This is a genomic window from Mucilaginibacter sp. P4_D1, assembly GCF_056401935.1.
Genome location: NZ_JBFUIJ010000049.1, coordinates 1 through 42,977 on the forward strand (window position 1 = coordinate 1; position 42,977 = coordinate 42,977).

General features: G+C 43.3%; 42 protein-coding genes. 23 read left to right on the forward strand and 19 right to left on the reverse strand.

Annotated elements, in window-relative coordinates:
* Window positions 1-348: 348 nt before the first annotated feature.
* Window positions 349-3,252: a DEAD/DEAH box helicase gene (locus AC1DV1_RS26670; RefSeq protein WP_477366149.1), complete on the reverse strand. Its 2,904-nt coding sequence runs from the start codon at window positions 3,250-3,252 to the stop codon at window positions 349-351.
* Between the two features lie 551 nt (window positions 3,253-3,803).
* Between AC1DV1_RS26670 and AC1DV1_RS26675 the strand changes: the two genes are divergently transcribed.
* From AC1DV1_RS26675 to AC1DV1_RS26695, 5 genes are all read left to right on the forward strand, one after another.
* A complete protein-coding gene (locus AC1DV1_RS26675; protein ID WP_477366152.1) occupies window positions 3,804-4,526 on the forward strand; it encodes a hypothetical protein in 723 nt (240 codons plus the stop codon).
* A 131-nt stretch (window positions 4,527-4,657) separates the two neighbouring features.
* A complete protein-coding gene (locus AC1DV1_RS26680) occupies window positions 4,658-6,646 on the forward strand; it encodes a glycoside hydrolase family 97 protein (RefSeq protein WP_477366155.1) in 1,989 nt (662 codons plus the stop codon).
* 48 nt (window positions 6,647-6,694) lie between these two features.
* A complete protein-coding gene (locus AC1DV1_RS26685; RefSeq protein WP_477366158.1) occupies window positions 6,695-7,477 on the forward strand; it encodes a class I SAM-dependent methyltransferase in 783 nt (260 codons plus the stop codon).
* A 138-nt stretch (window positions 7,478-7,615) separates the two neighbouring features.
* The gene (locus tag AC1DV1_RS26690) at window positions 7,616-7,987 is read left to right on the forward strand and encodes a BlaI/MecI/CopY family transcriptional regulator (protein ID WP_477366161.1); all 372 of its coding nucleotides are present in this window, start codon (window positions 7,616-7,618) and stop codon (window positions 7,985-7,987) included.
* Window positions 7,984-9,549, forward strand: a complete 1,566-nt coding sequence (locus AC1DV1_RS26695; RefSeq protein ID WP_477366164.1) for a M56 family metallopeptidase — start codon at window positions 7,984-7,986, stop codon at window positions 9,547-9,549. Before AC1DV1_RS26690 ends, AC1DV1_RS26695 begins: the two co-directional genes overlap by 4 nt.
* A 364-nt stretch (window positions 9,550-9,913) precedes the next feature.
* On the opposite strand, the gene AC1DV1_RS26700 is transcribed toward AC1DV1_RS26695, so the two are convergent.
* Complete coding sequence (locus tag AC1DV1_RS26700) at window positions 9,914-10,081, reverse strand: hypothetical protein (RefSeq protein ID WP_477366167.1); 168 nt, start codon at window positions 10,079-10,081, stop codon at window positions 9,914-9,916.
* 35 nt (window positions 10,082-10,116) lie between these two features.
* On the opposite strand from AC1DV1_RS26700, the gene AC1DV1_RS26705 reads away from it, so the two are divergent.
* Entirely contained in the window at window positions 10,117-10,698 is a 582-nt protein-coding gene (locus tag AC1DV1_RS26705) for an HPP family protein (RefSeq protein ID WP_477366170.1), read from the forward strand.
* On the opposite strand, the gene AC1DV1_RS26710 is transcribed toward AC1DV1_RS26705, so the two are convergent.
* Together AC1DV1_RS26710 and AC1DV1_RS26715 are read right to left on the reverse strand one after the other, a co-directional pair.
* Window positions 10,695-11,354, reverse strand: a complete 660-nt coding sequence (locus AC1DV1_RS26710; RefSeq protein WP_477366173.1) for a Crp/Fnr family transcriptional regulator — start codon at window positions 11,352-11,354, stop codon at window positions 10,695-10,697. The genes AC1DV1_RS26705 and AC1DV1_RS26710 overlap by 4 nt on opposite strands.
* Before the next feature lie 92 nt (window positions 11,355-11,446).
* The gene (locus AC1DV1_RS26715) at window positions 11,447-11,680 is read right to left on the reverse strand and encodes a hypothetical protein (protein WP_477366176.1); all 234 of its coding nucleotides are present in this window, start codon (window positions 11,678-11,680) and stop codon (window positions 11,447-11,449) included.
* 167 nt (window positions 11,681-11,847) lie between these two features.
* Here AC1DV1_RS26715 and AC1DV1_RS26720 point away from each other — a divergent pair, with 167 nt between their 5' ends.
* Window positions 11,848-13,710, forward strand: coding sequence for a chloride channel protein (locus AC1DV1_RS26720; RefSeq protein ID WP_477366179.1), 1,863 nt, complete (start codon window positions 11,848-11,850; stop codon window positions 13,708-13,710).
* 88 nt (window positions 13,711-13,798) lie between these two features.
* On the opposite strand, the gene AC1DV1_RS26725 is transcribed toward AC1DV1_RS26720, so the two are convergent.
* Window positions 13,799-16,591 (reverse strand): bifunctional fucokinase/fucose-1-phosphate guanylyltransferase, encoded by a 2,793-nt coding sequence (locus tag AC1DV1_RS26725; RefSeq protein ID WP_477366182.1) that lies wholly within the window; start codon window positions 16,589-16,591, stop codon window positions 13,799-13,801.
* 496 nt (window positions 16,592-17,087) lie between these two features.
* Here AC1DV1_RS26725 and AC1DV1_RS26730 point away from each other — a divergent pair, with 496 nt between their 5' ends.
* The 3 genes from AC1DV1_RS26730 to AC1DV1_RS26740 all read left to right on the forward strand — a co-directional run bounded on the left by AC1DV1_RS26730 (window position 17,088) and on the right by AC1DV1_RS26740 (window position 19,515).
* Entirely contained in the window at window positions 17,088-17,501 is a 414-nt protein-coding gene (locus AC1DV1_RS26730) for a hypothetical protein (protein WP_477366185.1), read from the forward strand.
* A gap of 273 nt (window positions 17,502-17,774) precedes the next feature.
* Window positions 17,775-18,335: a helix-turn-helix domain-containing protein gene (locus tag AC1DV1_RS26735; protein ID WP_477366188.1), complete on the forward strand. Its 561-nt coding sequence runs from the start codon at window positions 17,775-17,777 to the stop codon at window positions 18,333-18,335.
* A gap of 301 nt (window positions 18,336-18,636) precedes the next feature.
* Window positions 18,637-19,515: a diguanylate cyclase gene (locus tag AC1DV1_RS26740; protein WP_477366191.1), complete on the forward strand. Its 879-nt coding sequence runs from the start codon at window positions 18,637-18,639 to the stop codon at window positions 19,513-19,515.
* 86 nt (window positions 19,516-19,601) lie between these two features.
* Here AC1DV1_RS26740 and AC1DV1_RS26745 read toward each other — a convergent pair whose 3' ends face one another.
* Both AC1DV1_RS26745 and AC1DV1_RS26750 read right to left on the reverse strand, forming a co-directional pair.
* Window positions 19,602-19,832: a hypothetical protein gene (locus tag AC1DV1_RS26745; protein ID WP_090652238.1), complete on the reverse strand. Its 231-nt coding sequence runs from the start codon at window positions 19,830-19,832 to the stop codon at window positions 19,602-19,604.
* A gap of 133 nt (window positions 19,833-19,965) precedes the next feature.
* Window positions 19,966-20,331 (reverse strand): response regulator, encoded by a 366-nt coding sequence (locus tag AC1DV1_RS26750; protein WP_477366194.1) that lies wholly within the window; start codon window positions 20,329-20,331, stop codon window positions 19,966-19,968.
* Between the two features lie 203 nt (window positions 20,332-20,534).
* Between AC1DV1_RS26750 and AC1DV1_RS26755 the strand changes: the two genes are divergently transcribed.
* Window positions 20,535-21,548, forward strand: coding sequence for a LacI family DNA-binding transcriptional regulator (locus tag AC1DV1_RS26755; RefSeq protein ID WP_477366197.1), 1,014 nt, complete (start codon window positions 20,535-20,537; stop codon window positions 21,546-21,548).
* A 77-nt stretch (window positions 21,549-21,625) separates the two neighbouring features.
* On the opposite strand, the gene AC1DV1_RS26760 is transcribed toward AC1DV1_RS26755, so the two are convergent.
* Together AC1DV1_RS26760 and AC1DV1_RS26765 are read right to left on the reverse strand one after the other, a co-directional pair.
* Entirely contained in the window at window positions 21,626-22,255 is a 630-nt protein-coding gene (locus AC1DV1_RS26760; protein ID WP_477366200.1) for a nitroreductase family protein, read from the reverse strand.
* Window positions 22,256-22,323: 68 nt separating this feature from the next.
* On the reverse strand, window positions 22,324-24,573 hold the full coding sequence (locus tag AC1DV1_RS26765; protein ID WP_477366203.1) for a transglycosylase domain-containing protein: 2,250 nt from the start codon (window positions 24,571-24,573) through the stop codon (window positions 22,324-22,326).
* 117 nt (window positions 24,574-24,690) lie between these two features.
* On the opposite strand from AC1DV1_RS26765, the gene AC1DV1_RS26770 reads away from it, so the two are divergent.
* The 3 genes from AC1DV1_RS26770 to AC1DV1_RS26780 all read left to right on the forward strand — a co-directional run bounded on the left by AC1DV1_RS26770 (window position 24,691) and on the right by AC1DV1_RS26780 (window position 26,940).
* Window positions 24,691-25,779, forward strand: a complete 1,089-nt coding sequence (locus tag AC1DV1_RS26770; RefSeq protein WP_477366206.1) for an Mrp/NBP35 family ATP-binding protein — start codon at window positions 24,691-24,693, stop codon at window positions 25,777-25,779.
* Window positions 25,780-25,920: 141 nt separating this feature from the next.
* Window positions 25,921-26,199, forward strand: a complete 279-nt coding sequence (locus AC1DV1_RS26775) for a NifU family protein (RefSeq protein WP_090652233.1) — start codon at window positions 25,921-25,923, stop codon at window positions 26,197-26,199.
* Window positions 26,200-26,313: 114 nt separating this feature from the next.
* Complete coding sequence (locus tag AC1DV1_RS26780; RefSeq protein WP_477366209.1) at window positions 26,314-26,940, forward strand: hypothetical protein; 627 nt, start codon at window positions 26,314-26,316, stop codon at window positions 26,938-26,940.
* Window positions 26,941-27,059: 119 nt separating this feature from the next.
* Here AC1DV1_RS26780 and def read toward each other — a convergent pair whose 3' ends face one another.
* Together def and AC1DV1_RS26790 are read right to left on the reverse strand one after the other, a co-directional pair.
* Window positions 27,060-27,632: a peptide deformylase gene (gene def / locus AC1DV1_RS26785; protein WP_477366212.1), complete on the reverse strand. Its 573-nt coding sequence runs from the start codon at window positions 27,630-27,632 to the stop codon at window positions 27,060-27,062.
* A gap of 20 nt (window positions 27,633-27,652) precedes the next feature.
* Window positions 27,653-28,879: a M16 family metallopeptidase gene (locus tag AC1DV1_RS26790; RefSeq protein WP_477366253.1), complete on the reverse strand. Its 1,227-nt coding sequence runs from the start codon at window positions 28,877-28,879 to the stop codon at window positions 27,653-27,655.
* A 156-nt stretch (window positions 28,880-29,035) separates the two neighbouring features.
* On the opposite strand from AC1DV1_RS26790, the gene hpt reads away from it, so the two are divergent.
* From hpt to AC1DV1_RS26810, 4 genes are all read left to right on the forward strand, one after another.
* Window positions 29,036-29,572 (forward strand): hypoxanthine phosphoribosyltransferase, encoded by a 537-nt coding sequence (hpt, locus tag AC1DV1_RS26795; protein WP_477366215.1) that lies wholly within the window; start codon window positions 29,036-29,038, stop codon window positions 29,570-29,572.
* Between the two features lie 67 nt (window positions 29,573-29,639).
* On the forward strand, window positions 29,640-30,158 hold the full coding sequence (locus tag AC1DV1_RS26800; protein ID WP_477366218.1) for a hypothetical protein: 519 nt from the start codon (window positions 29,640-29,642) through the stop codon (window positions 30,156-30,158).
* 41 nt (window positions 30,159-30,199) lie between these two features.
* The gene (locus AC1DV1_RS26805) at window positions 30,200-30,412 is read left to right on the forward strand and encodes a DUF2281 domain-containing protein (RefSeq protein ID WP_477366221.1); all 213 of its coding nucleotides are present in this window, start codon (window positions 30,200-30,202) and stop codon (window positions 30,410-30,412) included.
* A gap of 115 nt (window positions 30,413-30,527) precedes the next feature.
* Window positions 30,528-30,821, forward strand: coding sequence for a type II toxin-antitoxin system VapC family toxin (locus AC1DV1_RS26810; protein ID WP_477366256.1), 294 nt, complete (start codon window positions 30,528-30,530; stop codon window positions 30,819-30,821).
* Between the two features lie 3 nt (window positions 30,822-30,824).
* Here AC1DV1_RS26810 and mfd read toward each other — a convergent pair whose 3' ends face one another.
* Entirely contained in the window at window positions 30,825-34,178 is a 3,354-nt protein-coding gene (gene mfd, locus AC1DV1_RS26815) for a transcription-repair coupling factor (protein WP_477366224.1), read from the reverse strand.
* A gap of 161 nt (window positions 34,179-34,339) precedes the next feature.
* Here mfd and AC1DV1_RS26820 point away from each other — a divergent pair, with 161 nt between their 5' ends.
* The gene (locus AC1DV1_RS26820) at window positions 34,340-34,747 is read left to right on the forward strand and encodes a DUF4199 domain-containing protein (RefSeq protein ID WP_147053995.1); all 408 of its coding nucleotides are present in this window, start codon (window positions 34,340-34,342) and stop codon (window positions 34,745-34,747) included.
* A 15-nt stretch (window positions 34,748-34,762) separates the two neighbouring features.
* On the opposite strand, the gene AC1DV1_RS26825 is transcribed toward AC1DV1_RS26820, so the two are convergent.
* On the reverse strand, window positions 34,763-34,906 hold the full coding sequence (locus tag AC1DV1_RS26825) for a hypothetical protein (RefSeq protein WP_477366262.1): 144 nt from the start codon (window positions 34,904-34,906) through the stop codon (window positions 34,763-34,765).
* Between AC1DV1_RS26825 and AC1DV1_RS26830 the strand changes: the two genes are divergently transcribed.
* Together AC1DV1_RS26830 and AC1DV1_RS26835 are read left to right on the forward strand one after the other, a co-directional pair.
* Window positions 34,860-35,051: a DUF2752 domain-containing protein gene (locus tag AC1DV1_RS26830; protein ID WP_477366259.1), complete on the forward strand. Its 192-nt coding sequence runs from the start codon at window positions 34,860-34,862 to the stop codon at window positions 35,049-35,051. The genes AC1DV1_RS26825 and AC1DV1_RS26830 overlap by 47 nt on opposite strands.
* 129 nt (window positions 35,052-35,180) lie before the next feature.
* Window positions 35,181-35,543, forward strand: coding sequence for a TM2 domain-containing protein (locus AC1DV1_RS26835; protein WP_225976501.1), 363 nt, complete (start codon window positions 35,181-35,183; stop codon window positions 35,541-35,543).
* Between the two features lie 200 nt (window positions 35,544-35,743).
* Here AC1DV1_RS26835 and AC1DV1_RS26840 read toward each other — a convergent pair whose 3' ends face one another.
* On the reverse strand, window positions 35,744-37,117 hold the full coding sequence (locus AC1DV1_RS26840; protein WP_477366227.1) for a DNA recombination protein RmuC: 1,374 nt from the start codon (window positions 37,115-37,117) through the stop codon (window positions 35,744-35,746).
* A 367-nt stretch (window positions 37,118-37,484) separates the two neighbouring features.
* Between AC1DV1_RS26840 and AC1DV1_RS26845 the strand changes: the two genes are divergently transcribed.
* Window positions 37,485-38,237 carry a UDP-2,3-diacylglucosamine diphosphatase gene (locus tag AC1DV1_RS26845; protein ID WP_477366231.1) on the forward strand — a complete coding sequence of 251 codons (753 nt, stop codon included), beginning with the start codon at window positions 37,485-37,487 and terminating at the stop codon, window positions 38,235-38,237.
* 68 nt (window positions 38,238-38,305) lie between these two features.
* Window positions 38,306-38,692, forward strand: coding sequence for a hypothetical protein (locus AC1DV1_RS26850; RefSeq protein WP_477366234.1), 387 nt, complete (start codon window positions 38,306-38,308; stop codon window positions 38,690-38,692).
* Window positions 38,693-38,946: 254 nt separating this feature from the next.
* Here the strand turns inward: AC1DV1_RS26850 and AC1DV1_RS26855 are convergent, their stop codons facing one another.
* From AC1DV1_RS26855 to AC1DV1_RS26875, 5 genes are all read right to left on the reverse strand, one after another.
* Window positions 38,947-39,144, reverse strand: a complete 198-nt coding sequence (locus tag AC1DV1_RS26855) for a hypothetical protein (RefSeq protein ID WP_477366238.1) — start codon at window positions 39,142-39,144, stop codon at window positions 38,947-38,949.
* 348 nt (window positions 39,145-39,492) lie between these two features.
* Entirely contained in the window at window positions 39,493-39,975 is a 483-nt protein-coding gene (locus AC1DV1_RS26860) for a gliding motility lipoprotein GldH (RefSeq protein WP_477366241.1), read from the reverse strand.
* A gap of 1 nt (window position 39,976) precedes the next feature.
* Window positions 39,977-41,527: a PSP1 domain-containing protein gene (locus tag AC1DV1_RS26865; RefSeq protein WP_477366244.1), complete on the reverse strand. Its 1,551-nt coding sequence runs from the start codon at window positions 41,525-41,527 to the stop codon at window positions 39,977-39,979.
* A gap of 2 nt (window positions 41,528-41,529) precedes the next feature.
* Window positions 41,530-42,675, reverse strand: a complete 1,146-nt coding sequence (locus AC1DV1_RS26870; protein ID WP_477366247.1) for a DNA polymerase III subunit — start codon at window positions 42,673-42,675, stop codon at window positions 41,530-41,532.
* A gap of 66 nt (window positions 42,676-42,741) precedes the next feature.
* Window positions 42,742-42,977: transposase (locus tag AC1DV1_RS26875; RefSeq protein WP_477366250.1), on the reverse strand; the 236-nt coding region annotated here is incomplete at its 5' end.

The window sequence follows — 42,977 nt, forward strand, 5'->3', positions numbered from 1 at the left end:
ATTGACAACTCTAACCGGATGGGATTGCGGGATTAGCTCCTCCAGGGTTGGCGGAATAGCTAATATTTGCTGCTGATCATAGTGTTTGAAAACAGGTTGTCTGATTGCCATATCTCATATATCTATACTTTAAATATATGAAAATCAGATTGTTAAAACAAATAAAACCATAGATAACTAATTGATTTTATAGCAATAAACCATTAATAATAAAAAAGAGGCTGATCATGATTTATGATACAGCCTCATTTTTTTTATGCTTTATCCAGATCAAATAATCTGAAATATACACATTCAAAATCTTCCATCTGCACATTTGAAATCTGCACACCTGCACATCTGGGGTTTCTACCCCAATATCTCCTTTATATCATCCGCAGTAAGCGATTTGATAAAACTCTCCTCGGTGGTAATTAAAGCCCGGCTCAGGCTTAATTTGCGCTGCTGCAAGGCAAGTATTTTCTCTTCAACAGAATCTTTGGTGATGAATTTGTAGATGAACACATTTTTGGTTTGCCCAATACGGTGGGTGCGGTCAATGGCTTGTTGTTCAACCGCGGGGTTCCACCAAGGGTCAAGGATAAATACGTAGTCGGCCTCGGTAAGGTTAAGGCCTACGCCTCCGGCTTTTATCGATATCAGGAATACCCTGGTTTTCTTATTCTCCTGGAATTGTTTAACCACATCGCCCCGGTTTTGGGTGCTGCCGTCAAGGTACACATATGGTATCCCCTCGCGCTCGAGGTGCTCGCGGTAAATGGCAAGCTGCTTCACAAACTGCGAGAATATCAACACCTTGTGCCCGCCATCCAGCACGCTGGCCAGGGTGTGTACAACGTTTTCAAATTTCCCGCTATCGCCCTCGTAATCCTTATCAATCATGATGGGATGGTTGGCTATCTGCCTCAGCTTAATAAGCCCCTGCAAAACCTGTATCTGGGTTTTGGCAAAGGTGCCATCCTCCAGGCTTTTCAGCAATTCGTTGCGGTATTCTGACTTTATTTTTTCATATACCGATGCCTGCTCCTCGCTCATCTCGCAGTAAAGCAACGTTTCTGTTTTTGGAGGCAGTTCTGTAGCTACCTGCTCTTTGGTACGGCGCAGCACAAAAGGTTTAATGAGCGCCTGTAGCTTACGGGCCTTATCCTCGTCCTTTTTCTTTTCTATGGGCGTTACAAACTCGTTCTGAAAAAACTGCTGGTTACCCAACAGGCCGGGATTTATAAACGACATCTGCGTCCATAAGTCGTTAACCGAATTTTCAACCGGGGTACCGCTCAATATCAGCTTAAAGCGCGACTTGAGCTGCTTAACCGCCTGGAATGATTTTGACGATGGGTTTTTGATGTTCTGGCTTTCATCAAGTATCACATAATCAAAAAAGTACTCCTTAAACATTTCAATATCTATCCGGCTGATGCCATAGGTGGTAATAACCACGTCATAGTTAGCAAACACATCTGCCGACCGATACCTTAATGTGCCGGTATGAACCATTAGCCGCAATTGCGGTGTGAATTTTTTTGCCTCGTTAAGCCAGTTGTATATCAACGATGTTGGCATAATAACCAGCGATGTACTCTTGCTGCCCTCCGCTTCGGTAAACTCTTTATGTTTTTGCAGCAGGGCCAGGGTTTGTATCGTTTTACCAAGCCCCATGTCATCGGCAAGGCAACCACCAAAATGATATTGTTTTAAAAAGTGAAACCAGTTATAGCCCGCTTTTTGATAGGCCCGCAAGTTGCCTTCAAAATTCACCGGCATCTCAATTTCCTCCAGCTCTTCAAAATTGGTAAGCCTTTGTAGCTTGCGGGTCATGGTAACGTTAGCCATTTCGCCTTCGGCCAGGTCGTTAACCAGGCCTATATGGTGGCGGCGCAGCCGTAAATCATTACCACCCTCGGTAAAATGCAGCAGGTTACCATATTGCGAAAACCATTTTTCAGGGATAACAGCAATCTCGCCCGATGGCAAAACAAATTCCTTTTTATGGTTAAGGATATGGTTTTTTAGCTGGATAAAGGGAATACGGTATGGCCCAAACCAAACAATGGCGTTAATATCAAACCAATCGTTGTTTTCAGATACTTCAAGGTCTATTTTGCTGTTTCCAAAAACGTACCGCTTTTGTCCTTCAGGTTGCTCTATTTCAAAACCCTGCTCTGTTAACTGGTTATGATGCTGATTAAGCCATTCAAATACCGAGAAAGAATGATCTGCGTCTTCATCATGCTTATTATCAACCTCCAGGTTTTGAAATAAGCTGGAGGCAGTTTTAAGGCCCAATTGCTCCAGTTGTGCCATCTTGCCTTTTTCCCAGGTACCCGAGCGTTTAATGCGGTGGAACAGGTAATCGTCGCCATTTTTCTCCATCCTTACCGATACCGTACGCCCATCGCCGTAAGGGAAAATATAGCCCGCATATTTAAAATACAATTGCAGCTGCGATGTGCCCCCCTCTACATAAATAGGTTTTATAACCGGCTGCGCATCGTATTTTTCGGTATTTATCGTGAATCCTTCGGCATATACATTGTGCTTCTCAATCAGCGGCGCAACAAACTTTTCAAAGTAGGACTGCTCTGACGACCTGGGAATTGCGATATAGCGCTTATTCAGGAACGGCACCAGTTTTTTACCTTCTATCTCTTTATCAAAATAATACAGGGTGTCGTCCAGCAGCATCCAGGCCGGGTGGTTACAAATGATCTCGGCATTTTTAAACATGAATTCGATGCGCATTACCTGGTATTTAATCGTCGGGAAATACCGTATCTCCTCCTCATTTCGCCTGAAATGGAACAGCACGCTGGCCGGCTCAGTTGCTATCTGCAGCTTCCGTTCGCCGGGATAGCCCTCCTTACTCATCTGGTAAACCTTTTTGCCGGTTTGCGTCAGCAGGTTCAGTGCTTCGGCCATCCTTTTCTCCAGCTTGGGGCGAATGGTATCAAATAATGTTTCGTTAAATATCTTGGCAAAAAACTCAAACGGCCGAATAGGCTTTTTATAAAAGCGTTTAATCACATTGCCCTGCTCCATCTCCTCCAAAATCTTGATAAGCTTAATATCAACTTCATCAATACAATGAATAAACTCCTTTGCCGTATTGGAAAATAAGCGCTGGTGGGTTAATGAAAATTCGCCGTTGGGGTTAAGCTGAACGATGTGTGGCTCAATTACATAGCCAAGGTAATCATGCTTTGCAATGGCATAAATAATCTGGCAGGGTTTTGTACTGTCTACTCGTAGCATTAACTTTTGATAAAAAATTAATAGAAGCTACATCAACAAAAAATTCAAACGTAATCAGAATTTGGGGGAATTGAAAGGATTTTTTGTTTTTTAATTCAGACGGCGAATTTCGGGGGCCGGGGCGTGCCCTTGTTAACAGCMTGCGTGGCGGTAAAAACTTAGGCCCTAATATTTTGCCGCCAGCATTACAACTTAATTGAATTTCACGAATCTCAGGGCCGATCGTGTTGGTCAAACGCCAAAACATGGTTAACATAACTTAACACATTTCGAAAACAAAACACATTAAACATTTAATAATCAGCTGTTTGCGACTTTGGTATGGTTAACATAAAAATGATGTTTTTCGCAATTAAGGCATCTAAATATCTGTTCGTTTTGTTGGCCCTTTTTCATTGTAACCATCCCAGGAGGGCATCATTTCTAGCAAAAGACAAAGATGCTAAGTGGCGAAGTGACCTGCTTATTTTTCTTTGCGTCTTTGCGCAAGAAAAGTATCCTGTTTAATATTCCGCAACAACATTTTTATTATTTTAGGGCATCATTTTACAATGGAAGTACACCACCACACCCACACCGACAGAAGTAAGCTAAAGCATTACCTATTTGAATTTTTCATGTTGTTCCTGGCTGTCTTTGCCGGCTCAGTTGCCGAATATGAACTGGAACATATCAATGAACATAGCCATGCCAAGGAATATATGCACAGCATGGTAAGAGATCTTAAATCGGATACCAAAGATTTACAGATTATTATTGACCTAAACAACAAGAAGGTAAAGGGGTTAGATAGTGTTATTAACATTTTAAGTACTCCAAATATTTCCAAACCCGAAATTATACATCTGCATAAATTAAGTTGGGCGATGCTGGTAAGTTCGGTTATGCCATTTTCAACCGGCACACTTACCCAGCTTAAATATTCCGGCTCATTAAGGCTCATACAAAACCATGCTATTACCGATAGTGTCATGAACTACGAATCTAACATCACTCAAATAGACGGGCAAAAAAAGGGATACGGCGATTACGGCAAAGAGTGTATTGATAAGCTTAGTGAAACAATGGACGTACGCTATATTGTGGAAAACGGGAAAACACCCGGCCCTAATGTAAGCCCTTTATTTGCATCAAACGCTTTATCACTGGCCAATAAGGCGGCTTTGTTAAAAGGGGTGGTATTGGGCTACAACAATATGCTGAAGCAACAGCTGCAACATGCTAAACTATTGATCAGCCTGATTAACAAAGAGTACGACCTGGGCGACGAGTAGCTTCATTAACCCAACTAACTCTCGCTGTTTTTTTCTCATTACAATTTGTAGGGAATGCATTATGCCGTAAGTATATTTATACTTAGTTTCGGATTGCATAAATCGCCATTTTTAACCATAACACCTTTGTGATGAAGACTAAACTTTTACTCCTGCTTTGCCTATGCCTTCCTGTTATCACACTCCTTGCCCAATCGGCAAAAAACTACCATATAAAATCGCCGAATGGCGAAATCGATTTAGCTATTGCTACCGGTGCCACAATCAGCTGGGAAGCAAAGCATGAAGGGACAGCGATTATCACCCCGTCAACTGTATCCATGACATTGGCTGGCGGCGAGGTGTTAGGCAAAAACGCGGTTGTAAAATCGGCCAAAACATCATTCGCAGATACCTGGTTTAATACCCCTATTTATAAAAAAGATAGGGTTCATGACCAATACAACCAGGTTATCATCAACTTTAAAGGCGATTACGCGGTGGTATTCCGTGCCTATGACGATGGGGTGGCCTACCGCTTTATCACGCAAAAAAAGGGTGAAATTACCGTTGTTGACGAGGAAGCCAACTTCAATTTTAAGGACGATAATAAAGCTTATCTGCCTTTTGTGAACGATTTCAGGAACAAGGATAAATGGACAACCTCTTTTGAAGCACTTTACGATAACATCAACATCTCTGCCGTAAAAAAAGACACCCTGGCTTTTTTGCCCGTATTGGTTGATGTTGGCGCTCCGAAAAAGGCAGCCATTTTAGAGGCCGACCTAAACAATTACCCGGGTATGTATTTAACCGGCGATGGTAGCGGCAGCAAAAACCTGAAAGGAGCATTTGCCAAATATCCTACAGTGGAGCAAACCGGCGGTTATGCCAACATGAACTACGTGGTGAATGGCCGGGCCAATTATATTGCCAAAACCACCGGTACCCGCAGTTTCCCATGGCGCGTGGTGATTATCAGCACCGAAGACAAGCAGCTGGCCAATAGCGACATGGTGCAAAAGCTTGCCGAACCATCAAGGCTAACCGACCTATCGTGGATAAAACCCGGCAAGGTAGCCTGGGATTGGTGGAACGACTGGAACATCAGCCACGTTGATTTTAAGGCAGGCATCAATAACCCAACCTATAAATACTATATCGATTTTGCATCGGCTAATAAAATAGAATATGTGGTGCTGGATGAGGGCTGGTCGAGCATTGTGGACCTTACCCAGATTTCGCCCGAGATTAACCTGCAGGAACTGCTTGATTATGCTAAACAAAAAAACGTGGGCCTCATTTTGTGGACCAGCTGGTATGCACTTACCCGCCAAACCGATTTAGCTTTTGACAAATTCGCAAAAATGGGTGTAAAAGGGTTCAAAATAGATTTTATTGACCGCGACGATCAGAAAATGGTTGCATCGCTATATGATATAGCCCAAAAGGCTGCCAACCATCACCTGATTGTTGATTACCATGGCATGTACAAGCCCGGCGGCATCCAGCGCACTTTTCCTAATATTGTGAATTTTGAGGGCGTGAAAGGGCTGGAGAATGTAAAATGGGGTGTAACCAACCACCCGGGTTATGATGTAAGTATCCCGTTCATCCGCATGCTATCCGGGCCGATGGATTACACGCCAGGTGCTATGCGCAACGCAACCAAAGCAAATTTTCGCCCGGTTAATGGCAACCCGATGAGCCAGGGAACTCGCTGTCATCAACTGGCCATGTATACCATATTTGAGGCCCCGCTGCAAATGATGGCCGATAACCCTACCATTTATACCAAAGAGCAGGAAAGTACCGATTTTATAGCTGCGGTGCCTACCACCTTTAACGAAACCGTTGCCCTTGATGGTAAAGTGGGCGAATATGTAGCCATTGCACGCCGCAAAGGCGCCACCTGGTATGCCGGCGCCATGAGCAACTGGGATGCGAGGGATTTAAATATCGATTTAGCATTTTTGGGCGATGGCAATTATAAGGCCATTGTATTTGAGGATGGCGTAAATGCCGATAAGGACGCTACCGATTATAAACGCACCGTTATAAACGTTACCGCGAAAGACAAGCTATCTGTAAAACTTGCACCTGGCGGTGGCTGGGCTGCAAGATTTGAGAAGGTGAATTAAGTATAATTTCGTTATTTTTATAGCTTAGGCACTCATTTACAAATAACTATGGGTTCAAAAGGTATCCAGGGGCAATTGTGGGGTAAGCGCCCAAAAGATTGGGCCAACATCCAGGAGCAAACGGGCAATGCCGGCTATCTTTATGTATTAGATTATCTTAAAGTAAATAACCGCTATTCGATGTTGGATGTAGGCTGCGGCTCGGGCTTGTTTAGCGATCTGGCCTATCACGCCGGGGCGAAGGTAACCGGCATCGATGCCAGCGAACCGCTCATCGCATTAGCCAGGGAACGAAACAGGGCTGTCACCTTTTTAACCGGCGAAATGGAAGAACTCCCATTTGGCAATGATAGCTTCGATATAGTTTGCGGCTTCAACTCGTTTCAATACGCAGCCAATGTAAAAAACGCGCTTACCGAAGCTAAGCGTGTTTTAAAACCCGGCGGCATGCTTATTGCCATGATATGGGGCAATAAAGAGGATTGCGAAGCCGCCAGTTACCTAAAAGCTGTAGGTTCGTTAATGCCACCACCGCCACCCGGCGCACCCGGGCCATTTACATTGTCCGAAAATCAGCTGTTAGAAAACACCCTGCAGACCGTTGGCTTTAAAATCCTGGAAAGTTCAGATATCGATTCGATATGGGATTACCCCACCACCGAGGTCGCGCTAAAGGGGTTAATTGCAGCAGGCCCTGTAGCGAGGGCCGTAGATCACAGCGGCTTTGACAAGGTTTATGAAACCATATCGACCGCTATACAGCCTTACATTAAAGCCAATGGGCACGTAGTTTATCATAATAAATTCAGGATTATTATAACGGCGAAATAAAACCTTACTGCCCGCATACTTATATCTAAAAACCTATTTCTACAATCGCTCTACAATTGTAGAAATAATTTCGAAAGTCGTTTGCATTTATGATTTATTTACTCTACAATTGTAGAGTAAATTCTAATGTCGTAGAACATGAAGCTAACCAATACCGAAGAGCAATTAATGGAACTGATTTGGGCAGGCCAGGAAGTTTTCCTGAAAGACCTGATAGATAGTTACCCGGAGCCCAAACCCGCAGTAACTACTATTGCCACTTTATTGAAACGCATGCAGGATAAAGGTTTTGTAGCCTATAACCTGATGGGGAATTCAAGGCAGTATTACGCGCTGGTAAAAAAGTCAGATTACTTTGCAACCCATGTTAACGGGCTTATCAAAAACTTTTTTGGCAATTCGGCCATTCAGTTTGCTTCGTTTTTCGCAACCGAAACCCACCTTACCGATGCCGAATTACAAGACCTCAAGAAGATTATAGACCAACAATTAAACAAAAAAAAACCATGACAACCTACCTGCTAAACTTTACGCTTTGCAGCGCCTTGTTGCTGCTTGCTTATGTTGTATTGCTTAAAAATAAAGCAATGTATACTTTCAACAGGTTTTACCTTTTGTTCGGCATTGTATTTTCGCTTTCGGTACCGTTAATCAGCATACAGCAACGTGCTGCAACGATTGTTGAACAACCTTATTTTAAGGCAGAAATACTGGATGCGCCGGCAACTCCCTCAACATTAATACCGGCGGCTACAACAGCAAGTCCTGAACGCATCAACTATCTGTTTTACTTGTTGCCCTGCATTTATATTTTAATTACCGGCTTGCTTTTATTGCGGTTTGTTAAAAATCTATATAGCATCAAACAAACTATAGATAAAAACTATAGCGCCCCATATGAAAATGCAAAACTGGTGCTAATCGACCAAAAACAAACGCCGCATACCTTTTTAAAGTACATGTTTTTAAACCGCGACGACTATCAAAACGGACAAATTGACGGTGGCGTTTTATATCATGAACTTGCACACGCCCGCCAGTTACACTCTTTTGATATCATATTTACCGAGCTTGTACAAGCCATTTGCTGGTTTAACCCCTTCATCTTAATATACCGCAGGTACATTAAGCTAAACCACGAATTTTTGGCCGATGCCGCGGTATTAAATACGCACTACGATACTGCCAACTATCAAAACCTGCTTATTCACAGTTTATCAGGCCTTAACGGCTTAGGCATAACCAGCCAATTCAACTACGCTATTACCAAAAAAAGATTGATCATGATGACTAAAACCACAACCACCGTTAACGCCTGGCTAAGCCGGCTGGCCGTTATGCCCTTCGCCATTGCGGCATTTTTGTTATTCACCACCAAAACCGAAGCGCAGCAACCAAAATTTGCATTGCCGGCAGCTAGAGGAAAAGCCGACCAGCTTCAACCCAAACCAGCGCCGAAAAATAGCCCGCCGGGCAAAGTACAACGCGACTTTATTTTTGCCGAGCTCAATTATAAGCATACTGTAAATGGTGTATCGCCCGAGTTATTGGCCGAGTATAAAAACATCGCTGATAAATATGAGCCTTATTTTTCGGCAGCCTTAAGTAGCCACGGTAAAAACATGATCTCGGCGGATGGAAAGATCATGAAAGTTTCGGATGAGGATAAAGCCCGGCTTAAAGAAATATATGGCCAGATGAGCAAAGAACAGCAGGCACAACAAATGGTTGGTTTTATGATGGGCAACGGGCTTATACTGCCACGGGCCTTCCCGACGGCAAAGCAACTGAGCGTTTTTACAGATGCACGCACCTATGGTATCTGGATTAACGGAAAAAGAGCGGCTAACGCCGAACTTGAAAAATACACGTCGGCCGATTTTGCGCAGGTATTTGTCAGCAAACTGTATGCAGGCGCTGCCAAAGATAAAACCTATAAATACCAGGTTGATTTGATGACAGTTGATTATTACGCTAACTACCGCAAAGAAACGCTGGCAAAAACAAAAATAGCGCGCATGTATTGCCGAACACCTTTTGGTGCAAAGCAAACAGGATTAATGATGCTTTAATAACAAAGGGCCCCGGATTGAAAGAATCCGGGGTCTTTTCGTTTCCTGCAAATATGATATAGGTTTAATGTAGACTTAAAATTAGGAATCCCGGCAAGACAAGATTTAGTTAGCCAATGTTATAATCATGTTGATCATCGAGTGTGTTTTTTTTAATGTAGAGACGCATAATTGCGTCTCCCCCATGCAAATCACACATGCAAATCGGTCTTGCAAATTCTGAATATCCTGCGGGAGACGCAATTATGCGTCTCTACAGCAACTCCATTTGCCACCATGTCATCTCTGTTTTTTCCAGCTGAGCTGGTAGTTACTTGCGATTACGGATATTTTATACTAACAATCAATAACTTACAACGCGTCATTATAAGCAACCATCAGCCAGGGCCAGGACAGTAACCACATTGCTGTAGCCTGGATTCTTGCACATGCGTTTCCCGCTATACCGGTTTCGATTTGCATGTGGGCGACGCATGTGATGCGCCTCTACAAAATCAACCATTACTATCAGTTCCCAATTGTTTATAATCATGATTAAAGTGCCTATTTTTGCGCCCACCAATTGTTATGATCAGAAGGATACATCGCCACGTTCGCACCGCCCGTTATATTGTTTATAAAGAAACGCTGGTTGATTATAAAGAACATTTCTGGACGTTTATAGGCTCGTTCCTGGGTATAGGCTTAATTGGTTTTTGTAGCAACCGGTACTTTAGCTCTTCGGATAATTTATTTCTTATCGGCTCTTTCGGCGCCTCATCGGTATTAATTTATGGCATTGTAAACAGCCCCCTTGCCCAGCCCCGAAACTTAATTGGCGGCCACGTAATCTGCGCTATTGTTGGGGTAACTATGCATAAGCTTATCCCGCACGAGGTTTGGCTATCATCGGCCCTGGCTGTATCAATTGCCATTGTATTAATGCAAATTACCAAAACGCTGCATCCGCCGGGCGGCGCCACAGCACTCATTGCCAATATCGGGTCGGTCAAAATACAGGCATTGGGGTATTTATATGTATTAAGCCCGGTGCTATCCGGCGCAACAGTATTGTTGTTGGTGGCTTTGCTGGTAAACAACGTAAGCGGCCATCGCAAATATCCCAACAATAAAAAATGGTTTATGGTATGGCGCAGGTACCAGCGCTAAGCAGCCGGCTGTGCACCAGCTTCATCTGTTAGCTTGCGCAATAAATCCTCGGCTTTAATAAGTATGCTTTTTCCTGCTATTTCGATAATTTTTTCTTCAACCAGGTCATTTATAGTACGAAAAAGTGATTCGTATGCAGCACCGGTAAATGCGGCCAAATCCTGCCTGCTCAGGTCGATATCGATAAATCCACCGGCATTTATACCAAACTTATTTTTAAGGGAAATAAGCGCCTGGGCAACCCGCCCCTTAACAGGCATATGCGCCAGGTTGCGCATTCGCTTTTCAGACTCCTGCAGCTCGTTGGCAAAAAAGCGCATAAGCTTAATTACAAAGTTATTGTTAATATTCAGGGTCGATTCCAGGAAATCCATGCTGATATAACAGATTACGCCGGCCTCAATAGCCGTAGCCGATACCGGATAATAACCCGTATCGCCAAGCCCCAGGTGACCAACAATATCGCCTTTTTGCGCAAAACGTAATATCAGTTCTTTTTCGGCATCCCATTTTTTATGCACTTTTATTTTGCCTTCGTAAACAAAATAAATTCCTGTAACCGGGTCGCCTTCCTTAAATATTATTTCCCCCTTTTTTACAGCATAATTTTTCCGCTGCGCATCAATAACCGGAATCCAGTCTTTTAAGCAGTGCATGCACAAAAAGCAACTCTTTAAATCACAAACACTTTTACTTTTTGCCATGTATGAATACTGTTTTATTATTGGCAACCGCCTTTGCGAAATTATTAAAAGTACCGGCCTTTTGGCTGCTCCCAGGTAGCCATGTTAAAAATAATTCCCAGTATGGCAATTACCGAACCCCCAAATACCGGCCAGGGGAATGATTTTGCGCCATTAATATAAATTGTCCAGTTGTGTGAATCAACCGCGTTAACTGTTTTTAAATGGGTAAAAGTTAAAAAACCAATAATAATGATGATAACCCCTATCGCCATTAATGCATAACTGAATTTTTTCATGTTACTATCCTTGCAATGTTTTAAATAATTTCGATGGCAAAACTTGCAATAAAATATTGCATGTGCAATATTTTATTGTGAAATATTTTTCAAAAAGTCTATTTTATATTACTTTTGCAATAAAATAGGCCCGCGTTTTATAAGTGCGGGATCGTGTAATATTCATCATGAAACAAAAAGAAACAGGCATTCCCATATCGCCTTCCTTAAACGCCATCAATAATCACCAGGATAAATTAACTTTATCCCGAAGTATAAAAAACAGGTTATTATATGTATCGGCACTATCTGTTGTGGTGGCAATAGCCATCAGCGTTATAGCCAAGGGGCTTATATACCTCATTAATATTGTAACCAACATATCTTTTTACGGCATGCTGGATGTACATTTCCATAGCCCCGCGGCCAATCATTTGGGTACATGGGTTATTGTTGTGCCGGCCATTGGCGGAGTAATTGTTGGGCTAATGGCCTTATATGGTTCAAAAGCCATCAGGGGACATGGTATCCCCGAAGCCATGGAGCAAATACTAACCAACCAAAGCAAAATAAAACCTTCTATTACGTTTTTAAAGCCCATATCGTCGGCAATTGCTATTGGTACCGGGGGGCCCTTTGGTGCCGAGGGGCCAATAATTGCAACCGGCGGAGCCTTAGGATCAACCCTGGGCCAGTTATTAAAAATTACCGCCAATGAGCGCAAGGTTATTCTTGCAGCGGGCGCTACAGCGGGTATGTCGGCTATATTCGGCACTCCCATAGCGGCTGTGTTGTTGGCCATTGAATTGCTTTTGTTTGAGTTTTCGCCCAAATCTATTTTGCCCGTTGCCCTGGCTTGTATTACGGGAGCAGCAGGCCATCACCTGTTGTTTGAATCGGGACCGGTTTTTCCTATGCCCAATTTAGCGGTGCCAACTAACGAGGCATTAGCTATTTACAGCGGCATCGGTTTACTTGTCGGTTTTCTGTCATTAGGGATAACCAAAATTGTTTATTTAATTGAAGATTGGTTTGATAAACTCCCCATTCACTGGATGTGGTGGCCCGCATTCGGCGGCCTTGCAGTTGGGGTAATTGGTTATTTTGCGCCTCACACTTTGGGTGTAGGATATGATAATATCATCAGCATTTTATCGGGCACCATTCCACTGCTGCTTATTCTGCGGTTATGCTTTTTTAAATTTCTGTCGTGGGCTATTGCATTGGGCAGCGGCACTTCCGGCGGTACCCTTGCGCCTTTGTTAACTATTGGCGGCGCGGCGGGGGCTATCATCGGTGCGGTTATTTTAATGCTTTTTCCAAATTCGGGCATAACCATACCTATGGCGGCGTTGCTGGGTATGTCATCTATGTTTGCGGGGGCTTCAAGGGCCTATTTAACCAGTATTACCTTCGCGCTTGAATCTACCATGCAATCAAACGCTTTATTGCCTTTACTTGGCGCCTGCACCGCATCGTACCTGGTATCGTTCTTTTTAATGGAGAATACTATCATGACCGAAAAAATTGCCCGCAGAGGGGTAGCCACTCCCGTATCATTTGAACCCGACGTATTGGGTAAACTATCTGTACTTGACGTTATGAGCAAAGAGGCTATTATTTTAAGTGCCGAAAACCCGGTTAACGAAGTAAAAGCCTGGCTACTTGCCCACAACTCAACCGCACACGATTTTATAGTGGTAGATAAAAAAGGAGATTATATGGGCACGTGTAAACTGGGCGATCTGTATAACAACGGCCAGCTGCAAAAACTCGGAGATATCGTTCGCCCATCGGCGTTAATGGTTGCTGGTAATACATCGTTACGCCTGGCTGCCGAATTGATGGTAAAACACAATGCCGAACTGGTACCAGTTGCTTCGGCAGAAAACAATATTATTGGCAGCCTATCCTACAAAGAAATTATAGCCGCTTACGGGTTGCATAATAACGAGGCCGACAAAACATCATTATCCATATCGTTAAAACGGCAACGCTTAAAAATAATGAGTAAAGGGCGTAGGCTGATAAATAAGGATAGCAATGCATGAGCATCTCACAATTAACTCAAAGAAAAATAAAGGATTAGCAATATTTAAAGGTTGCAGGGGCGTGATATTTGCTCCTGCTAACCTTACATTAACTCCTGGATGTTTTAAATCCATCCCGTGAAATAGACCAATCAACAAACCTCGCCCTGTTATTGAGCGGGTTAGTATTAAGAGCGCTACGCACTTTTGCCGCCGCAGCCACATCCTTTGCAAATATCAGCATATAACCACCACCGCCAGCGCCCAGTAATTTACAGCTAATTATCAAATCGCTGATGCGGTCAATAATAGCCTGAGTTTCGGGTGTGTTGGTACCGCCATCCAAACGCTGGTTAAGCTCCCAGCTAATGCCCGTAGCCTCGGCTACTTGCTGCAGGTTACCGTATTGGAAAGCCTCGTAAGTTTTAAGGGCGTGGTGGTTCATTTCTTCAAGGATGCTTAAATAGCCATTGCCGTTAAGGAACATTCCCTTTACAATTTCGGCCAGGATATTTTTAGCTACCCGGGTAATTCCGGTATAATATAACAACACAGATGCTGCAGAAGCATCGGTAAATATAAATTCAGGAGCCCAGCGCACAGTCGGCTTTTGAAAAATACCAGGGTTACTTTCCAACAGCTTAATACCACCAAAAACACCACCATACTGATCCTGCCAGCCACCGCCGGTTGTTAACATTTGCTCCAGGACCAAGGTTCGCGAGCAGATGGCATATTTATCCCATTTCAAATCGCAAAAATCGCTCAGGGTACCCAATACAGTACTTGCCAGGATGGAGCTTGTGCCTAAGCCCGATCCCTTGGGAATAGCAGCCAGCAAAGTTACCTCAATACCCATACCAAAGTCTTTCAATTGCTCTACCAGCGAACCATACCTGTTTGCCGAAAATTCCGGTACAAAACCCGCCAGGCAAAGCGCCGCTTTGGGGATACAAAATGCCGAACCTACGGAATTATTATAATCATTCAATTGCTCGTAAGTGGTTATATCCTCCCGCACACCCAAATCGATAGACCGCAACGTGATAACATACCCGGCAGATGGTTTTATGAATACCTGCAGTGGTGGCTGGCCGTTAAGCTCGACGGCCAGGTTAAGTACCTTACCTCCGTTTATGAGGCAGTTTGGCGGGGTGTCTGTCCAACCGCCGGCCAGGTCGAGCCTGATGGGGCTGCGGCCCCAAACTATCTGGTCGGACATTACATCCAGCTTGGGTGATGCAAGTTCGGTTTTAGCTGTATCAACAATAGTTTCGGCAAGCAATCCAAATGCTTTTGCCTCATAAGCAGCAGCCGATGGATTGTTTGAACCCAACACCTCACTCCTGAACATCTGGTCATGCAGGCGCGTTAACAGGGGCGCGTCATCGGGTAAAGCAGGCGGTAACGTTAATTTTGCATTTTTAAATATCCCGGCAGCGTTTTTCAAATCAAGCTGGTAAAAAACAGATTGTTTCCAGTTAGCAGCCATGCTTTGCAGGTTACTTTCTAAAAAAGTTTCACGCTGGGCGTACTGGCGATAAAGGTTTACTTCGTCCGCAACATCAGCTGCCGCAATTAACCGTTTTCCCTTTTCCTGGTAATTAAATGGGTTATCAATCAGGCTTTGAATAACTTCACTGTTCAAGTCTGCGGCATCAAATACCGGGTAAACCGGCTCATTAAACCAGTCGCCAGCGGCATAGCCTTTATTGGCATTTATTCCCCGTATGGGTAACTGGGGGTTGTAAAAGCCATAAACCCTTACACACCATTCATCGCTATTACCAATGGGTATAAAATCAAGACAGGTTTCTTCGGGGAGGTTAAGCGTCCAATCATTTACAGGAGCTCCTGTAATGATATGCTTACTACTCAATTTCCAGGTATGGGCAATATCGCTATTCTCAATCCAAATAGAATTGTTTGTGCCGGTAAAGTCAATCCTGGTGATCGCGTTTTGAGTAAACAGGTCGGCACTGGGTTTTATTTTATTATGCCATATCTCTTCCTGGTTTTTCACCAGGTTTTGCAGCTTATCGGTCGATTCTATTAGTTCGGCGCTGGTGCCAAAATGATAAAATTCTCCTTTAGGGAGCGGCACAATCGCCACTTTTAGCTGGTTGATGGCATCGTCTTTCAGGGTTGGATTTTGGCCCAGGGCCTGCCCAAACTCTGTGTACATATCATAAAACGAAGGAATGCCGCCGGCAAACGAGTTACTATCTTTATTCCACCCGCTACGCTCAAACATCAGCTCCATGGCCTTAGGACTAAACAGCCAAACGCCGATATCGATAAAAAACAGGTAGTTAGGTTGCAACTCCTGCAATTTTTGAGCCGTGGGTTTTTGCAACGCAAAGGCCAGCTGTTTGGGCGAGCTTTTGTGCGCAAAAAAAACACCAAAATTAGATGCTTTCTCGGGCCGTTCCCACAGGCCAAAGCAAACAATATCTGCATCCGGAATTTCGGGCAATATGCCCCCTGCGCGAATAAGCACATCACCGCTTGCTACCAGGTGATTAAGGTTTTTGGGCGCTTTGTTCAATATTTCTTCATACAGCGGCAACTGCAGGTCAATCAGCGTTTGGCCAATGCGCTGTCCTCTTTTCCAGCGAAAAATGGGCATGGGGGTAAACACTTTGCCTACGGCCGCATACGCCGGCAAACGCCGGCTTTGGCCACCCGCATGGATAATCAGCCGCTTCTCTTTGCGTAACCAATTACCTATCGGGCCTTCGGCCTTCTCCTCTTTGCTGGCTTCGTATAATAAATTAACGGTTCCGCCACCCGAGCCAACTTTGCCCTCTTTAGGATCCGAGCTGAAGTAATAGTTTTCTTTGGCAAAATGGTGGTCGCCAAATTGTTTAAAGGCCGGAGGAATGCTTATCAGTTTTCTCATTTATGCTGGTTGAAGTCGGGATGTATGAAGATACACCTAATCAGTAAAAATCGTAACTAATAGCTTAAATGGATTCAACTATTTGAGCATATTATTCATTATTTATTGCTTCAATATAGTTGGGCGATGCAGCTATAAGTGTTTGTTTTTAAGACTGAAAACTTTGCCTCAACGGCTTGAAAAATGGGCTTGGGTTGCTTTGCGATAGGTAAAGTCCTTAAAATAAACAGACAGCCCTTGCCCGTTGGATAGGTAGTGCCAAATATTGCCCGGGCATTTTGTTAACTATATGGTTTAATGGCTGTATTGCTCAACGCCTTTTAAAAAACGCATTTAGAGCTCCTAACCAACTACAATAGTCTCCTTTTAACCAAAACGGCAGCTACACTAAACCTATGGGCAAGTTATTGCGTACAAGCTAAGCAGTGGCGCTTTTTTTTAACGTTTTTGAAAAAAGAGCCATCATAGTGATTTAATCCAACGTGTTTTATTATCGATGAGTTTTTTAACCGACCCGCTGTTCAAGGCTTTGTTTTTTACGGATACGCCCCGGATAATATTAAAGGCCGATGCGCCAAACTTTACCATATTAACCTATAACGATGCGTATATGAAAGCAACGTATACCCATTATAGGAATATAGTTGGTTGGTACCTTTGGGAGGCCTTTGACCCTAAACGGGCAGGTAGCGACGGAGATAAATTTTTGCTTGATACACTTACACGCGCGGTGGTAAACAATGAAACTATTGTAACACCACCTTTCAATTATAATATCCCATCGGCCAACCCAAACATAATGGTTGAAAGCTGGTGGCAACTGGATATTATTCCTATTGTTGGTAAGCACAAGAAACCGGCATACTTGCTATTAACAACCAACAACATTACCGATAAAATATTAACTTAATAAAGTAGGCCCTGGCTTGGATTACCGCATAAATAACAGCGATAAAAGGACCGTTAGCAGTATCCGTCGATAGATTTGGGCTGTTCATCGATGCTTGTGTTTATTTGCTGGCGGTTGTTGTATGTTAGCAGTGCAAATCGGGGCGCACGCCCTATTGTGATAAGGTTTAGGTAAAGGCCTCTGAGCTGCGAGAGCAAAGAGGCTTTTTTTATGCCTTCATTTCGCTGGTTAAAAGCCGGTCCTGATATCTTTAAATACAGTAATTTTATCGCCATGAAGCTATATATAAAAAATATGGTGTGCAGCAGGTGCAAAATGGTTGTAAGAAGTGAGCTTGAAAAGGCGGGCTTGCTGGTACTTGGTGTTGAACTTGGTGAAGTAGAAATTAAGAACCCGCCTACAAATCAGCAGCAAATGAAACTGACATCGTCGTTAAACAAACTGGGGTTTGAATTAATTGACGATCAGAAAAGCCGCCTGATTGAACAAATTAAAACCATCATCATTGAGCATGTGCATTATACTGATACGCCGGCACCTTTAAAACTTTCGGCTATACTAACAGATAAGCTTAATTACGACTATGGATACCTTAGCAACCTTTTTTCGGAAGTAGAGGGTTCAACGATCGAAAAATATTACATCAACCAAAGGATAGAAAAAGTTAAAGAGCTGTTGGTTTATAACGAGCTTAGCCTTTCGCAAATTGCTTTCCAATTGGGCTATAGCAGCGTGGCGTATTTATCAAGCCAGTTTAAACAGGTTACCGGGATGACACCATCGGCATTTAAAAACCTGCAGGGTAACAAACGTAAAAATATTGAGGACCTGTAAATATTATAAAACATAACTATAATAAATAGAAAGCTTGGTGGGCAAACTAAAAGAAGAGCTTGCTCAAAAAAACATCCTGCTTATTTAATATTAGTTTAAAAGTAGCCGTTTTTAATATTAATAATGGTATTTTCACGCTAATAAATCGTTTTGCAATCGATTTATTGGCCGTTACCCAGGTAACGCATTTATCGCATATTTAAAACCCAGACCTTTGTTGTCATGTTTCCGGGGTGACAATAACTACACTTTTAATCGCCTAAGCGATAATTAAAATAATCATTCATTTATTAGCCGCTATATGTATAGAGGGACAACCGATGAGCTTATCATCGCCAACAAAGAACTGGTATACCAAAATACCGAGAAAGAGAAACGCGCCGGTGAATTACTGGCGGCAAACAACGAATTGGCCTATCAAAATTCTGAAAAAGAGAAACGCGCGGCCGAACTTGCTATAGCAAATAACGAGTTAGCCTATCAAAACGCCGAAAAAGAAAAACGTGCAAACGAGTTGATTGTCGCCAATAAGGAGCTGGCCTACCAAAACTCCGAGAAAGAGCAAAGGGCTGCTGAATTGGTGATAGCCAATAACGAGCTCAAATTTCAGAACCAGGAGAAACAAAAACGGGCAGATGAGTTAAACGTTGCCAACGTTGAACTGGCTTTCCAAAATTCTGAAAAGGAGAACCGGGCAGCTGAATTGATTATAGCCAATGATGAACTGAAATTTCAGAACCTGGAAAAGCAAAAGCGGGCCGATGAGTTAAACATTGCCAATATTGAACTGGCTTTTCAAAATTCCGAAAAGGAAAGCCGGGCTGCTGAATTGATCATAGCCAATAGCGAACTTAAATTTCAAAACGAAGAGAAGCAAAACCGCGCCGAGGAACTGGAAATAGCCTATAACAAAATTAAAAAGGCCGAAGAGTTTTTGAAAGAGTATATCCTTGGGTTAGAAAAAATGATGTTTATGACCCATCATAAAGTACGCCAGCCGGTTGCCAATATTTTAGGTATCGCCCAAATTCTTAACCAGTTTTTGCGTTCGCCCGCTACATTGAAAAAAATGGTTGGCTATATGGAGGTTTCAGCAATCGCCCTTGATGATTTTACAAAAGAGCTAACCATTTTTGTGAGTGAGCTGGAAAAGAAGGGAAAAAGCAACGGGGTTGAATGATCTGTTTTGCCGATGCTGTATTAAAAGAGCTTGTTTAGACGGACAACTACTATTATACAATATTCTATAATATAAACTAATGTACACTACATCCTAAATCTTAAGGAAACCGATCTGCCTAAAGCCTGCGCCAGTTCAGGATCAATCAGCGGGCCGTTGCCTTGCTGTATCCATACACTTCGTTCATCTTTTTGAAGGGTGATTGTTTCGCCGTTCAGCAAAATTTCAAGTTCGCTGGTAGTCTTGTTTATTGGCGATGTGTTAACCTGGTAAACAAGGTCGGTATCGTTGTACGTTATTCTTAGTGGCAGTCCCATCTGTGTCTTCTCTCCGGGTAAATATACAAATCCAATACTCCAAAAAAGCAAAAAGATGTAACTATGGCTTCGTTCTTGTAGTAAGTACCTAAGGGATAGTTGATTAAAAAAAACAATAATAGGACGGTGCGTGCTACGCTGCCAACTGATATGCTACCTTTTCAATCAGGTTGTTAATACCAAATGGTTTCAATAACACATCATCTGGTGCACCTTTTTGGTTTAGCGCCGAGCCAACATCTTCGCCAGGCAGGCAGATAATCACCGGAAGGTTTTTAGTATCCCGGTTAAGCTTTATCAGCTTGCAAATTTCCAGGCTATCCAAGCCCGGCACCAATATGTCAAGTATCACCAGGTCTGGGTGGGATGTCTTAATTTCGGCAAAGATATTGCCGGCATCGTGAAACGATACCACATCATATCCGTTTGCAGTTAAAATATAGGTCATCACCTCTATCATTAACTCGTCGTTATCAACTATTAATATTTTCTTCGCCATACTCGTTTCAATCCCCTTCGGTTTAACAGGTGCAAAGCGCATGCCATTGATTAACTTGCAGTTAAATCTGGTTTTCTACAGGTGAAAGGTGTATAGATTATGATATAATTTTAACATATTTTACAATAATTGCACGCGGTTTTTCGGGGCTTAATAGATCAGTTTTGTTACATTTGGCTGGATAAAAGATTTACGAGATAATAATGGATATTGTTAATATAAAGAAACTGGCGAAGGAGCTCAATATTTCTACGTCAACTATCTCAAGGGCATTTAACGGCAGCCCCGATATTAATAAGGATACCAAAGAACGTATACTGGCCTTTGCCAAAGAGCATAACTTTTTGCCCAATCATTACGCCAGTAATTTAAGGGATAAAAAAACTAAAACATTGGCTGTTATTATCCCCGAAATAGCCAACGATTTTTTCTCACAAGCCATAAACGGTATTGAAGAGGTGGCTCGTAAAAAAGGCTTTTATATTTTACTTTACCGCACAGATGATGTTTTTGAAAAAGAAGTGTCGTTTGTAAATTACCTCAATAACGGCAAGGTTGATGGCATCATCATGTCAGTATCCGGCGAAGCTAATGACCATAATTACCTGCGCCAGCTGGAGTCAAAAAATGTTCCGGTTGTGTTTTTCGACAGGGTGTATGAAGATATTGATGCAGCCAAGGTAACCACTAATGACTATGATAGCAGTTTTGATGCCACAGAGCACCTGCTGCAAACCGGTTGCCGCAGGGTAGCATACCTGGTGGTAAACAAAAGCATTTCTATTGGGCAGGTGCGTATGCAGGGTTATATGGATGCACTTAAAAAGCACAATGTAGCTTTTGACGACGAACTGGTTATTGATTGCAGTAATGACGAGAAGGTAAACTACAAGATATTGACCAAGGTGTTGCAGGAAATAAAGCCCGATGGGATTTTTAGCTCGGTAGAGCGATTGGCGTTTGCCACCTATTATGTTTGTAATGACCTGGGGATTGATATCCCGAAGCAACTAAAAATAGTAAGCTTCTCCAGTTTGGGGATAGCGCCTTTATTAAGCCCCGCGCTATCAACCATTACCCAGCCCGCCTACGAAATGGGCATTAAGGCCGCCAACCTGCTATTTGAAGCATTGGAGCACAAAGCCGCCACAAACCATAAGCGGCACGTGGTTTTAAAATCTAAATTGTTTATCAGGAGGAGCTCCTCTGGTGAGTAGAGAGTGGTTGATTGGGTGAATGGTTTAAGCCGGATTTAACCCAATCAACTACTTACATAATCAACCACTCACCAACATTAAACGTGTATAAATAACTCGCTTTTAGGCCTGCGTACTTTAATCATTTTGCTGTAAACATCATCTTCGGCACGGTAGCCAACGGCGGCAATAACCGAGGTGGTTAAGCCTAATTCTTTTAAGCCCAGTATCTCATCAAATTGGGCAGCATCAAAACCTTCCATCGGGCCGGCATCTATGCCTAATTCTGCGGCTTCGGACACCAGTACCCCTAAAGCAATGTAAGTCTGTTTATGCGACCAGGCTAACTTTTGCTCATCTGTATTGTTGCTTAATCTGCCTAAAATCACTTGTTCAAATCCGGCAAGGCTTTCACGTTCCACATTACGCACATCGGCAACCAGGTCGATAAATTTTTTGCCAAACGCCTCGTCCAATGACGTTACCGAGGCAAAAACGAATAATGCCGATGAGTCTGTTATTTGTGGTTGATTATATGCTGCCGCACGCAGTTTTGCTCTTACATCGGCATCGCGGACAACAATCACTTTGAATGATTGCAAACCGTATGATGATGGTGCAAGTTGTATTGCGCTTTGCAATTGATCTAATTGCTCGGCGGATATTTTTTTCGAAGGGTCGAACTTTTTTACTGCAGCCCTTTTTTGTAATTGATTTATTAGTGACATGACGATTTCTAATTTTGTTGACACAAAAATAGATGTTTAAACATTTAAATGCGTCATGCCATCGTAAACTATAAATTGGCTTTGGCTTTCAGTTCGTCTTCTTTATCGCTTTCTTCTTTTTTAAGTCGCCGTTTTTCCTGGCGGATGTCTTTACGTGTTTTGCCTGCCGTATCTATATTGTCAATCCGGTTTTTATAATCCAGCTTAAGCGCCTCAATTTGCTCTTTAAGTTTTTCTTTGGCGGTTTTTTCTTTTTGTTTTTCTACCTGCTCTTTCTTTTGCTCAACGCTATCCTTTTTACCAAACAGGCGCTGAAAAAAGCTTGGTTTTTTTACCGGCTCCTCAATAACAGGTAATGTTTCATTATCGTCATTTCCGCCCTGTTTCATCAGGCTATCTGCTTTAGCGGTATCAATAGGCGCAATTTTTTCTCTTAAACTCTCTTTTAGCCTAACGTTATAAAACCCGTAGGCGCTGGTATCGCGCGCGGTTAGTCCTTTTTCGGCCATCAGCTTACCTATCAGGTTAAAATAACCATGCAGGCCGGGCCTCAGGCTACCGTCGGGCTGAAACGCGTATAAGCCACCTTTTGGATACGGAACTATACTGGCCAGGTAAATACTCTCGCCCAGGGTAAGTTCCGATGGCGACTTACCAAAGTAAAAATGCGATGCCTCGTCAATGCCGTATATGTTGCGGCCCCATTCAATAATATTCAGGTAAACTTCCAGCATCCGGTTTTTGGTCATGATGCGGTTGTTTTCGATGATCCAGACAATCAATATCTCCTCAATTTTACGGACCAGGTTTTTATCCCGGTTTAAAAACGAGTTTTTAACCAGCTGCATAGATATACCACTGGCGCCCCGTTTAAACTTTTTGGTTTTAAAATCGGTTGCCAATGATTTGCGGAACGCTTCTTCTACAAATCCATGATTATTATAAAATGAAGGGTCTTCGGCAGTCATAACCGCGTTGCGCAGGTTAGGCGCGATTTGTTCCAGTGGTGTAAATTCAGGATTATCCGGGCCTATAAGGTGCGGTGCCTGCGGCTTGCCTTTTTCATATGGGGTGTAAACAAACGGACTGTTCAGCTTACCCAGATCGGTTTTGCCGTATTTAATTATCCGGAAGCCATCCTTGTCCAGGCGCGAATCAAATTGCAGGTCATCTATTTTTGTTGCATCCATGTAAAAATGCATGCTATATTTTAGTTTGCCTGCAACCTTAATGCCATCAAGGGCATCAAACATTCCTTGCGGAAAGGAGTCGAAAACATCGGTGGCATTAAGCCAATCGGTGTTCATCTTTAGCTCGTATATTTTGGTTGGATTAAGCGTGTATTTAATAAATGGCCTGGCTACCAGGTTTTTTATATGAATTGTTGATGAACTGTCGATAGATACATAATTACTGCCCACAAACAGGTTGGCATCAATAGATGCCTTGGGGAAAATAATATCACCAGGCGACAAGCCAGGGTGGTTGATGAGCAGGTTACTTACCCCCCATGATCCGTAAATACGGGTTTCGCCGCCACTATGTTCAACTTTGGTTAATTTGGTTGATATGGTATCGGCATTTATTTTCAGGTGAAGCTTTTCCTGTATAATAGGCAATTCTATTTTTTTACCGTCGGCATAAAGTTTTACATCGATGTTTTTATCAGACGGATGCATTTTACCCACAAAATGCCAGGTAGATTCGCCGTTATCAACATCTATGTTTGACGTAAGGTTACCATCTTTTATCTGCGCGGTTTTTGCAAGTAGCTTTAGCTTGGTGCTATCGTCTTTAAAACTTACCACAAAATTGCTTAATGTAAGGTTATCCGGAATTTTGTACAGCACCTCGTTAACCAGGTTGTTGGCCAGTACAGATAGATCGGCTTTGGTTGTTGATGTGGTATCGCGCTTCTTTTTAAACAAAAAATCAAAGTTTTTAACCCCTTTGATATTTGTGAGGTTGATAAACCCATCCTGTAATAAAACATCCGATAATTTAATATTGCCCACAATAAGTGGTAACAGCTTAACACTCACTACAAAGTTTTTGATGCGCAACAGGCTGTCGCGCTGCTCGGGTACTATGGTAACATCCGAAAAAGAAACTGTTGCCGCGCCTGTAAAATGGGCCGATCCGATTTTTACATCTAAATTATAATCGCGCTTTGCTTTTGCAGTAGCTTTGACAATAGCTTTTTGAAGCAGGGCCTCGCGTTTTGAATAGGCGATATAACCACCTATTAACAATATGAGGAACAGCGGGATAAGGACAAATGCGGCTATGCGTATATATTTAGGGTTAAGGCGCTTCATAAGTAAATTTTTCCAAAACTAAACTAATTCTTATCCCCTGCAAACGGTTGTTTCTGTAATTTGTTTCCTGCTTAAACACAAATCAACCACTCGTTTTCATAAATTTGCCATAATATTATGATAATCACTAAAGAACAAGTTTTACAAGCACTGGGCAATGTTGAAGAGCCAGACCTGAAAAAAGACTTGGTTACCCTCAACATGATACAGGATATACATATTGATGGCAACAAGCTTAGCTTTTCGGTAATATTAACCACGCCGGCTTGCCCCTTAAAGGCCCTAATTGAAAATGCCTGTCGCAATGCCATCAGCTATTTTATCAGCAAAGATGTTGTGGTAGATGTTAACATGACATCGCGCGTTACCACACAGAAAAATACAGGCGTGCCGGGTGTTAAAAATATCATCGCGGTAGCATCAGGTAAAGGTGGCGTTGGTAAATCAACCGTTGCTGCAAACCTGGCGTTAGGGCTGGCAAAATCGGGCGCTAAAGTGGGGTTGATTGATGCAGATATTTACGGCCCATCTGTACCCATCATGTTTGGGCTTGAAGGCGCACGCCCCCAGGCAGGCGTCGTTGATGGCAAAACCCGCATTGAACCTATTGAAAAATATGGTATCAAGCTATTGTCGATAGGTTTTTTTACTGATCCTAACCAACCCGTGCCGTGGCGCGGGCCAATGGTATCAACAGCTGTAAAACAACTGTTTAATGATGCCGACTGGGGCGAACTGGATTACCTGGTTGTAGATTTGCCACCGGGCACAGGCGATATCCACATTACTATTACGCAAACCTTCCCGGTAACAGGAGCGGTTATTGTAACCACGCCGCAAAATGTAGCTTTGGCCGATGCCCGCAAAGGGGTAGGTATGTTTATGATGCCGGCAATTAATGTCCCGATACTGGGCGTGGTCGAAAACATGTCGTACTTTACGCCGGCCGAGCTTCCGGATAACAAATATTATATTTTTGGCAAAGGCGGCGGGCAGAAGCTGGCCGAGCAGCTGGATGTGCCCTTTTTAGGCGAAATTCCGCTGGTAAAAAGCATCAGTGACTCGGGCGACGCCGGCGCTCCGGCAATTTTGGATGCTGATGGTGTAATGACCAAAGCTTTTATTGATATGGCCCAGCGCGTAGCGCAGCAGGTAGCTATATCAAACGCGAAGGCTTTTGAAGCGAGTCTTGAGTCAAAAGTTTAAAGTTTTGACTCATAAGTCTCAAGTCAAAAGTGTTAAACCGGCCCTTTTTGACTCAGAACTTAAGAGTTTGGACTAACCACTTTAAGTATAAAATATATTGCAAATTATTGATAACTTTACTTTAGTTATAAATTGGTAAAAATGAGTTTATTAAGTCAGGTTGAAGCAGCTTTAGATACCATTCGCCCGTATCTGGAAGCTGATGGCGGGAATGTTTCAGTTGAAGAGATTACGCCCGAGGGTGTTGTTAAATTAAAATTATTGGGCTCATGCGGTTCATGCCCTATGAGTATCATGACCCTAAAGGCAGGCATTGAGCAAGCCATAAAAAAAGCAGTACCCGAAATTACCAGTGTTGAGGCATTAAACCTTACCGACATTGATGATCCGAATGCGGTGCTGCCCGAGAATTTAAGATAGTGTTAAGTATTGTTAAATCCTGTTTATAATTTACGGTATTAGCTATTTTTGAGCAACTTTTTGAAACCATTTGGCGTTATTAAGGTAACATACAGCAAATAGGTGTTTAGGTATATGAAGTACTTGGTTGTTATATTTTTATTATTTGCATCGGTTGCGACATTTGCGCAAAAACACGATGACAGGCCTCTTGTGCAATTTACCGGGGTGGTGCATAATGCCGATAGTACAGATGTTATTGTGCCCTATGTGTCAATTACCAATACATCTTTTCATAACCAGGTATATTTAAGTAACTATAAAGGCTATTTTTCGTTTGTAGCGCATGAGCAGGATACCCTGCGCTTTACCTGCGTTGGTTACGGGCAAATACTGGTGGTTATACCATCAAACCTAAATACCAAAAGCTATACTTTGCAGGTGAACATTAAGCCGCAAATTATTAACCTGCCTACATTTCACGTATTTCCGTGGGCCACTACAGACGAGTTTAAGAAAGATTTTTTAGCTATAAAACTTGCTGATGACGATCTCGAAATCGCGCGTAAAAACATCAGCAAGGCATCATTATCAGCCTTGTATAATACCTTGCCCAGAGATGCACAGGAAATACAATCGGCAAACGCGCAATCAATGCACAACACCATCCTCAACACGCATTCACTTACACCCAACCCTTTGCTTAATCCCCTGGCCTGGGGCAGCCTGATCAAGCAGATATCAGACGCGGATAGTAAGTAAGTCGTAAGTCCGGAGTATAAAGTCAAAAGTCTGTTTTGGTGCAATAAAAAGAGCCTACTGATGCAGGCTTGGTTTTATAAGATATGTTAACTTCTGACTAAAGACTTAAAACTTCAGACTTATCTCCCCTTCTTTACAGCCGGGAATTTCATTTTGTACTCCACATTCACGGCACCTTTCGAAATATCGTTCAGTTTTTTCTCAATCAGGCGCTTGCGCAACGGGCTCAGTTTATCAGTAAATAGTTTACCTTCAATGTGGTCGTATTCGTGCTGGATAACGCGGGCGGCCATGCCTCTGTAGGTTTCTTCGTAATGCTTCCAGTTTTCGTCGTAATACGATATCTTAATAACCGGTTTACGGTAAACATCTTCACGTATATCCGGGATGCTCAGGCAGCCTTCGTTAAAACCCCACTCTTCGCCGGTTTCTTCTATTATAGTTGCGTTTATAAATGCTTTTTTAAAGTCTTTAAGGTCTGGTTCATCATCATCAAACGGGGTGGCATCAACCACAAATAAACGCATAGACATGCCTACCTGCGGGGCTGCCAGGCCAACGCCACGGGCACCGTACATAGTCTCAAACATGTTATTAACCAATTCTTTGATATGTGGATATTCATCCGGCTCAATGGCTGTTGCTTTCTTTCTTAAAACAGGATCTCCGTAAGCGATGATAGGGTACTTCATTTTGCAAAAATACAGGTTTATTATTTAGGCTCAAACTTCAATGTAATAAGCCTGTCATTATCAAATATTTCGTTGCCTATTTCCAGCAATTGTTCGGCGGTAACGGCATTTATTTTGTCAAAAATGTCTTCCAGCGTATCAATATGGTTAAAATCAAGCAGGCTTTTGGCCATTGATATAATCAGGCTCATCCGGTTCTCTTCGGCAAGGGCTATTTGCCCAATAAACTTTTGCTTGGCCTGGTGCAACTGCAGGGTGCCCAGTTTTTGATCGCGCAGTTTCTTCAGTTCTTTGTGTACCAGGCGCGATGCCTTTTCGGCCTTTTCGCTATCGGTGCCAAAATAAACCGAGAAAATGCCGGTATCGCTAAATGGGGTATAGTTTGATTCGATGGTATAGGCGATGCCATACTTTTCGCGGATCTCGAGGTTTAAGCGGCTGCTCATCCCCATGCCGCCCAACAGGTTATTAAGCAGTAACAACCCATATTTATGCTGGTGTGATGAAGGGTAAGCCTGCCCGCCAATTATGCAATGCGTTTGCGATATAGGCTTTTTCACAATTACAATACTGCTGCTATTGGCCTTTGGCGCAATTCTGTTTTTTTGAGGGTGATGAGCTGCTATCCCGCCGAAGTATTTTTCGCATAGCTTAACAACTTTCTTAAAATCGTAGTTGCCATGTACGGCAAATATCATTTCGGAAGTGCTGTAGTTAGCTTTGATAAAGGCGCGCATGTCATCGCTGTTCATACGGCCAACGGTTTCGGGTGTGCCCAAAATATTTTTGCCGAAAGGATCGTCCTTAAACAGTAATTCCTCAAAATCATCCTGGATAGCTTCTTCGGGCTGATCAAGGTACGAGGCTATCTCATCCAATATTACGCCGCGTTCCTTTTCCTGTTCATCTTCGGGAAAGGTGGAGTGGAACAGGATATCCTCAAATAAATCAATAGCGCGTTCCAGGTGCTGGTTAAGTAATGAGGCGTGTATGCAGGTATATTCTTTGGTAGTATAAGCGTTTAAATCGGCGCCAACAAGCTCCAGCCGGTTCAGGATCTGGTTGGTATTGCGCCTTTCTGTTTCTTTAAACAGCAGATGCTCAATAAAATGGGCAAGCCCTTCCTGCTGGTTGGCTTCATCGCGCGAGCCTGCGTTTACAATAAAGCAGCAGTGCGTTATGGCAAATGGCGATTGCTTGTATAAAATACGGATGCCATTTGGTAAGGTATGGGCCTGGTAGTCGATCATATAAGAGTGCAAAGATAACGTTATATATGTTACAATTATTTTACGTGTAATTTGCAAGCGATTTTACTATTTTAGTAGATTGATACCATACCGTGCGAAAGCACCCATAGTGATGCAGTTATAGCCGGTAGTACCCCTTGTAAAAACGCACCAATGAAAATTAAAATTGCAGACCTAGAGTTTGAGCCCCTTATTAACGCCGAAACGATTGAAGAACGTGTAAAAGCTATTGGCCTACAGTTAAATGAAGATTTTAAACAGAGTGTTCCGGTATTTGTGGGAGTACTTAACGGAAGCTTCTTATTTATAGCCGACCTGATAAAACAAATCTCTATCCCCTGCGAAATCTCGTTTACCAAGCTGGCCTCCTATTACGGCGGCACTACCAGTAAACTAAAAATCCGCGACGATATTGATTTAATTGTGGATATAAAAGGCCGCGATGTGCTGATCATTGAAGATATTGTTGATACCGGCAATACGCTGCATTACCTGATAGATAAATTAAAACAACGTGGCCCGGCTTCTATTAAAGTATGTTCGCTGTTACTAAAACCGGCCGCCCTTCAAAAGAAAATTGACGAACTAAAATATGTTGGTTTTGAAATTGAGAATGAGTTTGTAGTTGGCTACGGTTTGGATTATAAAGAAATGGGCAGGAACCTTGATGCCATTTATAAGAAGGTGTAACTTCCTTTGGGAGTTGAGGGATCGATTTCGGATTGATTTATGTTGCAAAATATAACAAACAATGCCCATGAAAAGAGCATTAACAATTGCCGGTGGAATTATTATCCTTGCGGCAATTTTTGTTTCGGTAAAAGGGTATAATATTGTTATTCCCGCTTCTCAAAGCGGTGATGTCCTTCCCGTTCTTAAGTTGAAGAGCGGCGATACCGTAAATGTTTTTTCTCAATTCGATTTTACAAAGGATGATTGGGTTGCTTATATCGTTATACCGCCTTCAGACTTTGCCGATCTTAACTCCCAAATTCCTCATCGCACTTGCCTGAAAACAACCGACAGGAATCTTTTACAAAAAATGAAGCGTGAGTGGCGGTTTAAAATGACACAAGGCGATGTTGCAACGGTTGAAAGCGTTTTTTACCTATTAAAGAACGGAAAGACAGTGTTTCGATCGGGTATAGTTTTAGATACCTATAGCCAGGTGTTACAAAATTCGGTATATGGCGAGATGTTGCCCGTTGATAAGAATGCAATGATAAATACCTGCCGGGAATTTAGAAATGTGTATTGGCCGGTGGTTGTTTTTTAAAGATATAAACACATTGCTTCATTTTGTATATTTGTATGGCTATGCTCGCTACAATTAAAGGATATTACGAAAAAGGTCGCATCATCATGAGCGAGGATGCCCCGGTACAATCTAAAACCGAGGTAATAATTACGTTTTTAACAGAACCAGAAGAACAGAAACCGCTTAAAAGGACTCCGGGCGGGTTAAAGGGCAAGGTTTCTTTGCCGGATGATTTTAACGAGCCCCTGGATGATCTTAAAGATTATATGTAATGGCCAATAAAAGGTATCTGTTAGATACGCATTGCTTACTTTGGTTTCAGGAAGACAACCCCAAAATCCCAACCAGTGTATTAGAAATATTGGAGCAAACGGATAATATTATCTTATTAGCCAGGTAAGCCTATTCGAGTTGGCCATTAAATTAAAGATCGGAAAGCTTCCCGCCTTTCACGCCACTGTAGAAGATATCTATAGCCAAGCCCTTACTGATAGCTTCACCTACCTGAACATTCAAAAAGAACATATTTATAAATATCAACAAATCCCGCTTTTTGAAAATCACCGCGACCCGTTTGATCGATTGCTAATTGCTACGGCAATGGAAGAAAACGCTATAATTCTTTCGGTCGATGAGAAATTCAAACTTTATAAGGATTATGTAGAGGTGATTTGGGATTAATACTTACGCCCCAACCAAGCCCGCCATCTCATTTAAAAATACCAGCGCCTGGTCAATACTATGCACGCCTTCAACACTCAGCCTGAGCGTGTTTTTCACTTCCTTTAGGTTAGTGCGCCTTGGGTTGGCCTGCACAAAAGCAAGCACATTATGGAATGCCTCGGTTTCAAAGTACGATGATTGCTGGTTAGTTATAAAATAACCACGTAGTACATTCTTTTTCAACGATATTTTTTCAAAACCAATTGCCTTGCCCATCCATTGCAGGCGCATGGTGTTTAACAAGTCATGTACCTGTGGTGGTATTGGTCCAAAACGGTCATGCAGTTGTTGTTGGAAGGCCGATAACTCAATCTCCCGCTCCAGTTTGGATAATTCGGTGTATAAGTTATAACGTTCGGATAAATTGGTCACATATTCATCGGGGATCAATATCTCCTGGTCGGTATCTATCTGGGTGAAGGAAATATATGGACGTGGCTTATCATCCGGGAATACGCCTTTAAATTCATCGTCTTTCAGCTCCTGGATGGCTTCGTCCAAAATTTTATGGTACATCTCGAAGCCTATTTCGGCAATAAAGCCGCTTTGCTCGGCTCCAAGCAAGTTGCCACTGCCGCGAATGTCCAAATCGCGCATGGCTACGTTAAAGCCACTGCCCAGGTCGCTAAACTCCTCAATTGCGCTAAGGCGCTTGCGGGCCTCGTTGGTGAGTGTTGACAACGGCGGGCTGAGCAGGTAGCAATATGCTTTTTTGTTGCTCCTGCCCACGCGACCGCGCATCTGGTGCAAATCGCTCAGGCCAAACATGTGGGCGTAGTTGATGATGATGGTATTGGCGTTCGGGATATCAAGGCCGGCTTCAATAATAGTGGTAGCCACCAGCACATCGTACTCGTGGTTTACAAATTTTAGCATTACATCTTCAAGCGCATCGCCTTCCAACTGGCCGTGGGCAATGCCAATGCGGGCTTTAGGTACCAGTTTGTGAATCATGCCGCCTAATTGTGGCAAATCGGCTACGCGATTGTGAATAAAGAAAACCTGGCCGTCGCGCTCAATTTCAAATTCAACAGCTTCTTTTATCAGTTTATCATTAAATACATGCAATTCGGTAACAACCGGCTGCCTGTTGGGCGGTGGTGTTGATATGATTGACAGATCCCTTGCGCCCATTAGCGAAAAATGCAGGGTACGGGGAATCGGCGTTGCGGTTAATGTAAGTGTATCTACATTGGCACGCATTTGCTTCAGCTTCTCTTTGGTGCTTACGCCAAACTTTTGCTCCTCGTCAATAATCATCAGCCCCAGGTCTTTAAACTTTACATCCTTGCTTACCAGGCGGTGGGTACCTATAATGATATCTACCTTGCCTTCCTTCAGTTTCTCTAAAGTATCCTTTATCTGTTTGCTGGTTTTAAAGCGGTTAATGTAATCTATATTAGCCGGGAACCCCTTAAGCCTATCGGTAAATGTTTTGTAGTGCTGGGCCGCTAAAATGGTGGTTGGTACCAATATGGCCACCTGTTTGCTATCGGCAACGGCCTTAAACGCCGCACGAACGGCCACTTCGGTCTTGCCAAAGCCCACATCGCCGCAGATAAGCCTATCCATAGGATGTGGCGATTCCATATCTTTTTTAAAGTCGGCAGTGGCCTTTTCCTGGTCGGGCGTATCCTCATACAAAAAGGACGCTTCCAGTTCGGTTTGCAGGTAGCTATCGGGCGAAAAAGCATTGCCATGCTGGGCTTTGCGCAGGGCATAAAGCTTAATCAGGTCGCGGGCTATGTCTTTAACTTTTTTTTTTGTTGTTTTCTTGAGGCGTTCCCAGGTATCGGTTCCCAGCTTGTTCATGCGCGGAACGGTGCCCTCCTTGCCGCTATATTTAGATATGCGGTTAAGCGAGTTAATGTTTACATACAGCAAGTCGTTATCCGCATAAATCAGGCGGATCATTTCCTGCTGTTTGCCGTTTACCTCTACTTTTTCCAGGCCTGCATATTTGCCTATACCATGGTCAATATGGGTAACATAATCACCTGGTTTCAGGTCGCGCAGTTCTTTTAGGGTAATGGCTTGCGAGCGCTGATAACCTTTTTTAAGCTTGTATTTATAATAACGATCAAAAATCTGGTGATCTGTATAACAGGCCAGCTTTTGTTCGTGGTCAACAAAACCTTCGCGGATGGAGATACTTACCGGGGTAAATTTTACCGTTTTATCCAAATCATCCAATATGGCATACAAACGCTCCACCTGGCGCGATGAATCTGTGAGGATAAAGTTTTCTATCTTTTCCGCCTCGTTATTTTTGAAGTTGTGGATCAGTAGCGTAAAATCCTTATTGAAAGATGGCTGCGGGCGCATGTCAAAGTTGATTGATGCGCCTGGCTGATAAAAAAACTGTTTGCCAAACTCCACCACGGGGAAATCAAACAGCTGGTCGGCAATAAGCTTCTCGTCGGTGAAGCCAAATTTAGGGTCAATCCAGTCGGGGTTTTGGGTTTTTTCGTCTGCAGATAATGCTTTCCACAAGTTGGTGGCTTTTTTAAAGCCACTTTGAATAATGTCCAATGTAAACTGTACGTCCTTAATCCAAACCTGGGTACCCGGCTCTACATATTCTAACAGCGAGATATTGCTCTCGGTTAAAAATTTAGATTGTACATTGGGCACAATGGTAATGGTTTTTACCTGCTCAACAGATAATTGGCTCTCGATCTCGAACGTGCGGATAGATTCAATAAAATCTCCAAAAAACTCCACCCGGTAAGGCAGGTTGTGCGAGAATGAAAAGATATCTACAATGCCGCCACGCACAGAAAATTGCCCAGGCTCGTACACAAATTCAACGCGCTCAAAATCGTATTCAATTAAAAATTCGTTGATAAACTCTATGCTGAGTTTATTGCTTACTGCAATTTCGAGCGTGTTTTTTTCGAGAGAAGCCCGGTCAATTACCTTTTCGGCCAGAGCCTCGGGGTAGGTAACTATCAACTGGCCAAATTCCGAAGCGTGGTTAAGTTCGTTGAGTACTTCGGCCCGTGCCAGTACATTGCTGCTATCGGGCTGCGTAAATTCAAAGGGCTTGCGGTAGGATGAGGGGAAAAGCAATACTTCTTTGCCTGTAAGGTTTTCCAGGTCGGCCTGGAAATAGCCGGCTTCCTCGCGCTCGGGCAATACAAACACCATGTGCTTGTGCTGCAAAAAATATAATGCTACCGCCATGGCCGCATCACTCGATCCGACTAAACCACGCAGCTGTACCCTTGGATTTTTTGAAGCATTAAGCGCAAGGGCCAATGCTTTAATCCGGTCATCAGCTTTATACCTATCTAATATATCACGGATGTTCAAACTGCTGCAAATGTACGCAAAAAAGCCTTTTTAAATAAACAGCTATAAATACTATAAAACAATGCAAACAATATGGCGGCTTATTTACTTTTTAATGATAAATTAGGGTATTATTTCCCCCGGAGCTGAACCTAATTTTTAAAAACCAAAATGTTATTATTATGAAGAATGCAATTATTTGGGGCGTTATTATTGGTGTATTAAGTGGAATCTGGATGTTTGTGATGCACAGTTCGGGCATTGTACCCACCAGCGACAAAGTAGCCACGCTTGAATACTTTTCGTTTATTATACCAGCCATAGGGTTGCTTATTGGCATTTACAGTTATAGGCAAAACGAATGCAAGGGGCAGATGGGTTTTTTAGAGGCGCTGATACAAAGCTTTAAAATTTTAATTGCCGGCGGAATTGTAACCGTTTTTGCAAGCATATTATATTTCAGTTATGTATCATCTGCAAATACGTTGCGCGATTTTTCGGGCCGCATTTTCGGTGCTTTGTTAGTTGGCGTTTTATTGGCGTTTGCAGTATCTTTACTGTTTACCAATAAATCAAACAAGGTTGATTAAACGGCTATTTCGCAACTATTTTGAACTCATTTTCTGGATTACCGCCATGCTGTGCCTGGCGTTTACTTCGCCGCAGGCCACATCACATTTTACATTGTGCCCTTTAAAACTCATGGGCATAAACTGGTGCCCCGGCTGCGGTTTGGGGCACTCCATCATCTACCTGTTTCACGGGCAAATTCCCAATTCATTTCATGCCCATTGGTTAGGTATACCGGCGGTTCTGGTGATATTTCACAGAATATACATACTAATTCGCGTTAATCTCTACCGTTCAAACTATCAAGGCTTTATCCAACGATAAACTTTTCACCGCTAAAACCCACGGTTTCACCGACTTGTTAGCCCTGCTAACCTATATCCCGTAGGTGTTTGTTATGTGCCGATGTACCTTTATATCATCAAAACAAACACAAAATTAACCATTACTAAAATGAGCACTTACCCAAATTCATATATGATGTTCGACGGAATGACTCCCGAAGAATTTTCTTTTGTACAACAGGCCACCGCCGCTTTAACCGAAAATCAACAACGTTATTTTATGGGTGTTTACGCCAGCAAACGCCGCAACCCCCAGGATATTTTGCTGGCCACACTTGCGGGTTTCCTGGGTGTATCAGGTATTCAGCGCTTCCTGACCGACCAGATTGGAATGGGTATTGTATACTTTTTTACCGCAGGCTTTTGTTTTATCGGTACCATCGTCGACCTGATTAATTACAAGGGTATTGCCAACGAGTACAATCAAAAAATGGCTTTCGAAAGCTTCAATATCGCTAAAATGACCAACTAAGTTTTCCGGTTACGGGCAAAGTTTCAATATATATACATCAAAAAATCCACCTTCTGTTACGGGGTGGATTTTTAGCTTAAAGCGGAAAGCGCAAAGCAGAAAGCCCAAAATCTTAACTAAACAGGCTAATACTTTTATCAGTTTTCAGCTTCAGGCCTTTCGCTTTCAGTTTTTTGCTTTCTGCTTTAAGCCTTCGGCCTTCAGCTCTCTTCTCCCAAATACTTGTTGTCAATTTGTTTATCGGCTTTTGCCCCCAGCTTTTTGATTTTTTCGGCTGTGGTGGTCAGGTTTCCGCGGCCGTCTGATAGTTTATTTACGGCGCTGTTATAAGCATTTTGGGTATAGGTAATGTTTTTGCCAATATTATCCATATCGCCTAAAAAGCCAACAAATTTATCATACATATCGCCGCTAAGGCGAGCTATCTCCAATACGTTACGGTTTTGGCGCTCCTGTTTCCACATACTGGCAATGGTGCGCAGGGTAGCCAGCAGGGTAGATGGGCTTACTATCACCACTTTTTTATCCCAGGCGTAGTTAAACAGCTCGCCATCCAACTGTACGGCTATACTGAACGACGACTCTATAGGCACAAAAAGCAACACAAAATCGGGCGAGTTTATTTTATACAGGTCGTGATATTTTTTGGCAGATAAACCGCCAATGTGGTTTTTAATCGATTCTACATGCGCTTTGGCAAATAACTTACGGTCTTCTTCGGTTTCGGCGCTTATCAGCCTTTCGTAAGCTATCAGCGAAACCTTTGAGTCAATAACCAAGTGCTTTTCATCCGGCAGGTCGATAATTACATCGGGCTGATAGCGGATGCCGTCATTGGCCTGCATGGCAGCCTGTATGCGGTATTCCTGGTCCTTAACCAGGCCCGACCGTTCCAACACCCGTTCCAGGATCACCTCGCCCCAGTTGCCTTGCTTTTTGTTGTCGCCTTTAAGCGCCCTGGTTAAATTCTGTGCCTCGTCGCTTATCTGTTTGTTAAGGTCCATCAACTGGGTTATCACGCCTTTCAGGGTATTGCGCTCGGCGGCTTCCATGTTGTAAACTTTCTCTACCTTATCTTCAAAAGCTTTCAGGTTTTCTTTAAGCGGATTTAAAATCTGGTCAAGATTGTTGCGGTTTACATCAATAAACTCTTTTGATTTTTCTTTCAGCAGTTTTTCGGCCACGTTTTCAAACTCCTGCTGAAACTGCTTGCGAATTTGTTCTATCTCCACCTTTTGCTCCTGCATTTTTTCCTGCTGCGAGGTATAGTACGCGCGCGCATTCTCCAACGATTTATTGGCAGCGGCCAACTGGGTACGTTCATACAATAGCTCATCCAGTAGCCGGTTTTTCTCGTCCTTTAAAAATTGGGTAATGTTTTCTTTTTCGCCAGCCAGGCCGCTGGCTTTTTCTTCGGCCCTGGCCAAAGCAATCTTAAGCTGATCGCTCTCTGAGCGCAGCCGGTTTAAATCGTCTGCCGATATCAAATCAACGGCTTTTGGCTTTTTAATAAACAGCAAAACGGCTATCAGCAGTATAACAACCGAGGTAATAATCAGTATCTCTGAATTCATTTTGATAAAAATATTAGCAAATTTAGGTTAATATTTTTAGTAATCATAAAGGTGTTAGCTTAATCGCACGGCGGCGACGACTCACCCCGACGACCCCGATAAATATCGGGGCGTCCCCCCTCTCTCCGACTGCGTCGCATTGAGGGGGCTCGAAAAAGAAAAGGAAAAATATATTTTAACTCTCTTTGCGGCGCAACCGGAGAGAGGGTCGGCCAGCATGGCGTAGCCGGGGTGAGTAGTGACCGGCGTTCAAACCGATGGTTTCGGCATGAGCCATCGGTTTCAGCATTCCGACATCGGAACTCCACATTCCCTCGCCAAATTCCCCATTTTTTCCTTTCGTCCAATAACTGTATTTTTGCCATCTATGCCACCCCGTAACAAACTTTATTTTGCTTCTGATTTTCATTTGGGCGCCGGCGCATTCACCAATAGCCGAGATCGTGAGGCGAGGATAATACGCTGGCTGGATACCATAAAAGCCGATGCTGCCGAACTTTTTTTAATGGGTGATGTGTTTGACTTTTGGTTTGAATACAAAACCGTTATCCCTAAAGGATACATCCGTTTTTTGGGCAAACTGGCCGAACTTACGGATGCCGGCGTAAAGCTTTACCTGTTTAAAGGTAACCACGATATGTGGATGTTTGATTACTTTGAAAAAGAACTTGGTGCCACCATCATCAGCAACGAATTAAAAATAGAGCGCGGCGGCAAAAAATTCTTCCTGCATCATGGCGATGGGCTTGGGCCTGGTGATAATTTTTACAAGCTGCTGAAAAACTTTTTTCGCAGCGGATTTTGCCAATGGCTGTTTGCGCGTTTACATCCCAATTTTGGTGTTGGCATAGCCAATTACTGGTCGACCAACAGCCGCATAGCCAGTTCAAAAAAGGAAGGCCCCGAAGCTCACGTGCAGGAATGGCTGGTTACTTTTTGCAGGGAAGAGTTGCAATCAAATTTTTATAATTACCTCATCTTCGGCCATCGCCACCTGCCTTTAGATATACAACTGACGCCCGAAAGCCGTTATATTAACCTGGGCGAATGGGTTAATTTTAATACCTACGCGGTATTTGACGGGGAGGAACTAAGGCTGGAGTATTTTGAGAAACCCTGATGTGATGGGTGTTAATGAGTAGTATATATTCAACAAGGTTCATCTAATTTTAAAACCGCAAATAACTGATGAAGCAATTAAAACTGATAGTGATTTCCATCCTTTGCATTTTGACTGCTTCCTGCTCAAAAAAGAATGATGCTGTTACGCCGGCCCTGCATACTGTTAAAATTACCATAAGCGGCAGCGCCGACTTTAATTTAACGGTAACAACCTCTGCCACCGCTGGTGCCCCAGAAAAATTAGTGGCAAATTCGTTGGCTGTGGCCAAAGGAACGACATACACTTATTCCGAGCAATTGCAATCAACAGGCTTCCTTTCATTTAGCCTGCTGTCTGATGTTTTCAACACCATCTCTTATACCATTTACAACGATGATAAAGTAGTGCTGCAGGATACAAACGGCCAGGCCTATACGCATACGGTATTTGGCGTGGGTTATATAGTTCCATAGTCAATTGTAAGTAAGGAAAGGGCGAACAAGGGTGCCAGTAACATCAAAATAATGAATGTGGATCCAGGGAATTGCTTTAAGTCAAGTAATTGACAGGATGCTCCAGAGGAGCAAAAGCTTTGTAGCATAAATGAAATAACGTTTTTGCGTGCCAGAGGTACGCTAACTAACGTTCCGTACCTCTGGCACGGAGCTCAATCTTGAATTTTTTTCACTACCAAGCTTTTCCCCCGCTGGGGCAGAAAATCCTTAAATTATTTCTTTTTGCGCCGCAATACTAATATCACCAAGAACGCTATCAAAGGTGTAGTAAAAATGGCAAGCAAAACCGAACCCCAATAACCCAGGGCAGTATTTCGACCATAGTTGCCTATTGCTATAAGCAAAAAGAAACCAAAAACTAAAACTATTAAAAGTTCAGGCACACCAATATTTAAAAATGCTAACGTCATGTGATAAGGGTTTTGATACAAATAAAAGCAAAGATCTCGTTAAATAACGTGTGTTCGGGATAAGATTAAGAAAATCTCGAGCGATATTTAATTATTCAATTAATTGAATATCAATAACTAAGCATATTTTGTTAATCAGTTGATGTTAGCGGCTTATATCGAACTCACGTTAACTTAATGACATTGCTCTACAAGTTAGCTTAAAAGTGTATTATTTTGTAAAAGTTAACCGTTTGTAGATGAAAAAGGCTAAACGCGACTTTCCTGATGTTGGATATTGAACACCAATATCTTCATTGTTCGATATTTACCAATTGTGTCATTAATTAACGGAAGCCTGGCTGGCAATTACTTCGCCTTCTCTACCCGTATCCCCACATCACTCACTTCGTGCAGGGGATTGTCGCGCATGTTTTGTTCAATCTCAAAATGGTAAATGCCCTTAACCGGGAATTTAAAACCGCTTTGAAAAGGGACCTGGTAGCTATATAAATTACCCGATCCTTTGCCCAGCCACTCGCCATCTTTACTGGCCAGTTTCAATTCGTAACGGGTGGTTTTAATGTAGCCGTTGGGGCTTTTTTGATGGATAAGTATAAACAGGTTGGAGTATTTGTAGGCATCGGTTACCCGCAGGTTAAAGTACAGGTTGTAGGCCGCTTTTTCGTCATCTATCTTACAATCAAACTTAGCCCGGTTTACGTACGACCAGTTATGATCGGCAATTTGTGTGTTGGTATCTACAATTGCGCCAGGATCGGTACAGCTACCCAACAGCATGGTGATTAGTACACATACAGCCGGGTAAAGTATTTTGATAAACCGTTTCATTTTATTGGGGCGTATTATCCTGTGGCGGGTTATTGTTATTCCGGTTTTGATTATTGGGGCGGTTTGGCCTGTGGCGCCTGTTGTTGCCGCCACCTTCGGGCCTGCTGCCGCCTTCCTGCGGCGGGCGGTTACCTTGTTGCTGTGGCTTTGGGCCCTGTTGCGGACCGTGTTGCTGTTGTGGCCTTGGCCCTTGTTGCGGGCCATGCTGCTGCTGGGGTTTTTGCCCCTGTTGCTGTGGTGTACGGTTGCCCTGGTTTTGAGGCGGCTTGTTGCCTTGCTGCTGCGGCCTGTTACTCTTTGGCGGCCGGTTACCTTCAGGGGCACCGGCGGGGCGCTCGGCTACCGGGGCTGCACCTTGCGGGCGGGGCTGGTTTGCAGGCCTGCCTTCGGCACCGCCAGGTTTTTGCTGCTGGTTACGGTTTTTATTATTGTTGTTTTTCTTTTGATTTTTGGCGCGGTTACGGTCGTCTAAACGGGTAAGGCTGTCTTGGCCAACTACGTTTTCGTAGTCAAGCGCTTTTATTACCTCGGTTTCCTCCATCTCCAGCTCGCCCAGGTCGGCAGGTATAATACCTTCACGGTTTTGCTGCTGAATTTCTTTAACCTTGGCTATGGGCATCGGTATCCACGCTTCTTCGCGCGGGTAGCTAAACCACATGATCTTTTTAAATATGTCGGTTTTTTGCAAACGGGCATCGCCTTTCTCGGTTTTAAGCACGTTTACATTATCGGGGATGTGCTTTAGCGCATCCATGTAGGTATCCAGCTCGTAATTTAAACAGCACTTAAGCTTACCACACTGGCCTGCCAGCTTCAGGGTATTTAACGACAGGTTTTGGTAACGGGCTGCCGAGGTAGATACTGTTTTAAAATCGGTTAACCAGGTTGAGCAGCAAAGCTCGCGACCGCAGGAACCAATACCGCCTAAACGGCTTGCTTCCTGGCGCATACCTATCTGGCGCATCTCGATACGGATGCGAAAGGTTTCGGCCATTTTTTTGATCAGCTCCCTGAAATCCACACGGCCTTCGGCGGTGTAATAAAAAGTTGCTTTGGTTTTATCGCCCTGGTAATCCACGTCGCTCAGCTTCATGTTCAGGTTTAAATCAAGGGCCAGCTTGCGCGATTTGTGCATGGTTTCCCATTCCAGGTCCTTGGCCATTTTCCATTTATCCACATCGGCAACGGTAGCACGGCGATAGATTTTTTTAACCACATCGGCCTCTTTTACATGGCGCTTGGTCATTTGCATGCGCACCAGTTCGCCGGTGATAGATACGTGGCCAATATCATAGCCGCCGGTGGTAGCTTCCACGGCAACCAGATCGCCTGCTTCCAGGTAAATATTATCGTTATTCAGGTAAAATTCCTTGCGCGAGCCTTTAAATTTTACTTCGATAACATGAAAAGGTTTATAATTTGTTGGCATATCCATGTGGGATAGCCAATCGTAAACATCTAATTTGCTGCAACCGTTGGTAAGGCATGAGCCATTACTTTTGCAGCCCGCAGGTGAGCATCCGCCCCCTGTTGAGCAACTTCCACATCCCATAATTAACTTGGTATATATTGACTCCCCGAGGGGATGGTTTTTAAATTTAATATTTTTATAATCTGTAAAGATACATCTAAAAATAAAATTTTAGGATTTGCATTTCTCTCTACGTGGTAATGCGCTTTTTCAAGCTCGGTACTTATATATTGAGCCTTGTTAATATCAAGGACGTTGGTCATTTTTTGGGCGGTTTCCAGCTCTTTTGCAGGCAGGTGCACCAGGTTGCCGGCACCGGCCATCAGCAGGCAGCACTCGCGGATAAAGCTGATGCCGTAGCGTAAAAAATTCTTTTGGTTTTCGCGCCCCATTTTGGCAAAGCTATCAACAAAAGTTAAAACCTCCATCCCCCTATTGCTGAAACACAGGCGCAGCCATTGCACAAAAAGTTCGTGGTAGCTTTTGGTATCCTGTTGCAGCATGGTAAGCGCCTCGGTTAAGTTACCATTGGTAAGGTAGGCAATTTCGCCCGCGGCATCTTCGGTTTGGTGGTGCTCGGCTATAAGGTATTCCTTTACTTCTGCCGAATGCAGGCAGGGTATTTTAATGAGCTGCGTACGGCTCAGGATGGTATTCAGTATCTGGTCCTGGTTTTGGGCCACCAATATAAACAACGTATTGGGCTGCGGTTCTTCGATGATTTTAAGCAAGGCATTGCCCTCTTTATCCAGATATTCGGGTAACCAAAGAATCAGGATCTTGTAGGCAGATTCAAATGGTTTAAAGCTGAGCTTTTTAATAATCTGGTGGCACTCGGCTATATTAATATTAGCCTGTTTGTTTTCGGCGTCCAGGTAGCCGCGCCAGGCATCCAGGTTTAAATATGGGTTAGCACCAAAAGCCTCGCGCCACTGCTCAATAAACGTAAGAGCGGTATCGTCCTTATGTTTGGCGAAGAAAGGGTACGAAAAATGGAGGTCGGGGTGCATCAGTTTGTTGTACTTGCGGCATGATGAGCATACGCCACAGGAGTCATCGGGCTGCTTATCTTCGCAGCTCAGGTACTGGGCATAGGCCACGGCAAGCGCCAGGCTGCCCGAGCCTTCGGGGCCTAAAAACAATTGCGCATGACTTACCCGGCTCTCTGCCACCGAGTTAAGCAACCTTTGCTTTGTTGCCGCTTGTCCAACTATTTCCTTAAACTGCATTTGGTGCAAAATAGTGATTTTAGTTTTAAGTAGTGAGTTTTGAGTTAACGTTTCAGGGCTGACGCATTAGAAATTTTTATTAGCGATAAGCGTTAACAGAAATTTATGGTTCCAACCAGCCATTTTTCGTTTGGCCTTCAGGCTGGCCTTGCTGGTTTTATCAGCTTTCAGAATATTTAAGGCTATTTTTCTGACGACTGCCAGGTTTTGAGCGGCCTGCCTGTTGCGTGTGGTATTGTGGTCTTCGCCAAAACCAACATCCAGTTGCCAGTGCAACTGATTTTCTATCCCCCAATGTGCGC

Coding starts and splice junctions, on each gene's coding strand:
- AC1DV1_RS26745 (WP_090652238.1), bottom strand. CDS start 19,832: ATGGGACTGCCACTAAGAATAACGTACAACGATACCGACCTTGTTTAC.
- AC1DV1_RS26690 (WP_477366161.1), top strand. CDS start 7,616: ATGAAGCTAACCAATACCGAAGAGCAATTAATGGAACTGATTTGGGCA.
- AC1DV1_RS26765 (WP_477366203.1), bottom strand. CDS start 24,573: ATGAAGCGCCTTAACCCTAAATATATACGCATAGCCGCATTTGTCCTT.
- AC1DV1_RS26820 (WP_147053995.1), top strand. CDS start 34,340: ATGAAGAATGCAATTATTTGGGGCGTTATTATTGGTGTATTAAGTGGA.
- AC1DV1_RS26845 (WP_477366231.1), top strand. CDS start 37,485: ATGCCACCCCGTAACAAACTTTATTTTGCTTCTGATTTTCATTTGGGC.
- AC1DV1_RS26740 (WP_477366191.1), top strand. CDS start 18,637: ATGTATAGAGGGACAACCGATGAGCTTATCATCGCCAACAAAGAACTG.
- AC1DV1_RS26830 (WP_477366259.1), top strand. CDS start 34,860: ATGGGCATAAACTGGTGCCCCGGCTGCGGTTTGGGGCACTCCATCATC.
- AC1DV1_RS26685 (WP_477366158.1), top strand. CDS start 6,695: ATGGGTTCAAAAGGTATCCAGGGGCAATTGTGGGGTAAGCGCCCAAAA.
- AC1DV1_RS26860 (WP_477366241.1), bottom strand. CDS start 39,975: ATGAAACGGTTTATCAAAATACTTTACCCGGCTGTATGTGTACTAATC.
- def (WP_477366212.1), bottom strand. CDS start 27,632: ATGAAGTACCCTATCATCGCTTACGGAGATCCTGTTTTAAGAAAGAAA.
- AC1DV1_RS26865 (WP_477366244.1), bottom strand. CDS start 41,527: ATGGGATGTGGAAGTTGCTCAACAGGGGGCGGATGCTCACCTGCGGGC.
- AC1DV1_RS26720 (WP_477366179.1), top strand. CDS start 11,848: ATGAAACAAAAAGAAACAGGCATTCCCATATCGCCTTCCTTAAACGCC.
- AC1DV1_RS26840 (WP_477366227.1), bottom strand. CDS start 37,117: ATGAATTCAGAGATACTGATTATTACCTCGGTTGTTATACTGCTGATA.
- AC1DV1_RS26805 (WP_477366221.1), top strand. CDS start 30,200: ATGCTCGCTACAATTAAAGGATATTACGAAAAAGGTCGCATCATCATG.
- AC1DV1_RS26670 (WP_477366149.1), bottom strand. CDS start 3,252: ATGCTACGAGTAGACAGTACAAAACCCTGCCAGATTATTTATGCCATT.
- AC1DV1_RS26730 (WP_477366185.1), top strand. CDS start 17,088: ATGAGTTTTTTAACCGACCCGCTGTTCAAGGCTTTGTTTTTTACGGAT.
- AC1DV1_RS26700 (WP_477366167.1), bottom strand. CDS start 10,081: ATGATTATAAACAATTGGGAACTGATAGTAATGGTTGATTTTGTAGAG.
- AC1DV1_RS26750 (WP_477366194.1), bottom strand. CDS start 20,331: ATGGCGAAGAAAATATTAATAGTTGATAACGACGAGTTAATGATAGAG.
- AC1DV1_RS26780 (WP_477366209.1), top strand. CDS start 26,314: ATGAAGTACTTGGTTGTTATATTTTTATTATTTGCATCGGTTGCGACA.
- AC1DV1_RS26705 (WP_477366170.1), top strand. CDS start 10,117: ATGATCAGAAGGATACATCGCCACGTTCGCACCGCCCGTTATATTGTT.
- AC1DV1_RS26715 (WP_477366176.1), bottom strand. CDS start 11,680: ATGAAAAAATTCAGTTATGCATTAATGGCGATAGGGGTTATCATCATT.
- AC1DV1_RS26735 (WP_477366188.1), top strand. CDS start 17,775: ATGAAGCTATATATAAAAAATATGGTGTGCAGCAGGTGCAAAATGGTT.
- AC1DV1_RS26695 (WP_477366164.1), top strand. CDS start 7,984: ATGACAACCTACCTGCTAAACTTTACGCTTTGCAGCGCCTTGTTGCTG.
- AC1DV1_RS26770 (WP_477366206.1), top strand. CDS start 24,691: ATGATAATCACTAAAGAACAAGTTTTACAAGCACTGGGCAATGTTGAA.
- AC1DV1_RS26675 (WP_477366152.1), top strand. CDS start 3,804: ATGGAAGTACACCACCACACCCACACCGACAGAAGTAAGCTAAAGCAT.
- AC1DV1_RS26755 (WP_477366197.1), top strand. CDS start 20,535: ATGGATATTGTTAATATAAAGAAACTGGCGAAGGAGCTCAATATTTCT.
- AC1DV1_RS26870 (WP_477366247.1), bottom strand. CDS start 42,675: ATGCAGTTTAAGGAAATAGTTGGACAAGCGGCAACAAAGCAAAGGTTG.
- AC1DV1_RS26835 (WP_225976501.1), top strand. CDS start 35,181: ATGAGCACTTACCCAAATTCATATATGATGTTCGACGGAATGACTCCC.
- AC1DV1_RS26775 (WP_090652233.1), top strand. CDS start 25,921: ATGAGTTTATTAAGTCAGGTTGAAGCAGCTTTAGATACCATTCGCCCG.
- hpt (WP_477366215.1), top strand. CDS start 29,036: ATGAAAATTAAAATTGCAGACCTAGAGTTTGAGCCCCTTATTAACGCC.
- AC1DV1_RS26800 (WP_477366218.1), top strand. CDS start 29,640: ATGAAAAGAGCATTAACAATTGCCGGTGGAATTATTATCCTTGCGGCA.
- AC1DV1_RS26850 (WP_477366234.1), top strand. CDS start 38,306: ATGAAGCAATTAAAACTGATAGTGATTTCCATCCTTTGCATTTTGACT.
- AC1DV1_RS26710 (WP_477366173.1), bottom strand. CDS start 11,354: ATGCACTGCTTAAAAGACTGGATTCCGGTTATTGATGCGCAGCGGAAA.
- AC1DV1_RS26680 (WP_477366155.1), top strand. CDS start 4,658: ATGAAGACTAAACTTTTACTCCTGCTTTGCCTATGCCTTCCTGTTATC.
- AC1DV1_RS26760 (WP_477366200.1), bottom strand. CDS start 22,255: ATGTCACTAATAAATCAATTACAAAAAAGGGCTGCAGTAAAAAAGTTC.
- AC1DV1_RS26725 (WP_477366182.1), bottom strand. CDS start 16,591: ATGAGAAAACTGATAAGCATTCCTCCGGCCTTTAAACAATTTGGCGAC.
- AC1DV1_RS26825 (WP_477366262.1), bottom strand. CDS start 34,906: ATGATGGAGTGCCCCAAACCGCAGCCGGGGCACCAGTTTATGCCCATG.
- AC1DV1_RS26855 (WP_477366238.1), bottom strand. CDS start 39,144: ATGACGTTAGCATTTTTAAATATTGGTGTGCCTGAACTTTTAATAGTT.